Origin of the sequence: Ensifer adhaerens, from assembly GCF_002940685.1 — a bacterium.
GTDB lineage: Bacteria > Pseudomonadota > Alphaproteobacteria > Rhizobiales > Rhizobiaceae > Ensifer > Ensifer adhaerens_E.
Genome location: NZ_PNFP01000017.1, coordinates 112,255 through 164,836 on the forward strand (window position 1 = coordinate 112,255; position 52,582 = coordinate 164,836).

The 52,582-nt window shown below is 63.7% G+C and carries 49 protein-coding genes (1 of these 49 cut by a window edge); 23 read left to right on the forward strand and 26 right to left on the reverse strand.

Going from position 1 to position 52,582, the window contains the following annotated elements; genetic code table 11:
- Both C1A35_RS28425 and ade read left to right on the forward strand, forming a co-directional pair.
- Nucleotides 1-709: the 3' portion of an aspartate aminotransferase family protein gene (locus C1A35_RS28425; protein ID WP_104667584.1), read on the forward strand. Its footprint begins 617 nt before the window's first position; the window shows 709 of its 1,326 coding nt (coding positions 618-1,326); its start codon lies off the left edge, out of view; the stop codon is at nt 707-709.
- Nucleotides 710-842: 133 nt separating this feature from the next.
- Nucleotides 843-2,540 carry an adenine deaminase gene (ade, locus tag C1A35_RS28430; RefSeq protein WP_104667585.1) on the forward strand — a complete coding sequence of 566 codons (1,698 nt, stop codon included), beginning with the start codon at nt 843-845 and terminating at the stop codon, nt 2,538-2,540.
- Between the two features lie 13 nt (nt 2,541-2,553).
- On the opposite strand, the gene aac(6') is transcribed toward ade, so the two are convergent.
- Nucleotides 2,554-3,018 carry an aminoglycoside 6'-N-acetyltransferase gene (aac(6'), locus tag C1A35_RS28435; RefSeq protein WP_104667586.1) on the reverse strand — a complete coding sequence of 155 codons (465 nt, stop codon included), beginning with the start codon at nt 3,016-3,018 and terminating at the stop codon, nt 2,554-2,556.
- Nucleotides 3,018-4,655, reverse strand: coding sequence for a beta-galactosidase BglA (gene bglA / locus C1A35_RS28440; protein ID WP_104667587.1), 1,638 nt, complete (start codon nt 4,653-4,655; stop codon nt 3,018-3,020). Before bglA ends, aac(6') begins: the two co-directional genes overlap by 1 nt.
- A 177-nt stretch (nt 4,656-4,832) precedes the next feature.
- On the opposite strand from bglA, the gene C1A35_RS28445 reads away from it, so the two are divergent.
- A complete protein-coding gene (locus C1A35_RS28445) occupies nt 4,833-5,750 on the forward strand; it encodes a sugar kinase (RefSeq protein ID WP_104667588.1) in 918 nt (305 codons plus the stop codon).
- Between the two features lie 323 nt (nt 5,751-6,073).
- Here C1A35_RS28445 and der read toward each other — a convergent pair whose 3' ends face one another.
- The 3 genes from der to C1A35_RS28460 all read right to left on the reverse strand — a co-directional run bounded on the left by der (nt 6,074) and on the right by C1A35_RS28460 (nt 9,278).
- On the reverse strand, nt 6,074-7,504 hold the full coding sequence (der, locus tag C1A35_RS28450) for a ribosome biogenesis GTPase Der (RefSeq protein WP_104667589.1): 1,431 nt from the start codon (nt 7,502-7,504) through the stop codon (nt 6,074-6,076).
- Nucleotides 7,505-7,841: 337 nt separating this feature from the next.
- The gene (locus C1A35_RS28455) at nt 7,842-8,510 is read right to left on the reverse strand and encodes a tetratricopeptide repeat protein (RefSeq protein ID WP_104667590.1); all 669 of its coding nucleotides are present in this window, start codon (nt 8,508-8,510) and stop codon (nt 7,842-7,844) included.
- A gap of 180 nt (nt 8,511-8,690) precedes the next feature.
- Nucleotides 8,691-9,278: an NnrU family protein gene (locus tag C1A35_RS28460; RefSeq protein ID WP_104667591.1), complete on the reverse strand. Its 588-nt coding sequence runs from the start codon at nt 9,276-9,278 to the stop codon at nt 8,691-8,693.
- A 225-nt stretch (nt 9,279-9,503) separates the two neighbouring features.
- Between C1A35_RS28460 and C1A35_RS28465 the strand changes: the two genes are divergently transcribed.
- Nucleotides 9,504-10,511, forward strand: a complete 1,008-nt coding sequence (locus C1A35_RS28465) for a polysaccharide deacetylase family protein (protein ID WP_104667592.1) — start codon at nt 9,504-9,506, stop codon at nt 10,509-10,511.
- A gap of 21 nt (nt 10,512-10,532) precedes the next feature.
- On the opposite strand, the gene sbmA is transcribed toward C1A35_RS28465, so the two are convergent.
- The 5 genes from sbmA to C1A35_RS28490 all read right to left on the reverse strand — a co-directional run bounded on the left by sbmA (nt 10,533) and on the right by C1A35_RS28490 (nt 16,076).
- The gene (gene sbmA / locus C1A35_RS28470; protein ID WP_104667593.1) at nt 10,533-11,792 is read right to left on the reverse strand and encodes a peptide antibiotic transporter SbmA; all 1,260 of its coding nucleotides are present in this window, start codon (nt 11,790-11,792) and stop codon (nt 10,533-10,535) included.
- A 166-nt stretch (nt 11,793-11,958) separates the two neighbouring features.
- Nucleotides 11,959-13,158 carry an MFS transporter gene (locus C1A35_RS28475; protein ID WP_199773054.1) on the reverse strand — a complete coding sequence of 400 codons (1,200 nt, stop codon included), beginning with the start codon at nt 13,156-13,158 and terminating at the stop codon, nt 11,959-11,961.
- A gap of 209 nt (nt 13,159-13,367) precedes the next feature.
- Nucleotides 13,368-14,117 carry a type I methionyl aminopeptidase gene (map, locus tag C1A35_RS28480; RefSeq protein ID WP_104667594.1) on the reverse strand — a complete coding sequence of 250 codons (750 nt, stop codon included), beginning with the start codon at nt 14,115-14,117 and terminating at the stop codon, nt 13,368-13,370.
- Between the two features lie 98 nt (nt 14,118-14,215).
- Nucleotides 14,216-15,274 carry an LLM class flavin-dependent oxidoreductase gene (locus tag C1A35_RS28485; protein ID WP_104667595.1) on the reverse strand — a complete coding sequence of 353 codons (1,059 nt, stop codon included), beginning with the start codon at nt 15,272-15,274 and terminating at the stop codon, nt 14,216-14,218.
- 106 nt (nt 15,275-15,380) lie between these two features.
- A complete protein-coding gene (locus C1A35_RS28490; RefSeq protein ID WP_104667596.1) occupies nt 15,381-16,076 on the reverse strand; it encodes a TetR/AcrR family transcriptional regulator in 696 nt (231 codons plus the stop codon).
- Between the two features lie 196 nt (nt 16,077-16,272).
- Here C1A35_RS28490 and C1A35_RS28495 point away from each other — a divergent pair, with 196 nt between their 5' ends.
- On the forward strand, nt 16,273-16,752 hold the full coding sequence (locus C1A35_RS28495) for a RidA family protein (RefSeq protein WP_104667597.1): 480 nt from the start codon (nt 16,273-16,275) through the stop codon (nt 16,750-16,752).
- A gap of 202 nt (nt 16,753-16,954) precedes the next feature.
- On the opposite strand, the gene glpK is transcribed toward C1A35_RS28495, so the two are convergent.
- Nucleotides 16,955-18,442, reverse strand: coding sequence for a glycerol kinase GlpK (glpK, locus tag C1A35_RS28500; protein WP_104667598.1), 1,488 nt, complete (start codon nt 18,440-18,442; stop codon nt 16,955-16,957).
- A gap of 256 nt (nt 18,443-18,698) precedes the next feature.
- Between glpK and C1A35_RS28505 the strand changes: the two genes are divergently transcribed.
- From C1A35_RS28505 to xdhB, 3 genes are all read left to right on the forward strand, one after another.
- On the forward strand, nt 18,699-19,475 hold the full coding sequence (locus C1A35_RS28505) for a 3-hydroxybutyrate dehydrogenase (protein WP_104667599.1): 777 nt from the start codon (nt 18,699-18,701) through the stop codon (nt 19,473-19,475).
- A 148-nt stretch (nt 19,476-19,623) separates the two neighbouring features.
- Nucleotides 19,624-21,099, forward strand: a complete 1,476-nt coding sequence (xdhA, locus tag C1A35_RS28510; protein WP_104667643.1) for a xanthine dehydrogenase small subunit — start codon at nt 19,624-19,626, stop codon at nt 21,097-21,099.
- A gap of 2 nt (nt 21,100-21,101) precedes the next feature.
- Complete coding sequence (gene xdhB, locus C1A35_RS28515; protein ID WP_104667600.1) at nt 21,102-23,438, forward strand: xanthine dehydrogenase molybdopterin binding subunit; 2,337 nt, start codon at nt 21,102-21,104, stop codon at nt 23,436-23,438.
- An 18-nt stretch (nt 23,439-23,456) separates the two neighbouring features.
- Here xdhB and C1A35_RS28520 read toward each other — a convergent pair whose 3' ends face one another.
- Nucleotides 23,457-23,795 (reverse strand): hypothetical protein, encoded by a 339-nt coding sequence (locus C1A35_RS28520; RefSeq protein WP_158665189.1) that lies wholly within the window; start codon nt 23,793-23,795, stop codon nt 23,457-23,459.
- A 12-nt stretch (nt 23,796-23,807) separates the two neighbouring features.
- Between C1A35_RS28520 and C1A35_RS28525 the strand changes: the two genes are divergently transcribed.
- The 4 genes from C1A35_RS28525 (at nt 23,808) to C1A35_RS28540 (ending at nt 28,604) form a co-directional block, all read left to right on the forward strand.
- Nucleotides 23,808-24,722, forward strand: a complete 915-nt coding sequence (locus tag C1A35_RS28525) for a LysR substrate-binding domain-containing protein (RefSeq protein WP_199773055.1) — start codon at nt 23,808-23,810, stop codon at nt 24,720-24,722.
- Nucleotides 24,723-24,794: 72 nt separating this feature from the next.
- Nucleotides 24,795-26,039, forward strand: a complete 1,245-nt coding sequence (gene puuD, locus C1A35_RS28530; protein WP_104667603.1) for a urate hydroxylase PuuD — start codon at nt 24,795-24,797, stop codon at nt 26,037-26,039.
- A complete protein-coding gene (gene guaD, locus C1A35_RS28535; RefSeq protein WP_104667604.1) occupies nt 26,036-27,352 on the forward strand; it encodes a guanine deaminase in 1,317 nt (438 codons plus the stop codon). The genes puuD and guaD overlap by 4 nt, the downstream gene beginning before the upstream one ends.
- A 115-nt stretch (nt 27,353-27,467) precedes the next feature.
- Entirely contained in the window at nt 27,468-28,604 is a 1,137-nt protein-coding gene (locus C1A35_RS28540; RefSeq protein WP_104667605.1) for an alpha-hydroxy acid oxidase, read from the forward strand.
- An 18-nt stretch (nt 28,605-28,622) separates the two neighbouring features.
- On the opposite strand, the gene uraH is transcribed toward C1A35_RS28540, so the two are convergent.
- The 4 genes from uraH to puuE all read right to left on the reverse strand — a co-directional run bounded on the left by uraH (nt 28,623) and on the right by puuE (nt 31,177).
- A complete protein-coding gene (gene uraH, locus C1A35_RS28545) occupies nt 28,623-28,985 on the reverse strand; it encodes a hydroxyisourate hydrolase (protein WP_104667606.1) in 363 nt (120 codons plus the stop codon).
- A gap of 165 nt (nt 28,986-29,150) precedes the next feature.
- A complete protein-coding gene (locus C1A35_RS28550; RefSeq protein WP_104667607.1) occupies nt 29,151-29,648 on the reverse strand; it encodes an ureidoglycolate lyase in 498 nt (165 codons plus the stop codon).
- Between the two features lie 96 nt (nt 29,649-29,744).
- Nucleotides 29,745-30,248: a 2-oxo-4-hydroxy-4-carboxy-5-ureidoimidazoline decarboxylase gene (uraD, locus tag C1A35_RS28555; protein ID WP_104667608.1), complete on the reverse strand. Its 504-nt coding sequence runs from the start codon at nt 30,246-30,248 to the stop codon at nt 29,745-29,747.
- Nucleotides 30,248-31,177 (reverse strand): allantoinase PuuE, encoded by a 930-nt coding sequence (puuE, locus tag C1A35_RS28560; protein WP_104667609.1) that lies wholly within the window; start codon nt 31,175-31,177, stop codon nt 30,248-30,250. The genes uraD and puuE overlap by 1 nt, the downstream gene beginning before the upstream one ends.
- A 176-nt stretch (nt 31,178-31,353) precedes the next feature.
- Between puuE and C1A35_RS28565 the strand changes: the two genes are divergently transcribed.
- Nucleotides 31,354-31,785: an NUDIX domain-containing protein gene (locus C1A35_RS28565; RefSeq protein WP_104667610.1), complete on the forward strand. Its 432-nt coding sequence runs from the start codon at nt 31,354-31,356 to the stop codon at nt 31,783-31,785.
- Nucleotides 31,786-31,833: 48 nt separating this feature from the next.
- Here C1A35_RS28565 and C1A35_RS28570 read toward each other — a convergent pair whose 3' ends face one another.
- Entirely contained in the window at nt 31,834-32,637 is an 804-nt protein-coding gene (locus C1A35_RS28570) for a DUF1045 domain-containing protein (protein WP_104667611.1), read from the reverse strand.
- Between the two features lie 226 nt (nt 32,638-32,863).
- On the opposite strand from C1A35_RS28570, the gene C1A35_RS28575 reads away from it, so the two are divergent.
- Nucleotides 32,864-33,253, forward strand: a complete 390-nt coding sequence (locus C1A35_RS28575) for a PRC-barrel domain-containing protein (RefSeq protein ID WP_104667612.1) — start codon at nt 32,864-32,866, stop codon at nt 33,251-33,253.
- Between the two features lie 65 nt (nt 33,254-33,318).
- On the opposite strand, the gene C1A35_RS28580 is transcribed toward C1A35_RS28575, so the two are convergent.
- Nucleotides 33,319-34,449 carry an NAD(P)/FAD-dependent oxidoreductase gene (locus tag C1A35_RS28580; RefSeq protein WP_104667613.1) on the reverse strand — a complete coding sequence of 377 codons (1,131 nt, stop codon included), beginning with the start codon at nt 34,447-34,449 and terminating at the stop codon, nt 33,319-33,321.
- Nucleotides 34,450-34,488: 39 nt separating this feature from the next.
- Between C1A35_RS28580 and mnmD the strand changes: the two genes are divergently transcribed.
- Both mnmD and C1A35_RS28590 read left to right on the forward strand, forming a co-directional pair.
- Complete coding sequence (gene mnmD, locus C1A35_RS28585) at nt 34,489-35,220, forward strand: tRNA (5-methylaminomethyl-2-thiouridine)(34)-methyltransferase MnmD (RefSeq protein ID WP_104667614.1); 732 nt, start codon at nt 34,489-34,491, stop codon at nt 35,218-35,220.
- Between the two features lie 203 nt (nt 35,221-35,423).
- Complete coding sequence (locus C1A35_RS28590; protein WP_440271573.1) at nt 35,424-36,956, forward strand: trimethylamine methyltransferase family protein; 1,533 nt, start codon at nt 35,424-35,426, stop codon at nt 36,954-36,956.
- Between the two features lie 51 nt (nt 36,957-37,007).
- Here C1A35_RS28590 and C1A35_RS28595 read toward each other — a convergent pair whose 3' ends face one another.
- Complete coding sequence (locus tag C1A35_RS28595; protein ID WP_104667616.1) at nt 37,008-37,460, reverse strand: host attachment protein; 453 nt, start codon at nt 37,458-37,460, stop codon at nt 37,008-37,010.
- 128 nt (nt 37,461-37,588) lie between these two features.
- Nucleotides 37,589-38,263 (reverse strand): helix-turn-helix transcriptional regulator, encoded by a 675-nt coding sequence (locus C1A35_RS28600; protein ID WP_104667617.1) that lies wholly within the window; start codon nt 38,261-38,263, stop codon nt 37,589-37,591.
- 162 nt (nt 38,264-38,425) lie between these two features.
- Between C1A35_RS28600 and C1A35_RS28605 the strand changes: the two genes are divergently transcribed.
- The 3 genes from C1A35_RS28605 to C1A35_RS28615 all read left to right on the forward strand — a co-directional run bounded on the left by C1A35_RS28605 (nt 38,426) and on the right by C1A35_RS28615 (nt 41,708).
- Nucleotides 38,426-38,725: a hypothetical protein gene (locus C1A35_RS28605; RefSeq protein WP_104667618.1), complete on the forward strand. Its 300-nt coding sequence runs from the start codon at nt 38,426-38,428 to the stop codon at nt 38,723-38,725.
- A gap of 37 nt (nt 38,726-38,762) precedes the next feature.
- Nucleotides 38,763-39,863: a DNA alkylation repair protein gene (locus C1A35_RS28610; RefSeq protein WP_104667619.1), complete on the forward strand. Its 1,101-nt coding sequence runs from the start codon at nt 38,763-38,765 to the stop codon at nt 39,861-39,863.
- A 294-nt stretch (nt 39,864-40,157) separates the two neighbouring features.
- Complete coding sequence (locus C1A35_RS28615) at nt 40,158-41,708, forward strand: DEAD/DEAH box helicase (RefSeq protein ID WP_104667644.1); 1,551 nt, start codon at nt 40,158-40,160, stop codon at nt 41,706-41,708.
- A gap of 148 nt (nt 41,709-41,856) precedes the next feature.
- On the opposite strand, the gene C1A35_RS28620 is transcribed toward C1A35_RS28615, so the two are convergent.
- From C1A35_RS28620 to C1A35_RS28630, 3 genes are all read right to left on the reverse strand, one after another.
- Nucleotides 41,857-42,735, reverse strand: a complete 879-nt coding sequence (locus C1A35_RS28620) for a DMT family transporter (RefSeq protein ID WP_104667620.1) — start codon at nt 42,733-42,735, stop codon at nt 41,857-41,859.
- A gap of 181 nt (nt 42,736-42,916) precedes the next feature.
- Complete coding sequence (locus tag C1A35_RS28625) at nt 42,917-43,372, reverse strand: GyrI-like domain-containing protein (RefSeq protein ID WP_234823044.1); 456 nt, start codon at nt 43,370-43,372, stop codon at nt 42,917-42,919.
- A 72-nt stretch (nt 43,373-43,444) separates the two neighbouring features.
- Nucleotides 43,445-44,314, reverse strand: a complete 870-nt coding sequence (locus C1A35_RS28630; protein WP_104667622.1) for a LysR family transcriptional regulator — start codon at nt 44,312-44,314, stop codon at nt 43,445-43,447.
- Nucleotides 44,315-44,395: 81 nt separating this feature from the next.
- Between C1A35_RS28630 and C1A35_RS28635 the strand changes: the two genes are divergently transcribed.
- From C1A35_RS28635 to C1A35_RS28650, 4 genes are all read left to right on the forward strand, one after another.
- On the forward strand, nt 44,396-45,475 hold the full coding sequence (locus C1A35_RS28635) for a YeiH family protein (RefSeq protein ID WP_104667623.1): 1,080 nt from the start codon (nt 44,396-44,398) through the stop codon (nt 45,473-45,475).
- Nucleotides 45,476-45,711: 236 nt separating this feature from the next.
- Nucleotides 45,712-47,106, forward strand: a complete 1,395-nt coding sequence (locus C1A35_RS28640; protein ID WP_199773057.1) for a circularly permuted type 2 ATP-grasp protein — start codon at nt 45,712-45,714, stop codon at nt 47,104-47,106.
- A 3-nt stretch (nt 47,107-47,109) separates the two neighbouring features.
- Nucleotides 47,110-48,048 carry an alpha-E domain-containing protein gene (locus C1A35_RS28645; RefSeq protein ID WP_104667624.1) on the forward strand — a complete coding sequence of 313 codons (939 nt, stop codon included), beginning with the start codon at nt 47,110-47,112 and terminating at the stop codon, nt 48,046-48,048.
- A gap of 15 nt (nt 48,049-48,063) precedes the next feature.
- Nucleotides 48,064-48,891, forward strand: a complete 828-nt coding sequence (locus C1A35_RS28650; RefSeq protein ID WP_104667625.1) for a transglutaminase family protein — start codon at nt 48,064-48,066, stop codon at nt 48,889-48,891.
- An 85-nt stretch (nt 48,892-48,976) separates the two neighbouring features.
- Here C1A35_RS28650 and C1A35_RS28655 read toward each other — a convergent pair whose 3' ends face one another.
- The 3 genes from C1A35_RS28655 to araD form a co-directional block, all read right to left on the reverse strand.
- Nucleotides 48,977-49,630 carry a hypothetical protein gene (locus C1A35_RS28655; RefSeq protein ID WP_104667626.1) on the reverse strand — a complete coding sequence of 218 codons (654 nt, stop codon included), beginning with the start codon at nt 49,628-49,630 and terminating at the stop codon, nt 48,977-48,979.
- A gap of 218 nt (nt 49,631-49,848) precedes the next feature.
- Entirely contained in the window at nt 49,849-50,172 is a 324-nt protein-coding gene (locus C1A35_RS28660; RefSeq protein ID WP_104667627.1) for a nuclear transport factor 2 family protein, read from the reverse strand.
- Nucleotides 50,173-50,702: 530 nt separating this feature from the next.
- A complete protein-coding gene (gene araD / locus C1A35_RS28665; RefSeq protein WP_104667628.1) occupies nt 50,703-52,448 on the reverse strand; it encodes an L-arabinonate dehydratase in 1,746 nt (581 codons plus the stop codon).
- Nucleotides 52,449-52,582: the final 134 nt, after the last annotated feature.

Below are 52,582 nucleotides of genomic sequence, written 5' to 3' on the forward strand. Positions count from 1 at the left end.
CGTCACGCTGCATGACGCCTCGACCATCGCCGCCGTCATCGTCGAGCCGGTAGCCGGCTCCACCGGCGTGCTGATCCCGCCGAAGGGCTACCTGCAGAAGCTGCGCGAGATCTGCACCAAGCACGGCATCCTGTTGATCTTCGATGAAGTGATCACCGGTTTCGGCCGCCTCGGCACGCCGTTCGCCGCGCAATATTTCGACGTCAAGCCCGACATCATCACCACGGCAAAGGGCCTCACCAACGGCGTCATCCCGATGGGCGCGGTCTTCGTCACCTCCGAGATCCATGATGCCTTCATGAATGGCCCGGAGCACATGATCGAGTTCTTCCACGGCTACACCTATTCCGGCAACCCGATCGCGTCCGCCGCAGCCCTCGGCACGCTCGACACCTACAAGGAAGAAGGCCTGCTCACCCGTGCCGCCGAACTTGCACCCTATTGGGAAGACGGCCTGCATTCGCTGAAGGATTGCCCGAATGTCATCGACATTCGCAATCTCGGCCTGATCGGCGCGATCGAACTGCAGCCGATTGCCGGCGAGCCGACCAAGCGCGCCTTCTCCGCGTTCCTCAAGGCCTATGAGAGCGGCCTGTTGATCCGCACCACCGGCGACATCATCGCGCTGTCGCCACCGCTGATCATCAGCAAGGCCCAGATCGACGAGCTCTTCGGCAAGCTGCGCGCCGTTCTCAACAGCAATATCTAAGCAGGCCTCGTCGAGACCATCAGAGCCCTTTCCCCGGCGACGGGGAGAGGGTTACTCTTATCTGCAACAATGAAACCAAGCGTCGTCCCGCCGACAGAGCATCCGGGACGCGTACAAGAACTGGAGTTGCCTCATGTCCGAAGCGCTGGAACGCTATATCGATCAGGGCGTCGGACGCGAGCCGGCAGACATCGTTCTGAAGGGCGGACGCTTCTTCGACCTGGTGACCGGCGAACTTACCGCTTCGGACATTGCGATCTCGGGTGACCGCATCGTCGGCACCTTCGGCAGCTATGAGGGTCGCGAGGAGATCGACATTTCCGGCCGCATCGTCGTGCCCGGCTTCATTGACACGCACCTGCACATCGAATCCTCGCTGGTGACGCCGCACGAGTTCGACCGCTGCGTCCTGCCGCTCGGGATCACCACCGTCGTCTGCGACCCGCACGAGATCGCCAACGTGCTCGGCACCGAAGGCATCCAGTTCTTCCTCGATTCCGCGCTCGAGACGATCATGGACATCCGCGTCCAGCTCTCCTCCTGCGTGCCGGCGACACATCTGGAAACCTCTGGCGCTGACCTGCCGATCGAAAGGCTCCTGCCCTTCCGCCATCATCCGAAGGTCATCGGCCTTGCCGAGTTCATGAATTTCCCTGGCGTCGTGCGCAAGGACCCGGTCTGCCTCGCCAAGCTCGACGCCTTCCAGGGCGACCACATCGATGGCCATGCGCCGCTGCTGTCGGGCAAGGATCTGAACGGCTATCTTTCCGCCGGTATCCGCACCGATCATGAATGCACCAGCGCTGAAGAAGCCATGGAGAAGATCCGCAAGGGAATGCATATCCTCGTGCGCGAGGGCTCGGTCTCCAAGGACCTGCATGCGCTGATGCCCATCATCACCGAGCGGCTGTCGCCGCACCTGGCGCTCTGCACCGATGATCGCAATCCGCTCGACATCGCCGAACAGGGTCACCTCGACCACATGATCCGCACGGCGATCGCAGCCGGCGTCGAGCCACTGGCGATCTATCGCGCCGCCTCGATCTCGGCCGCCCGCGCTTTCGGGCTGCGCGACCGCGGCTTGGTCGCGCCCGGCTGGCGCGCCGATCTCGTCGTCATCGACAGCCTGGAAAACTGCAAGGCCGAAACGGTGTTCTCCGGTGGTCGCCGCGTCACCGACGCGCTCTTTGCCACCCGCAAGCCGGTCGCCCCCGTCGGGCTCGACAGCGTCAAGGCGGGCCAAGTCCATGCCAGCGCCTTCGGCATTCCGGTCGCCGATGGCGATACCTCGGTCATCGGCGTTCTGCCCGGCAAGATCATCACCGAGCACCGCCGCTACCGCCTGCCCGCAGTTGGCAACCAGACCGGCGTCGATCTCGGCCGCGACATCATCAAGGTCGCGGTCATCGAGCGCCACGGCCTAAACGGCAACCATGCCAACGGCTTCGTGCAGGGCTTCGGGCTGAAGACGGGCGCGATTGCTTCGACCGTCGGCCATGACAGCCACAACATCTGCGTCGTCGGCGTCAACGACGAGGACATGGCGATCGCCGCCAACCGGCTCGGTGAAATCAAGGGCGGCTTCGTCGTCGTCGAAAATGGCCAGGTGACGGGCGAGATCGCGCTGCCGGTCGCGGGCCTGATGAGCCTTGAGCCCTATGAGAGCGTGCGCGATACACTGCACCACCTGCGTCACGCCGCCTTCGCGCTTGGCGCAACGCTGGAGGAACCGTTCCTGCAGCTCGCCTTCCTGCCGCTGCCCGTCATCCCGCACCTGAAGATCTCCGACCGCGGGCTGGTCGATGTCGACAAGTTCATGCTGATCGGGTGATTGGCGGCAGCGCTCAGTTGTCCGCCACGGCGGGCGCCAGTTCCTTGCGGAAATAGACGACGCGCTCGGTCTCCTCGAAGCCGAGCGCCATGTGCAAGCTCTGGCTCCTGAGATTGTCGCTCGCCGTGTCGGAGGCAAGCTCCTGGCAGCCCTGGGCCGTCGCCCAGCGTTCCACCGCCGTGATCAGCGCGCGTGCCACGCCGCGTCGGCGATAGGCCGGCAACACGTAGATCCCCTCGAGGAAGCCGACCGGCGAGGTCTCGCAACCGTTGACGTAATCGCGGCGGATCGACGCTTCGGCAAAGCCGGCAGCGACGCCTGCTTCGTCCTCGCAAAGGAAAGAGGCATAGCGATCGCTCTCGGCAAGCGCGGATTCAACCTCGGCGCGATGATCCGCAGCCGGCGTATCCGGCCAGAGCGCCAGACGCATCTCGACCCAGCGGCCGATGGTTTCGGCATCCATCAACAAAACGCGCATCAGAACTTTCCTGAAAAGGCCGACAATCCGGCAAGCTTGATGCTAGCGGCTTCCAGCCGCGCCGGATATCCGGGCAAATCCAGGGGCTCCACCGCCGCCGGCGCCAGAAACTCCTGGGGCTCGCGGGTCAGGTTGAAGACGAAGAGCAGCCGCTCGCCGTCTTTCTCGCGAACAAAGGCCAGGAGATCGCTGTTCGTGTCGAGGAACCGCATCGTGCCGTCGCTGAGTGCCGGCTGCGACCGGCGGAAAGCAAGCGTCGCGCGATAGTGATCGAGCACCGCGTCGCCCGTTTGCTGCGTGTCGACCGACAGGCGCCGATGGTCCTCGGGCACTGGCAGCCACGGCTTTCCCCGTGAGAAGCCGGCATTCGCCGCCCCCTCTTCCCAGACCATCGGCGTGCGGCAGCCGTCACGGCCCTTGTAGGAGGGCCAGAAGCGGATGCCATAGGGATCGCGCAGGTCTTCAAACGCAAGCTCGGCCTCCGGCAGTCCCAGTTCCTCGCCCTGATAAAGGCAGATCGAGCCGCGCAGGCTGGAAAGCAGCGTGATCGCCAGCCGTGCCACCCTCTCCCGCTCCGCTTCGTTGCGGGCAAAGCGGCTGACATGGCGCGTCACGTCGTGGTTGGAGAAGGCCCAGCAGACCCAACCGTCGGTGACGGCCTTCTGAAAATTCTCGACGCAGCGGCGGATATGGGTCGCGGTGAAGTCCGGGCCCAGGAGGTCAAAGGTGTAGCACATGTTGAGCTTGTCGCCGCCGCCGGTATAGGCGGCGACCGTCTTCAGCGAGCGGGCGCCGTCGCCCACCTCGCCGACGGTCATGCGGCCTTCGTAGCGATCGAGCAGCGCCCGGAAGCGCTGGAGGAAGGCAATGTTTTCCGGCTGGCTCTTGTCGTAGAGATGATCCTGCATGCCGTAGGGGTTCACATCAGGCGCATCGTTGCTGGTGGCATCCGGATCGGGAATGAGCGGTGGGTTGTCGCGCAGGCGCTTGTCGTGGAAGTAGAAGTTCACCGTATCGAGCCGGAAGCCGTCGACGCCGCGGTCGAGCCAGAAGCGCGCGGCATCAAGCACCGCATCCTGAACTTCGGGATTGTGGAAATTCAGGTCCGGCTGCGAGCCCAGGAAGTTGTGCATGCAATACTGCTTGCGCACCCCGTCCCACTCCCAGGCAGGACCGCCGAAGATCGACAGCCAGTTGTTGGGCGCTGTGCCGTCCGGCTTCGGATCGGCCCAGACATACCAGTCCGCCTTCCCGTTCGTTCGGTTCGAGCGGCTCTCGACGAACCAGGGATGGCGATCGGCGGTGTGGGAGATCACCTGGTCGATGATCACTTTCAGGCCGAGGCGGTGCGCCTCGCCAAGCATCTCGTCGAAATCGGCGAGTGTTCCGAACATCGGATCGACGTCGCAATAGTCCGACACGTCATAGCCCATGTCGGCCTGTGGCGAGGTGAAGAACGGCGACAGCCAGATCGCGTCGACGCCGAGCGCGGCGATATGCGACAGCCTGCGGGTGACGCCCTTGAGATCGCCGATGCCGTCGTCGTCGGTATCCTGGAAGGAGCGCGGATAGACCTGATAGATCACCGCGCCGCGCCACCAGTCGTTGCTCGATACCTTGAGAGACGCCAACGCCATGAATGCCCCCTTGAAGACGATCCGTCGGACAAAGGTGTAGCGTTGCCCGGAACCTGAGTAAACGCTGTTTACCGCCTCATGCTCGGCATGTCCGAGACCGTCTGGAAACTATCTCTTGCCGAGAACGATCGAGACCCTTATCCCGTCTCAGGCGAAATCTTGTGAGGAGAAAAGTCGTTGGCCGGAAAGATGCTTGCGATCGGGGAGTGCATGGTCGAACTCATGCAGGCTGAAGGCGGGCTCTTGCGAAAAGGCTACGCCGGCGACACCTTCAACGCCGCGTACTACGCGCGGCTGTTCATGCCGGCTGGCTGGACCGTCGCCTATTGCTCCGCCGTCGGCACCGATACGGTCTCGGACGAAATGCTGGCCTTCATGGCGGAAAAGCAGATCGACACGTCTGCCGTGCGCCGCATCGAGAACCGTTCCGCCGGCCTCTACATGATCCACCTGAAGGACGGCGAGCGCAGCTTCTCCTACTGGCGCTCGCACTCGGCTGCCAAGCTGCTTGCCGATGATGCCGAGCACCTCAGACGCGCGATCGAAAGCTCCGACCTCATTCTCTTTTCCGGCATCACGCTGGCAATCCTTGCACCCGATGCCATAGAAACGCTGCTGTCGGAACTGCGCCGCGCCAAGGCTGCAGGGAAGACGGTGGTCTTCGACCCGAACATTCGCCCGCGTCTCTGGGACGATGCCGCGCGCATGCGCCGCACGCTGACCGACGGTGCCCGCGCCGCCACCCTGGTGATGCCGAGCTTCGACGACGAGATGACCCATTTCGGCGATGCTTCGATCGACGCGACGATTGCCCGTTACAAGAGCCTGGGCGCCACCAACCTCGTCGTCAAGGATGGCGAGAAGGGTGTGACGCTCGCCTTCGGCGATGCCCCAGTCGAGCATGTGCCGGCGACCCCGGTCGAGCACGTCGTCGATACGACCAGCGCCGGCGATAGCTTCAACGGTGCCTTCGTCTCCCGCCTGGTGGCAGGCGACAAGCCAGCCCAGGCCGCCGCCTTTGCGGCAAGCGTCGCTGCCGGCGTCATCGGGCACCATGGCGCACTGGTGGCGAAAGAGAAGCTGCCGGCGGCCTGAGTGGCCGTGGGAAGCGCCTAGAGATCTTTGTCACACGACTGACCAAGATGTCGCTGGTCGTTGTTTATTGGAAGGCCGTCGCGCCACCCAACATCTCCGTCATTCCTGTGCTTGTCACAGGAATCCAGTCAGCCCAAGTCCTTGGGCTGAAAGAGTCCTTTGATCCGACGGGCGTCGGATCGCTGGATCCCCGCCACAAGGGCGACGATGACGGAGAGCGGAACGAACCTCTCGCGCCAAACCATCTCAACGTTTGTCAGCGGCCTGGCGGCCTACCGCAATTCCGGACGGAAAACCGCTACGCACTTTTCCTGGAAGTTGCTTTAGCGGCGCTTCTTTGCCTTGGACTCGTACGGGTTGTCGCCCGAACGGAAGTGCATGCGGATCGGCACGCCCGGCAGGTCGAAGTCGTTGCGCAGGCCGTTGATCAGGTAGCGCACGTAGGATTCCGGCAGCGCGTCGGGGCGCGTGCAGGAGATCATGAAGCCCGGCGGGCGGGCCTTCACCTGGGTCATGTACTTCAGTTTCAGACGGCGGCCGGAAACGGCCGGTGGCGGATGCTGAATCGTCTGCGATTCCAGCCAGCGGTTGAGCCGCGCGGTCGAGATGCGGCGGTTCCAGGTCTTGTCGGTCTCGATGATCGCCTGCATCAGCCGATCGAGGCCATAGCCGGTGTGGCCGGAAATCGGCACGGCGCGGATGCCGCGGGCCTGCGGCAGCAGCCGCTCGGTCTTTTCGCGAAGATCGGCGAGCACCGCCTGCCAGTCCTCGACCAGATCCCACTTGTTGAAGGCGAGAACTGCCGCCCGGCCCTCGCGCAGGACGAGATCGACAATCTGCAGGTCCTGCTTCTCGAAGGGAATGGTCGCGTCGAAGACGATAACCACCGTTTCGGCAAAGCGGATGGCGCGCAGCGCATCGGCGACCGAGAGCTTTTCGAGCTTCTCCTGCACCTTGGCCTTGCGGCGCATGCCGGCAGTGTCGAACATCTTGATGGTGCGGCCCCGCCAGTCCCATTCGACCGAGATGGAATCGCGGGTGATGCCGGCTTCCGGGCCGGTCAACAGGCGGTCTTCGCCGAGGAAGCGGTTGATCAGCGTCGACTTGCCGGCGTTCGGCCGGCCGACGATCGCCACGCGCAGCGGCTTGGTCTCGTCATAGGCGGTCTCCACCTCTTCGTCTTCACCGTCGTCCTTGAACGTCGGACGCAGATCGATATCGGTTTCGGCCACATCGTCTTCCGGCGGGTAGGCCCGGTCTTCGCCGATCGCGGCGACGATCGCATCGCGCAGATCGAGCATGCCCTGGCCATGTTCGGCCGAGATCGGGCAAGGCTCGCCAAGGCCGAGGGTGAAGGCATCGTAGAAGCCGCCGTCGGAGCCGCGGGCCTCGGACTTGTTGGCGACCAGCACCACCGGCTTGCCGCGGCGGCGCAACATTTCGGCAAGCGTCTCGTCGGCCGGCGTCAGGCCGCCCTTGGCGTCGACCAGGAACAGCGAAAGATCGGCCTCGTCGATCGCCGCTTCCGTCTGCGCCCACATGCGCCCCTGCAGCGTGTCGGGTGCCGATTGCTCGAGACCGGCCGTGTCGATGATGCGGAAGCGCAGATCGATCAGCTTGGCATCGCCCGGCCGCCGGTCGCGGGTAACGCCCGGCGTATCGTCGACGAGCGCCAGCTTCTTGCCGACCAGACGGTTGAACAAGGTGGACTTGCCGACATTGGGACGCCCGACGATGGCGACGGTGAAGCTCATGGATCTGTTCCGTTTCCGCTTGGAGCGCGAAAGCCCACAGGTTGGGTCGCGCTCGTATTTTCGTTCTCTGCCGCACTCGGGCGACACGGGAGCGCTTCCGTTGGGGAGCCGCTCTGATTGTTTCATGCAGTTCCCAGGCGCAAACGCTTACGCACTTTTCCTGGAACGGCTTGTCTGCCTTACGCCGTTCCGGACGCAAAACCGCTCACGCACTTTTGCTGGAACTGCTTTAAATGCTTTAGCGCACAACCCCAAGATCGAGACCGATTTTGGGATCATGCGCTTACTCTTGCGGGTCTTGCACCCTGTGCCCATCCCAAGGAGGACGGGCGGAAACTCATGCCTTGCCGCTGGCGGCGATCACGTCGAGCAGCATCTGGGCGCGGCCGGTGACGTTGCGCGGGCTCTGCGCATCGTCGACGATCTGCTGGAACCAGGCCTTCGCCTTGGCGTAGTCGCCGGCCTTGTAGGCCGCAAGACCAAGGGCTTCACGGGCCGAATGGCGCATGTTGTTCTGCGGCGTCGTCAACTGTTCGACTTCGGCCGAGACCTGCTCGTAGCTGCCGGCGTCGACCAGCAGATAGGCGGCGCGCAGGCGAGCCGCGTCGCGGATCGCTTCGGGAACGCCGGCATCCTTGCCGATTTCGGAGAATGCCTTGGCGGCCGCGTCCGCCTCACCTTTCTGTGCCTGGAGCGTGGCTGCACGCAGGCGCGCAAGCACCGGATAGGCGCCGTAGCCGTCTTTCTCAAGACCGTTCAGCGCAGCCAGCGCCTCGTCCGTCTTGTTTTCCTTGGCAAGGTTGAGCGCCTGCAGGAACGCGTCGCCCGACTTCGAGGACGCGCCGTCCTGCCAATAGTCGAAGCCGACCTTGCCGATGGTGCCGAGAACGATGAGCACGGCGATCGCCACGATGACGCCGCCGAAGCGGGTCCAGATGCTCTTCATCTGGTCGGAACGCAGTTCCTCATTCACCTCGCGGATAAAGCTGTCGTCTTGGTTCGCCATCTATTGCCCCGGCCTTGCCTGCCACTGGTCCCTCTTTCCCATCATCTTTCGACGGTCAGGGAGACGTCCGATCTCAAACTCTTCGAGCGTGCATGGCGCGCCCTTGCGCACGCGCCGCACTCTCATGGATTTTGCGCCTTCTACCCGATTTTGCGGCGCTTGTAAGGGGGCGAACGTTATTTAGCCCATCACCACGGGTGCAACGCCGATCAACCATTCGTGCAGCTTCCAGACGAAGAGCCCGTAGGCGGCAAGGCCGATGACGATGGCGAGCACGTCGTTGGAGGTCGACTTGAACACCGGCAGCACGCGTTCGCCCGCCCGTTCGCGGCGTTTCAGCGAGATGCGCAGGATCACCGCCCAGGCAAGAAACGAGCCGAACAGCAGGACGGAGGAGGTCTCGCCGTTCGCCAAGAGATGCGACAGCGCCCAGATCTTGATCGACAGCACCTGCGGATGCTTGACCGCAACGGCGATGCGCCCGGCCGGGAGGAAGCCGGCAGCAAGGAAGATGAAGGCGAAAAGCATCAAGAGAAGCGCGATATGGCGCAGGAACACCGGCGGATCGTAGAGCATGCCCGTTTCATTGCGGGCCTGGCCGAAGCCATAAATGATCAGACAGAGGCCGATGAGGCTGAGGATCGCATATATCCCCATCCAGGTGCCCTTGCCGCGGCTCTCGATGATGCCGGCGCGAAAACCGGGCGCGACCACGCGGATCAGGTGCATTCCAAGAAAGATGATGATGCCGAGAACGAGTATCGCCATAGGGCCACCGCTTTGTTCGAGTATCGGGCAAGCTCAGCGCCGCGCGTCAAAGAAAGACGGAAGCAGACCGCTGATGCGCGTTGATTTTCAGTGCCATCGGTTCATGGGGCCGATTCTGCCCCGGTCGCTATGGAGTAGCCTTGATGGCGCGTTTTTTCCAGACCGATCAAAGGATTGCCGCATTTTCGAACCATTTGCGACAAAACCAAAACAGTGCAGTTGATCATGATCCGTATTCCGCTTGCCCTCTCGCTCGCCCTTCTTCCCGCTCTTGCCAGGGCCGAGCCGGCGTCGCCTGCCGCCGTTCCCGCCGGCGACAAGCAACTGGTGATCGTCTCGTTTGACGGCGCCCATGACAACGCGCTTTGGGAGAAGAGCCTGGTGATGAGCAAGCGCACGGGTGCGCATTTTACCTACTTCCTCTCCTGCACCTTCCTGATGACCAGAGCGGACGGCAAGGCGCTCTACAAGCCGCCGGGCCAGAAACCGGGCCGCTCGAATGTCGGCTTTGCGCAGAGCCGCGAAGAGATCGCAGCCCGCGCCGGCCATATCTGGCAGGCCCATCTCGACGGCCACGACATCGCTAGCCACGCCTGCGGCCACTTCGACGGCAAGGGCTGGAGCAAGGCCGACTGGCAAAACGAATTCTCGACCTTCAACACCGCGCTCAAGGACGCCTGGAAGAAGGCGGACAAGCCCGAGGCCGAGCCGGCGGGCTGGGCCGAATTCGCCGCGACCGGGATCAAGGGCTTCCGCGCCCCCTATCTGTCGCTGAGCGACGGCCTCGTGCCGGCACTGAAGGCAGACAACTTCACCTACGACGCAAGCCTGGTGACCAAGGGCCCGGGCTGGCCGACGGCAAAGGACGGGATGCCGCGCTTCGGCCTGCCGCTGATCCCCGAGGGGCCGTCGCAGCGCCCCGTCATCGGCATGGATTACAATCTCTTCGTCCGCCACTCCATGGGCGTCGAGAACAAGAAGGACAGCGCCCGCTTCGAGGAGCGCACCTACGAGGCCTACAGGAAAGCCTTCGACCGCGAATACACGGGCGACCGCATTCCCCTGCAGCTCGGCTTCCATTTCGTCGAAATGAACGGCGGCGCCTACTGGCGCGCGCTCGACCGCCTGCTGGGCGAAGTCTGCGGCAAGCCTGATGTCGCCTGCGTCAGCTACGCCCAGGCGCTGCCGCTGATCGAGCAGGCAAAAAAGAAGGCGGGTCGAACCGCCTTCTGATTGCTGATTGTTCGGACTGGCTCAGGCCAGTTCCTCTTCGCCACCAACCGCGATGTATTTCTGATCGATGTGCGGCAGCGGCTCGTCGTCGATCGCGGCTTCGAAGGCGCGAAGGCGCTTGTAGATCGACAGGAGCTCGACGATCGTCGTCCAGGAATTGACGAGATACTGGAAGGAGCTTCGCACCTGTTCGAAAACGTTCTGGATTTGCCCCATGAGCCCGAGCGTCAGCTTGCCGGCGACGATCGACGGCACGAGAACAAAGGTACCGAACAGGTTGTCCGCCTGCAGATAGAAGATCCGGGCGATGTTGAAATACATGTAGTGGAAGTACAGGCGGAAGTAGTTGCGCCTGACGTTCGCGAAGAGCTCGGCAAGCGTCAGCGGATTGGCGCGATCTTCATGGTCCTCGCCATAGACCAGTTCCTTGCGGTACGCGGCCTCGACGCGCTGATTGCGGAACTCGAGCCCGGGAAGTTTGATACCAACGAGCGCAAGGAAGGCCGTTCCGAATAGCGACCAGAAGATCGCCGCCCAGACCAGAGCATGCGCGATCTCGCCAACGAAAGGTAGCTCCGTCACCTTCTCCGAGAACTGGAACAGCACCGGAAGGAACGCAATCAGCGTCATCAAGGAACTCACCAGTCCTACGCCCAGCCGCTCGACGGTCGTCGAAAAGCGCATCGTGTCTTCCTGAACACGCTGGGAGGCGCCCTCGATATGACGCAGCTTCGGCCAATGGGAAATGTAGAATTCGTTCATCGCGGTGCGCCAGCGGAAGATGTAGTGGCTGACGAAAAACAGATTGAGCACGCCGACGGTAATCGCCACGAATGCGATGCCGGCAAAGCCGATCATGCCCATGTAGAGCTGCGACGCCGTCACCGGCGCGGTCCTGGCCAGCGCCTGCTGGATCGTGTCGTAGAACGGCCCATACCAGGCATTGATCGCAACACTGACCTGAACCGAGAAGTAGGTGTTGAAGATGATCAGCGCCGAGCCGAGAACCGACCAGTTTTGCCAACGATGGGGGCTGTAAACGAACCAGAATGCAGAGAAGATGGCGACGACGATCGCGTAGTAGATGTAGAACCACAGGAACGGCGCGGACCAGAAAACCGAGACGCCGATCACCGGACTTTCGCCCGGAGGCAACGGCGGCAGGCCGATGTATGCACCAAGAGTGCCGGCCCCACCATACCAGGCAAGAATAGCAAGAAGCGTCCAGACCGCGGCGGATATGAAGAAGAGCTTCGGTTTCGGGAAAAAGGATAAGAACAAGTGCTGCACTCTCGTTTCGGATGAGGCGAACAACTCGCCTCTCGAAGCGCCGAAACTAGGGCAAAGCGATGCTCTCAACAATCGGATAATATAAACGTTACTGTTATTTCATCCGCTCAGCCGACCATATTGCAAGGACGTTTTTCAGTTCCGCGAGGGCCGTTGACTAGCCCCTCAACGCCGCGGAGATCGGCTTCAACTCGGCGACAATTACGCCACCGCAGATGAAGAGCACCGCTGCCGCAATCAACGTCGGCGCGGCGAAGCTGCCGGTGCGCTCCGCAAGCCGGCCGGCAACGAGCGGCCCGACGATCTGGCCGATGCCGAAGGCGGCGGTCATCAGGGCCAGCGCCTTGCGCGGGCTATCGGGCGCAAGCCGCCGGCCGATCTGCAGGCCGTAGGCGGTGATCATCATGAAGGTGGCGCCGAGCATCAGGCCGCCGGCAAGCGGCGCATAGGGCAAGGGCAGGCTGACCGTCAGCACCAGGCCGACCGCCTCGACCAGAAGCCCGATCGCATAGACGCCGGCAAGGCCGAAACGCGGCACGGCAAAGCGCCAGAGATAGACGGAGAGTGCCGCGGCAAGCCCCGTCAGAAGCCAGGCGAGGAACTCGACGCTGTGTCCGCCGCTGCCGTCGCGCGCCATGGTGACGAGGAAGGTGGCGGTGATCACGTAGCCGAAGCCGAAGAGCGCGTAGGTGAACGTCACCACGGTCAGCGGCCGCGTCCAGCGCAGCGGCTTTTCGCGCACGCCGCCGCCGCCCGACGAAGGGACGCCCGGCAGAAGCGCCGCGACGACGATGGTTCCGATCAGCCCGACCAGCGCGCCGGTGAACCAGTCGCCCATGGACGTGGTCAGGCCCGCATGGCCCGCCAGCGGGTTCGCCCAGACTGAGAGCGATGAAAATGCGATGCCGAGACCGACGCCGCCGAAATGGACAGCAGGGACATGTTCCGACCGCGCAAGCAGGCCGTGGCCAAGGACGATGCCGGAGATGAAGATCATCGCAAAGGCACTGGCAAGGCCTGCGAGGAACCGGATGAGCGCCAGCACGACAACGGAGGATGACAGCCCCATCGCCGCCAGGAGCACCGTCGTGGCGGCGAGCGCCAGAAGACCGATCCGGCGCTCATGCCCATGGGCCCAGCCATAGGCGGCAAGGATGGCGCCGGCCAGATAGCCGACGAAGTTGGCCGAGGCGATGAGCCCGGCATCCCCTGGCGACAGGCCGAGATCGGCCATCATCGCCGGCAGGATCGGCGTGTAGGAAAAACGGCCGAAACCCATGGCAACGGCCATGGCAATGGCGCCGGCGGCTGCCGTGGCGGCGATGTTGGTCTGCAGCGGTCTGTCGAGCGTGGTCATATCATTTTATTGCGCCGCAACACGACGCACGACAAACGACAATAATTGAAGGATCTATTGAAGAAATCGAACGATCAACGATTTCAATGGCTTAGACCAATCGCCGGAAAGGTGGGATACGCCACATCCCGGCGGCAGATCATGCACCGCAGCGATGAAGAAAAAATCGTCTGAGGACGACGGAGGCTGCAGGCCGCCGTATCCCCGGTTCAGCCCGGCAGCGTCACCACCAGCGGTCCGCCGCGGGTGACGACGACGGTGTGCTCGTACTGCACCGTCGGCGCACGCGGATCGCTGTAGAGCGTCCAGTCGTCGTTGCCGCCCTCGGCCCATTGCGCGCCCATCGACAGGAAGGGCTCGACGGTGAAGACCATGCCGTCGGTCATGCGGCGGCGCTCGCGCGGGTCGGGCCAGGTGGCGATCTCGGTCGGCTCCTCGTGCAGCGAGCGGCCGATACCGTGGCTGGCGAGATTGGTGACGAGCGAATAGCGGTTCTTGCGCGCGAAGTCGCCGATCGCATTGCCGATGGCTGCCAGCGGCTGGTCGGGGCGCACCTGCTTGAGGCCGACCCACATCGCCCGCTTGCCATCGCGGCAGAGCCGATCGATCGCCGCCGTGACCGGTGGCACCGGGAACGAGGCGCCGGTGTCGGCGAAGATGCCGTCCTTTTCAGCCGAGACGTCGATGTTGACGAGATCGCCGGCCTTGATGACGCGGCCGCCGGGAATGCCGTGGGCGATTTCCTCGTTGACGCTGATGCAGGTGGCGCCGGGAAAGTTGTAGCAAAGCTCCGGCGCCGAGCGTGCGCCGGCCTCTTCCAGAACCTTGCGACCGATCGCATCCAGCTCCGCCGTGGTGATACCGGGCTCCAGTGCCTCGCCCATTGCCTGAAGCGCATTGGCGCAGATGCGGCCGATTTCCTTCAGCCGCAGCAGGTCTTCTTCGTTGTTGAGGGTCATCCGTGTCTCGCTTTCGCGCTCACATGTAGCGTGTCATGGAGCGTTATTCCAGCGCAGAGCGGAATGGCCGGGAGCAAACGCCCCCGGCCTTCGAACAGTCAGGCTATAGCGGGTGCCGCCGCCTTCTCTTCGGCCACCGCCTTGCGCACCAGCGGCGCCACCTTGGTGCCGTAGAGCTCGATGCCGCGCATGATCTGGTCGTGCGGCATCGGCCCGATCGCCATCTGCAGCAGGAAGCGATCGTTGCGGAACAGCTTCCAGTTCTCGACGATCTTCTCGGCCACCGTTTCGGGGTCGCCGAGGAAGAGATTGCCGGAGGGGCTGCGCGCCTGGTCGAAATGCGCCCGGCTGGTCGGTCCCCAGCCGCGCTCGCGGCCAATGCGGTTCATCACTTCGGCCTGCGGCCCGTAGAACTGGTCAGCGGCAAGTTCCGTCGTGTCGGCGATGAAGCCGTGCACGTTGATGCTGGTCTTCAGCTTGGCCGCATCTTGGCCGGCGCGGCGGGCAGCCTCGCGGTAGAGGTCGAAGAGCGGCGCGAAACGGCGGGGTTCGCCGCCGATGATCGCAAGCGCCACCGGCAGGCCGAGCGCACCGGCGCGCGCCACCGATTGTGGCGTGCCGCCGACGGCGATCCAGAGCGGCAGCACCTCTTGCAGCGGCCGCGGATAGACGCCGCGATCGTGGATCGCCGGTCGCATCTCGCCCGCCCACGAGACCTTCTCGCTCTCGCGCAGCGCCATCAGCAGATCGAGCTTCTCGGCAAAGAGCTGGTCGTAGTCGTCGAGCGACTGGCCGAACAGCGGGAAGGACTCGATGAACGACCCGCGGCCAGCCATGATCTCGGCGCGCCCGCCCGATATCAGGTCCAGCGTCGAAAACTGCTGGAAGACACGCACGGGATCGTCCGAACTCAGCACGGTGACGGCGCTCGACAGCCGGATGTTCTTCGTCCTTGCCGCTGCGGCCGCGAGGATGACGGCGGGCGCGGAGGCCGCGTAGTCAGGCCGATGGTGTTCGCCGAGCCCGAAGACGTCGAGCCCGACCTGATCGGCAAGCTCGATTTCTTCGAGCAGGTTGTTGAGGCGGCGTTGCCCCTCCCTGCCCTTGTCGTCGGCGTTCGGATCGACATCCGCAAACGTGTAAAGCCCGAGTTCCATGATGTCTGTCCTTTTTCTGTTTGCACAACAGATAGTTGGCGCACACAGGAGCAGCAAATACGCATCCGGGAAACACTGTGTTTCCCGGATGCGCACGAATGAAGCCTCACCCTCTCGGCAGACCGTCAAGCAAAACGTCGAGACCTTTTCTGAACGTGCCATCCCAATCGCTGTCCAGGAGCAGGCGCGTGCGCTCGATCGTCGGATAGCGCTCGCTGAGCGCCGAGAGGCGCTCTTGTCCGGCGGCCTGATCGGCGTCCGAAAGGGCGAAGCTCGCCCGGGTGACGGTGGCGCCGAGCACGTAGTTCCAGAGCGACCAGATCGCAACGTTCATGTCCGCGTCGGCAACGCCGGCTCTCGACAGCGCCTCGCTCATGGTTTCCAGGCGGCCGAGGATATTCGCGCCGAGCGCCCGGCGTGGCAGCAGCGACGCCGACCAGGGATGGCGCAGCATGATTGCGCGCCAGTCCTCGAGCATGCGGACCACACCCTTGCGCCAGTCTTCGACATCATCGGTCTGCGGCTGGTCGAGAAAGGCAAACACGGCATCGAGCGCCAGATCGAAGACCTCCTCCTTGTTACCGACATGCCAATAGAGGCTCATGACCCCCGCGCCGAGACGGTCGGCGAGCTGGCGCATCTTCAATCCCTCGATACCCTCGGCATCGAGCAGTTCGACCGCGGTCGCCACGATGCGCTCCAGAGACAGGGACGGCTCGCCACCCGGCTTCCGCCCGGCCTGAGCTGTCGCCTCTACCCGTGGAGGGCGCTTGCCCTGCCCGCCGTTCCGTTTGACTGCCATGCGTCTTCCCTACTGATTGGAGCATCGATTTATGCCGACACTGCGACGGATGTCGACCCTGAGTGATTGACTCGTACGGTGTACGATGTCATTCAATCGTACACCGTACGAGTCAATCATAGGAGCGACGGCGGAAAGATCAAACTGCCGACCTGCGCGCGACGGCGCACACAGGTCTCGGAGGCGAGAGAACACCATGTCAAACGCAATCAGATACCTCATGATCGGAGGACTCATCATCATGACCACAGGAATTTCCACGGCGAGCGAACAGGCGGCCAAGCTGACGATCGTCAACCCCAAGAACCTCTACGACCCGACGCCGCATGGCTACAGCACGGCGGTGGTCGTGCCTGCCCAGGCCCGTGTGGCCTATATTTCCGGACAGGGCGGCCAGGACGGCACCGGCGGCCTTTCCCCCGATTTCGCCGTTCAGGTCAGGCAGGCCTATGCCAATCTGCGCGCCGCACTCGACGGTCTCGGCGCAAGGCCGGACCAGGTCGCCAAGCTCACCATCTTCGTGGTCGACCACGACATGTCCAAGCTCGAAGTCCTGACCAAGAGCGTCAATGAGGTGTTCGGCGCGGCTCTGCCGGCGCAGACATTGGTACCCGTGCCCAAATTGGCGGTCGACGGGATGCTGTTCGAGGTGGAAGCGGTCGCGGTCATAGACTGACGGGCGAGCGGCTCGCAGGCGCAGGCCGTCGGCTCAAAAGGCAGGTTATGGTCGGGAGAACTGGACGAGGTGACGAAAACCGTGGCTCGTCCAGCTTTCTAAAGCGCGTCGCGCTCTTTCAGATTCGCTCCGTGCGCTTTAAGTTATTGATTTGGCGCATGTCGTTGTCGCAAAACCGCTGCACACTTTTGCGCGACATGCTCTAGCTCAGCGTCCTTTTGACCGCATTGCGCCAGCCCTTGAACTTTGCCTTGCGCGTCTTTTCGTCCATGGCAGGTTCGAAGCGGCGGTCGCGCGCCCAGGACTTGGCAAAGTCCTCCTGCTTCGGCCAGACGCCGGCGCGGCTGCCGGCAAGCCAGGCAACGCCGAGCGCCGTGGTCTCGAGGATCACCGGCCGGTCGACCGGCGCGTCGAGCAGGTCGGAAAGCCGCTGCATCGTCCAGTCGGAAGCAACCATGCCGCCGTCGACGCGCAGCACCGTTTCCTTGCCGTTGTTGCGCCAGTCCTTGTGCATCGCCTCAAGCAAGTCGCGCGTCTGGTAGCAGACGGCTTCGAGTGCCGCGCGGGCAAACTCGGCGGGCCCGGTGTTGCGGGTCATGCCGAAGATCGCGCCGCGCGCGTCCGGATCCCAGTGCGGCGCCCCAAGGCCGGTGAAGGCCGGCACCAGATAGACCTCCTGCGTCGGGTCGGCGCTAGCGGCAAGCGTACCCGTGTCAGGCGCCGCCTTGATCACCTTCAACCCATCGCGAAGCCACTGCACGGCGGCACCGGCAACGAAGATCGAGCCTTCGAGCGCATAGGTCGTCACGCCATCGAGCCGGTAGGCGATCGTCGTCAGCAACCGGTTCTTCGAACGCACCATGTCCTTGCCGGTGTTGAGCAGCGCGAAGCAGCCGGTGCCATAGGTGGATTTCAGCATGCCCGGCTTGAAGCAGGCCTGGCCGATGGTCGCGGCCTGCTGGTCGCCGGCAACGCCGAGGATCGGGATCGCCGCGCCGAAGATTGCCCGATCGGTGACGCCGAAATCGGCGGCGCAATCCTTGACCTCGGGCAGCATGGCGCGCGGCACTTTCAGGATCTTCAGAAGCTCGTCGTCCCAGGCATTTTCGGCAATGTTGTAGATAAGCGTGCGCGAGGCATTGGTCGCATCCGTGACGAAGGACTTGCCGCCAGTCAGCCGCCAGATGAGGAACGTGTCGATGGTGCCGAAGCAGAGTTCGCCCTTGGAAGCGCGATGCTGCGCCCGGTCGACATTGGTGAGCAGCCAGTTGAGCTTGGTGCCGGAAAAATAGGGATCGAGCAGCAGGCCGGTCTTCTTGGTGAAGGTCTTTTCCAGCCCCTGCTTCTTCAGCCGATCGCAATAGGAAGCGGTGCGGCGATCCTGCCAAACGATGGCATTGTGGATCGGATTGCCGGTCTCGCGATCCCAGACGACGACGGTTTCGCGCTGGTTGGTGATACCGATGGCCGAAAGGTCGCCGGCCTTGATGCCGGCCTTGGCGATCGCCTGCTCGACGGTCGAAAGCACAGTCTGCCAGATCTCCTCCGGGTCGTGCTCGACCCAGCCGGATTTCGGGAAATGCTGCTTGAATTCCTTCTGGCTGGCACCGGCAATCTGCTGCTGACCATCGAAGATGATGGCCCGGCTCGAGGTCGTACCCTGATCGATCGCGAGAATATATCCGCCCATATGCCCCTCCCCGGCCACACGCATGTTTGTTCACCCGGCCTTGAAGGCGGGATCTCATTTCGAAAACTTCAATACGATGGCAAAACGAATGTCAAACGAAAACAAAACGCAAGCAATCGGCTCTGTCATTCCCCTTGGCAACTGTGCGGTCGCGAACCCAAAAACACAATTGTCAGCGTCGACGTTTTCCGCGTAGGCTGGCGCTGTTGCGCCGCAACAAAAGCAGTCCGCGGCGCCGCGAAGGGAGAGAGCAGCAATGACGAAAACAGCGGTCATCACCGGTTCGACGAGCGGCATCGGGCTTGCGATCGCCAAGGCGTTCGCCAAGGGCGGCGCCAACATCGTGCTGAACGGCTTCGGCAGCCCCGACGAGATCAGACAAGCGACGGACGAGGTCAGCGCGCTGACGAGCGGAACCGTGCTTTACCATGGCGCCGACATGACGAAACCGGCAGAGATCGCCGATCTGATCGCGACCGCTGCGACGCGATTCGGCAGCGTCGATATCCTCGTCAACAATGCCGGCATTCAATATGTCGAGAAGGTCGAGGATTTCCCGATCGAGCAGTGGGACCGCATCATCGCGATCAACCTTTCCTCCTCCTTCCATACGATCCGCGCCGCCATTCCCGGCATGAAGGCGAAGGGCTGGGGCCGCATCATCAACATCGCGTCTGCCCACGGCCTCGTCGCTTCGCCCTTCAAGGCGGCCTATGTCGCCGCCAAACACGGCGTGCTCGGCCTGACAAAGACCGTGGCGCTCGAAGTCGCCGAAAGCGGCATCACCGCGAACTCGATCTGCCCGGGCTACGTGCTGACGCCGCTCGTCGAAAAGCAGATCCCCGACCAGGCGCGTACCCGCGGCATCACCGAGCAGCAGGTGATCAACGACGTGATGCTGAAGGGCCAGCCGACCAAGAAGTTCATCACCGTCGAGCAGGTCGCAGCGCTCGCCGTCTATCTCGCCGGCGACGACGCGGCGCAGATCACCGGCACCCATGTGTCGATGGACGGCGGCTGGACGGCGCAGTAGCGGCCGATATCCGTCAAGATGGCGGCAGCGCGGGGCAGTCACCCTTCGCGCTGCCCGCGTGGCGTGCAAAAGTCCGCTCAGCCCTTTGCTTTTCTGCATAACCACCTAAGATCAAAGTGATTTCAGGCAGCAGCAGGGAATGAATGGCATGCCCCAGCCGAACGGTTCAATCAGCTTCATCCTCAACGATCGCGAGGTCGCGCTTTCCGATATCGCGCCGACTGCGACCCTGCTCGACTATGTACGGCTTGAGCGCCGGCTGACAGGCACCAAGGAAGGCTGTGCCGAGGGCGACTGCGGCGCCTGCACCGTGCTCGTGGGAAGGCTTGTCGGCGACCGGCTCGTCTACGAAAGCGTCAACGCCTGCATCCGTTTCCTCGGCTCGCTCCAGGCAACCCATGTCGTCACCGTCGAACATCTCGCCGGTTCCGACGGGACGCTGCATCCGGTGCAGCAGGCAATGGTCGATTTTCACGGCTCGCAATGCGGCTTCTGCACGCCCGGCTTCGTCATGTCGCTCTACGGCCTCTGGCTCGGCAACGACGATCCCAGCCATGCCGATATCGAAAAGGCGCTGCAGGGCAATCTCTGTCGTTGCACCGGCTACGAGCCGATCGTGCGCGCCGCCGAAGCCGCAGCCAAGGCGCGGCCTTCCGAAGTCTTCGACCCGATCGTGCGGGAACGAGAAACAATCACCGCCCGGTTGAAGGCGCTGGCGCCGACGGAAACGATCACCATCCGCCGGGATGACGACTGTCTGATCGTGCCGGCCGACAGTGACGGCCTAGCGAGAGCTCTCGCCGACAACCCGGGCGCGACCGTCGTTGCCGGCTCCACCGATGTCGGCCTCTGGGTGACCAAGCAGATGCGGCCGATCAGCCCTGTCATCTTCATCAACGGCATTACCGACCTGCAACAGATCGACGTGCGCGCGGACGGCCTGACGATCGGTGCCGGCGTCAGCTACACAATGGCCCATGCCGCGCTCGCCAAGACCTTTCCTGGCTTCGGCCCGCTGATCGACCGCATCGGCGGCGAGCAGGTGCGCAACATGGGCACGATCGGCGGCAACATCGCCAACGGCTCGCCGATCGGCGACAGCCCGCCACCGCTGATCGTTCTGGGCGCCACGGTGACCCTGCGCTCGAAAGACGGGCGAAGGACGCTGCCGCTCGAAGATTTCTTCATCGCCTATGGCAAGCAGGACCGTAAGCCCGGCGAATTCGTCGAAAGCATCTTCGTGCCGAGCCTGCCGGCCGATGACCACTTTGCCGCCTACAAGATCTCCAAGCGCCGCGACGAGGACATTTCCGCGCTGCTCGGGGCCTTCCGCCTGTCGGTTGAAGACGGCGTCGTCCGCTCCGCCCGCATCGCCTTCGGCGGCATGGCAGCGACACCGAAGCGCGCGACGAATGTCGAGGCGGCGCTGATCGGCAAGCCCTGGAGCGAGGAGACGGTTCGCAACGCGCAGGCTGCCTTCGAGAGCGACTACCAGCCGCTCACCGACTGGCGGGCGACCAGCGACTACCGCATGCTGGCGGCGAAAAACCTGCTGATGCGTTTCTTCCTGGAAAGCGGCGGCGAGACGGCTCAGCTGGTTCGCTTTGCTGCGGGAGACAGATAATCATGGACAAATCCACCTTCGAGGAACGCAAGGCGATCCGCGGCGAGATGCATGCCTCCCAGCGTCACGACAGCGCCCACAAGCACGTCTCCGGCACGGCCGATTACATCGACGACATGCCGGAGCCCGCAGGCACGCTGCATGGCGCGTTTGGCATGACCGATCGGGCGCACGCGGAAATCACCGCCATGGACCTTTCGGCCGTTGCCGCCGTGCCGGGTGTTGTGCTGGTGCTAACCGCCAAGGACATGCCGCATTCCAACGACATCAGCCCCAGCCACCTGCATGACGAGCCGGTGCTCGCCGATGGCCTCGTGCAGTTCCATGGTCAGCCGGCCTTTGCCGTGATCGCCGAGACCCGCGACATCGCCCGCCGGGCAGCAAGGCTGGCGCAGATCACCTATCGCGACCTGCCGCATTTCACCGACATTCTCGATGCCGTCGCCCATGGCGGGCAGTTGGTCACGCAGCCGCTCACCCTGCAGCGCGGCGATGCCGAGGCGGAGCTGGAAAAGGCGCCACGGCGGCTCAAAGGCAGCATGCGCATCGGCGGCCAGGAGCATTTCTACCTCGAGGGCCACATTGCCCTCGCCATTCCCGGCGAGGACGACGAGGTCACCGTCTGGTCTTCGACCCAGCATCCGAGCGAGATCCAACACATGGTGTCGCATGTGCTTGGCGTGCCCTCGAATGCGGTGACGGTGAACGTGCGCCGCATGGGCGGCGGCTTCGGCGGCAAGGAAACGCAAGGAAACCAGTTCGCAGCTCTTGCAGCGGTCGCAGCCAAGAGGCTCAACCGCGCCGTGAAGTTCCGCCCTGACCGCGACGAGGATATGACCGCGACCGGCAAGCGCCACGACTTCCTCGTCGACTACGATGTCGGCTTCGACGACGACGGCCGCATCCATGCGGTCCACGCCAACTATGCCGCCCGCTGCGGCTACTCCTCGGACCTTTCGGGTCCCGTTACCGACCGCGCGCTCTTCCACGCGGACAGCTCCTATTTCTACCCGCATGTGAAGCTTACCTCGCAGCCGCTGAAGACCAACACCGTGTCGAACACCGCCTATCGCGGTTTCGGCGGACCCCAGGGGATGGTCGGCGGCGAGCGCATCATTGAGGAGATCGCCTACCAGCTCGGCAAGGATCCGCTCGAAATCCGCAAGCTGAACTTCTATGGCGAGAAGGGTTCCGGCCGGGACGTAACGCCCTACCACCAGCAGGTGGAAGACAACATCATCGCGCAGATCGTTGCCGAACTCGAAGAGAGCGCGGACTATCAGGCGCGCCGACGCGCGATCCTCGACTTCAATCGGGAAAGCCGCGTCATCCGCAAGGGCATCGCACTGACGCCGGTGAAGTTCGGCATCTCCTTCACCATGACCGCCTTCAACCAGGCAGGCGCGCTGGTGCATATCTACCAGGACGGCTCGATCCACCTGAACCACGGCGGCACCGAAATGGGCCAGGGCCTCTATATCAAGGTGGCCCAGGTGATCGCCGACAGTTTCCAGGTCGATCTCGATCGGGTCCGGATCACTGCGACGACGACCGGCAAGGTGCCGAACACGTCGGCGACCGCCGCCTCCTCGGGCTCTGACTTGAACGGCATGGCGGCCTTCGACGCAGCCCGCCAGATCAAGGACCGTCTCGTCGGTTTCGCCTGCGAGCGCTGGCAGACGACGCCCGAAAATGTCAGCTTCGTCGCCAACCACGTGAAGATCGGCGAAGAGCTCGTTCCGTTCCCCGAGTTCATCAAGCAGGCCTATATGGGCCGCATCCAGCTTTCGGCGGCCGGCTACTACAAGACGCCGAAGATCCACTGGGATCGCGCCAGCGGCCGCGGCACGCCCTTTTATTACTTCGCCTATGGCGCAGCGGTCTCGGAGGTTTCGATCGACACGCTGACCGGCGAATACATGGTCGACCGGGTCGACGTGCTGCACGATGTCGGCCGCTCTCTCAATCCGGCGATCGATCTCGGCCAGATCGAGGGCGGTTTCGTGCAAGGCATGGGTTGGCTGACGACGGAAGAACTCTGGTGGGACGACAAGGGGCGGCTTCGCACTCACGCCCCCTCGACCTACAAGATCCCGCTCGCCTCCGACCGGCCGAAGATCTTCAACGTCAAGCTTGCAGAATGGTCGGCCAATGCCGAGAAGACCATCGGCCGCTCCAAGGCGGTGGGAGAGCCGCCCTTCATGCTGCCGATTTCGGTGCTCGAAGCTTTGTCGATGGCGGTGGCAAGCATCGCCGATTACCGCGAGTGCCCGCGGCTCGATGCTCCGGCAACACCGGAGCGTGTGCTGATGGCCGTCGAGCGTCTGCGCAATCGCTGACGGCCATCATGATTGGTCTCAGATCCGCGGCAGTTCGTTGATGCTGAGCAGGCGCCGGGCACCGGCCATGGCCTCCTCGTCGTCAGCGTGGCGGCTGTGCACATCCATGAAACCCATGTCTCTCTTCATGTGATCGGAGAGTGCGTTCACGTCGAGCATCGGCTTGGGCGCAACAAGGCCGCCGAACAGAACGGCCATGAGCCTGGAGATCGGCTCAAGCGAAAGAAAGTGTTTTCTTTCAGCATGTTCGAATGTTTCGAAAGTCATTTCAGCACCTGTTTCGTCTTGGGAAGTTGACTTGAAGGATGCCGTGAAGGAGGATCGAAATCCAATCGAACATCCGTCTGCATGCATCAAGAGAACTTATCCATGAAGATGTCGAAGCAGTTTCCGCTGAATGCGCTCAGGGTCTTCGAAGCGGTCGCAAGGCTCGGCAGCTTCACCAAGGCAGGCGAAGAACTGGGCATGACCCAGACGGCCGTCAGCTACCAGATCAAGCTGATCGAGGAAAATGTCGGCGAACCGCTGTTCCTGCGCCGCCCGCGCCAGATCTCGCTGACGGACGTCGGCCAGCGCATGGCGCCGCGCGTTACAGAAGCCTTCGAGATGCTGCAGGAGGCCGTTTCCAACGCCCGCGGCGATATCGACAGCGCACTTTTGATCAGCTCGACGCCGACCTTCGCCTCGCAATGGCTCGCCCGCAACATCGGCACCTTTCAGCTCGCGCATCCGAATATCGCCGTGCGCCTGACGACGAGCGATGCACTCACCGATTTTTCCCGGGAACCCTCCGATCTCGCCATCCGCTCGGGCGGCGGCGTCTGGCCCGGCCTCGACACCCATCCGCTGATGCGCGTCGAATTCAGTCCGATGCTGAGCCCGGCGCTCGCAGAAACCATTGGCGGTGTACGCGAGCCGCGTGACCTCCTGAAGCTTCGCATCATCGACGCGGGCGACCCCTGGTGGGCGATGTGGTTCAAGGCGGCCGGCGTCAAGGATCCCGATCTCGAGGGCCGGCCGCACAGCCGGCTCGGCGCTCAGACGTTTGAGGCGCGTGCCGCAATCGCCGGCCAGGGCGTGGCGATCCTGACGCCGGAATTCTACCCCGACGATGTGGCGCTCGGCCGGCTCTACCAGCCTTTCGAGCTGCGCTGCAGCGATGGCTGCGACTACTGGCTCGCCTATCCGCACGCCCGCCGCAACACGCCGAAGATCCGGATTTTCCGCGACTGGATCCTCGGCGAACTTTGCCCGCCGAGCTTCCTGCAGGCAAATAGCGCTTGAGGAACGCCGAAGCCCCTTTTCCCCTCCGCCGTTTATGCGCAAAGTGAGGCAACGGAGACAAAGGGGTTCTGAATGTACGAGTTCGCCATCGCCTGGGAATGGCTGGCCCTAGCCGTGCGCTGGTTGCACGTGATCACCGCCATCGCCTGGATCGGCTCATCCTTCTACTTCATCGCGCTCGATCTCGGCCTGGTAAAGCGCGACCACCTGCCGGTCGGCGCCTATGGCGAGGAATGGCAGGTCCATGGCGGCGGCTTCTACCACATCCAGAAGTATCTGGTGGCGCCGGCCTCGATGCCCGAGCATCTCACCTGGTTCAAATGGGAATCCTACGTGACGTGGCTTTCGGGCTTCGCCATGCTCTGTATCGTCTATTACGGCGGTGCCGATCTGTTCCTGATCGACCGCCACGTGCTCGACATCTCCGCAACCACGGCGATCCTGATCTCGCTTGCGTCGCTCGGCATCGGCTGGCTGTTTTATGACCTCCTGTGCAAGTCACCCATCGGCAGGAACACCTGGGGGCTGATGGCGCTGCTCTATGTGGCGCTCGTCGTCATGGCCTGGGGCTATACCCAGGTCTTCACCGGCCGCGCCGCCTTCCTGCATCTCGGCGCGTTTACCGCGACGATCATGTCGGCCAACGTGTTCTTCATCATCATCCCCAACCAGAAGATCGTCGTTGCCGACCTGATCGCCGGCCGCACGCCGGATCCGAAGCTCGGTGCCCAGGCCAAGCAGCGCTCGCTGCACAACAACTACCTGACGCTTCCCGTCATCTTCTTCATGCTGTCGAACCACTATCCGCTGGCCTTTGCGACAGCCTTCAACTGGATCATTGCGGCGCTGGTCTTCCTGATGGGCGTCACCATCCGCCACTGGTTCAACACCACCCACGCCCGCAAGGGCAGGCCGACCTGGACCTGGCTCGTCACTGCCCTTCTCTTCATCCTGATCATGTGGCTGTCGACGGTGCCGAAGGTATTGACCGGAGGTGAAGACAGAAAAGCCGAGGTCGCGCCGGCCTTCACCCGCTTTGCCGCGAATGCCCACTTCCCCGCCGTCAAGGATACGGTCTCGACCCGCTGTTCCATGTGCCATGCGGCAGAACCGGTCTATGAGGGCATCACCCAGGCGCCGAAGGGCGTCGTGCTTGAAAACGACGCGGAGATTGCCGCCCATGCCCGCGAAATCTATATCCAGGCCGGGCGCAGCCATGCGATGCCGCCCGGCAACGTGACAGACATGACGACGGACGAACGCCAGCTTCTGACAGCCTGGTTCGAAAGCGCCGTCGAGGAAGGCAAGACACAATGACGACCACCCTCATCCGCGGCCGGCTCTTGAGCTTTCATCGCGCGCCAACGTCGATCGACGATAGCGCCGCCTATGGCTACGAGAGCGATGGCGCGCTTCTGGTTAAGGGTGGCCAGATCGTCGCGAGCGGCACTTACGCGGCGGTGAAGGCCAGCGCTCCCGAAGACGCGGTGGAAATCGACCACCGCCCACACCTGATCATTCCCGGCTTTATCGATACGCATCTGCATTTCCCGCAGATGCAGGTGATGGCGTCCTATGCCGCCAACTTGCTCGAATGGCTGAACACCTACACCTTCCCGGAGGAATGCCGCTTCGTCGAGAGCGCCCATGCGGAGCGCATCGCCACCCGCTTCTTCGACGAGATGGTGCGCCACGGCACGACGACGGCGACCGCCTATTGCTCGGTGCACAAGGCCTCGGCCGATGCCTTCTTCGCCGAGGCGCTGCGCCGCGACATGCGCATGATCGCCGGCAAGGTGATGATGGACCGCAACGCCCCGCAGGGGCTGCTCGACACGCCCGAGATGGGCTACGACGAGACCCGCGCAGTCGTCCGCGACTGGCACGGCAAGGGCCGCAACCACGTCGCCATCACCCCGCGCTTCGCCATCACCTCGACGCCCGAGCAGATGGAGGTCGCCAAATCGCTGGTGCGCGAATTCCCCGACCTGCACGTCCAGACCCATCTGTCGGAAAACCGCGACGAGATTGCCTTCACCTGCGAACTCTATCCAGAAGCCAAGGACTACACCGACGTCTACGCGCGCTACGGCCTGCTTGGACCGAAGAGCCTGTTCGGCCACTGTATCCATCTCTCGGAGCGCGAGGCGGATGCGATGAGCGAGACCGGCTCCGTCGCCGTCTTCTGCCCGACCTCCAATCTCTTCCTCGGTTCCGGCCTTTTCCCGCTGCGTGCGCTCAGCCGCCGCGACAAGCCGGTGCGCACCTCGGTCGCCTCCGACATCGGCGGCGGCACGAGCTACTCCATGCTGAAGACGCTCGACGAGGCCTACAAGATCCTGCAACTGCAGGGCGAGCGGCTGAACCCGTTTGACAGCTTCTTCATGATGACCCGCGGCAATGCCGAGGCGCTGTCGTTGGTCGACCGGATCGGCACGCTGGAACCCGGCACCGACGCCGATTTCATCGTGCTCGACATGGCGGCGACGCCGGCGATGGCGCTGCGGGCCGAAGTGGTCAACTCGCTCGCCGACGAACTCTTCCTGCTGCAGACCATGGGCGACGACCGCGCGATCGTCGAGACCTATGTCGCCGGCAGGCCGGCGAAATCGGCGCTCGTCGCCGCATGACCGACGCGAAGCGAAGAGGTCAAGAAAATTTACCTCTTCGCTTTCTGGCTATTAACAAGCCTCCGGCAAACATGGTAATGGCTCGTTCAATCTCCGTTGGACGAAGGCCGTTTCCATGACGCAAATCCTCGAAATCAGCGACCTCAAGGCTCTGGCCAAGCGCCGCGTGCCGAAGCTCTTCTTCGACTATGCCGACAGCGGCGCCTGGACCGAAGGCACCTATCGCGCCAACGAGGAGGATTTCGCCAAGGTGAAGCTGCGCCAGCGTGTACTGGTCGACATGACCAACCGTTCGCTGGAAACGACGATGATCGGCCAGAAGGTGTCGATGCCGGTGGCACTTGCCCCGACCGGCCTCACCGGCATGCAGCATGCCGACGGCGAGATGCTGGCGGCCCAGGCGGCCGAGGCCTTCGGCGTGCCCTTCACGCTTTCGACCATGAGCATCTGCTCGATCGAGGACGTCGCCTCGGTCACGACGAAACCCTTCTGGTTCCAGCTCTACGTGATGCGCGAGCGCGAATTCGTGCTCAACCTCATCGACCGTGCGAAGGCGGCGAAGTGCTCGGCGCTGGTGCTGACGCTCGACCTGCAGATCCTCGGTCAGCGCCACAAGGACCTGAGAAACGGCCTGTCAGCCCCGCCGAAGATGACGCCGAAGCATCTCTGGCAGATGGCGACGCGTCCCGGCTGGTGCATGAAGATGCTCGGCACCAAGCGCCGCACCTTCCGCAACATCGTCGGCCACGCAAAGAGCGTCACCGACCTCTCCTCGCTCGGCGCCTGGACGGCCGAACAGTTCGACCCGCAGCTGTCGTGGAAGGACGTCGAATGGATCAAGGAACGCTGGGGCGGTCCGCTGATCCTCAAGGGCATTCTCGACCCTGAGGACGCGAAGATGGCGGCGGCGACCGGTGCGGACGCGATCATCGTCTCCAACCATGGCGGCCGCCAGCTCGACGGCGCCCATTCCTCGATCAGCATGCTGCCGCGCATCGTCGATGCGGTCGGCCACCAGATCGAGGTGCATGTCGACGGCGGCATCCGTTCCGGCCAGGACGTGCTGAAGGCCGTCGCCATGGGCGCCAAGGGCACCTATATCGGCCGCCCCTTCCTCTACGGCCTCGGCGCCATGGGCAAGGACGGCGTCACCAAGGCGCTCGACATCATCCGCAAGGAGATGGACATCACCATGGCGCTCTGCGGCAAGCGCAACATCAACGACGTCGACCGCAGCATTCTGGCGGAGTGAGGGCGGGCAGCCCTCGCCTCAGCTCCCCCGATAGGTCGAATAGCCGTAGGGCGAAAGCAAGAGCGGCACGTGATAATGGCTCGCCGGATCGGCGATGCCGAAGCGCAACGGAATGCGGTCGAGGAAGGCCGGTTCCGGCAGCGCCACACCCGACAGGCGCAGATAGTCGCCGGCATAAAAGACCAGCTCGTAATTGCCGGCCATGAAGCCGATGCCTTCGACCATCGGCCCGTCGACGCGGCCGTCGCTGTTGGTGTGAACGGTGCGGATCAGCTGCCGCTCTTCGCCTTCGAGCCAGTAAAGGTCGATGCGCAGGCCTTCGGCCGGCTTGCCAAGCGCGGTGTCGAGAACGTGGGTGGTCAGGCGGCCGGTGCCAGTCATCGCTTGCCTCTTCTCAAGGGGTCAACGCAGGCCAGATCCCGCGCCCAAACTCTTCGTTCCGTTAGACTGTTTCATCATTTCCTCGAAACGAAGAAACAGTCTAACTCTTTGAAATAACGCAATTCCGGACGGAAAACCGTTTCACACTTTTCCTGGAATTGCTCTTTAGGTCGCGCTCTCGATGACGAAGGGTTCGTCATAGAAGAACTCTTCCAGATTGTTGCCCGGCCCTTCGCGGTCGACGATGAGGAAATCGCTGACGGCGCCGACCGACATCAGCGGGTGGTGCCAGACATTGCGGCCGTAGTTGACGCCCTGCCGGCCACCCGCCTGAAACACCCGTGGCGTGCCCGGACGACCGTCCTCGTCCTCCGCGACGACGACCAACCACGGCCGGTCGTCGAGCGGAGAAAAGCTCTGGCTGCCGAGCGGATGGCGTTCCATCATCGTGACGGCATAAGGAAAGGCGCGCGGCTGGCCGCGAAAGATGTTGATGATGACATTGGCGCCCTCGCCGACGACATCGGCGCGCGCCAGCCCGTGGAAGCGTTCGGTGTTGCCGCCGTTGATGTAGCGCATCGTCGCCGGGTCGGCTTCGATGATGGTGCCGAAAGGAGCGAAGCTCTCGCGCGTCAGCGGTTCGATCGTCAGCAGGCGCGACATTATGCGGACACCTCGCAAGAAGACGCAGCCCTTGCGGATATCCGATCCAGTTCGAGGGCCCTCCTCATCAGCGGGGACAGGCATCGAACGGTATTGTCAGGCATTTTCGTCTCCAGGAAGCATCGACTGCAGGCGCAGGCGGGCAATTTTCTCCACCTGTGCGCAAGCGGTTTCAAATTCCTCTTCGGGCGAATTGTCAATGCGGCTTTGGAAGGCGGCAAGAATTTGCCCCTTGGTCAGCCCCTTCACCGCGATGATGAAGGGAAAGCCGAACTTCTTCGTATAGGCATCGTTGAGCGCGGTGAAGCGCTGGTGCTCCTCCGGTGTCAGCCGGTCGAGGCCAGCGGACGCCTGCTCGGCGGTGGAATCCGCGGTGAGCTTGCCGGCAATCGCCAGCTTGCCGGCAAGATCCGGATGCGCCCGCAGCACCGCGAGCTTCTCGCGCGGCAGCGCCGTGCGAAAAGCCTGGCAGAGTGCGGAATGCACCGTTCCCGCCGTCAGCCCCGTCGCCGCGGCGCGATCGTAGGCTCGTTCGGCAACCCATGGCGAGTGCTCGAACACGCCGCCGAAACGGGCAACGAAGGCATCGCGGTCGGACATCAGAGCGCCCCTTCCGGCTTGTGGTGCTGGTACCAGTGGTTGGCGATGTCGATGCGCCGGGGCACCCAGACCTTGTCGTGCGACATGACGTAATCGATGAAGCGAGCGAGCGCTGCGGCGCGGCCCGGTCGGCCGACGAGCCGGCAGTGAAGGCCGATGTTCATCATCTTGGCGTCGCCCTGGCGGCCCTCCTCGTAGAGCACGTCGAAGGTGTCCTTGAGATAGGTGAAGAACTGGTCGCCGGAATTGAAGCCCTGGTTGGTGGCAAAGCGCATGTCGTTGGCATCGAGCGTATAGGGGATGATCAGATGCGGCTTGTCGGCCGCAGGACCCGGGACCCAGTAGGGCAGCTCGTCCGCATAGCTGTCGCAGGAATAGAGGAAGCCGCCCTCTTCCAGCACCAGCTTCAGCGTGTTGGCCGAAGGCTTGCCCTGGTAGATGCCGAGCGGCCGCTCGCCGGTGAGTTCGGTGTGCAGCCGCACGACCTCGCGAATATGCGCGCGCTCGACTTCCTCGGGAACATCCTTGTATTCGAGCCAACGCAGGCCGTGGCTGGCGATCTCCCAGCCGGCTTCCTTCATGGCGGCAACGGCTTCCGGGTTGCGCGCCATGGCAAGCGTCACGCCATAGACGGTCAGCGGCACGTTGCGGCTGGTGAACATGCGCCAGAGCCGCCAGAAGCCGGAACGGGCGCCGTATTCGTAGATCGATTCCATGTTGAGATTGCGCTGACCAACCCAGGGCTGCGCGCCGACGATCTCCGACAGCAGGCATTCGGACGCCGGGTCGCCATCGAGAATGCAGCTTTCGCCACCCTCTTCGTAATTGAGCACGAATTGCACCGCGATGCGCGCATCCCCCGGCCAGTTCGCCTTTGGCGGATTGCGGCCATAACCTACGAGGTCGCGCGGATAGCTAGTCTCAGACATCAAATCACCCTTCGATTTTTCCTGAACGGTATCACCGCCGACCGGATTGTCGATACCGAAATCTACCCGCGCGGATGCACTCTGCTGCCCTGCCGTCGCCTTGGCAAAGATCGCAATTGAGATCCTTCGCGAAAACGTCTTAGGTGCGGGTGGCTTCAACCAGACGGCGCAGCGCGATGAAAACCTACATCCAGAATCTTCGCGAAAAGATCGGCACAGACCTCCTGCTCTGCCCAGCGGTCGCTGCCGTCATACACAACGCCGAGGGGCAGATATTGTTGCAGGAGAAGGCGAGCGGCGAAGGCTGGAGCTTGCCGGCCGGCACCATCGAGCTGGGCGAGGCGCCCGAGGAGGCGGTCATGCGCGAAGTCATGGAGGAAACGGGCTTCCCGGTCCTGATCGACAGGATCCTTGGCGGCAAGGACTTTCGCTACACCTATCCAAACGGCGACCAGGTCGAATACGTCGTCACCCTGTTCCGATGCCGCATCGTCGGCGCTCAGCAGCCGATCCTGGACGACGAGACGAAATCGCTTCGGTATTTTTCCGCCGCCGACATGCCGCCGCTGGCGCTGCCCTACCCACCGTCGCTGTTGTTTGGCAGATAGCGCTGCGGCTACAGCGCCGGGCGTTCATGCGAACGCACAAGGGATGCTCTAGCGATGCGCCATCAGCGCCGCGACGATCAGCGGCAGCGGCCGGGCCGCACCCTGCGGTGCCAGCGACGGATCGGCGGCGGCGCGCTTTGCCCGCTCGGCGCGCGTATTCGTCGAGATCTTGCCGAGCGGATGCTGCGAATGCACCCGCATGGGCGCACCCGTCTCCTGCTCGACGAAGAGAGCAACGCTGCCGATCGAAAGCGGCTTCGTCAGGCAGGGCTCGAACAGGGCGCGAAGCGGCGTCTCGACCTGGCGCATCGCGTCGGGCGCAAGCGGACCGGTGAGCATCATGTGGAACCGGTATTCATCCATCACGTGAGGATCGCCCCAGCGGTGCAGATTGGAAAACTGCGGCGCGGTCAGCCGGTCCGGATCGGACCGCTCGATGTCGTCCTCGCTGAGCGGCGCGCGGAAGGTGTCAAACTCCTGGACGACATTGGCAGCGAGAAGATGCATGGCCGTGCTCGGCACCTGCGGCATCAGCCCGAAGCATCGGCCGATGCGGGCGACCTCCAGGCGGTCGATTTCGAACGGCGTCTGGGCGCCGGCAAAATGCATCAGCGCCTTCAGAAGCTTCGATTCCGTCATGTCCGGGTGCAGCCGGAACGGCGACATCATCACCGCATGGAAACCGAAGCGGCGGGGAACCGCCGTATGATAGGCGACGTCTGCGGCGCTGAGGCCGGCAACGGACGGCAGTTCGGCAGGCTCGCCGGAATAGACATTGCGCCCGAGCCAGCTTGCAGCAATCGCAGAAAGCGGGTCGGCCATCGGCGGCGTGAAACAAATGGCATAGCGCATCGGCTGGCTCCGGGTATCCGTCAGCGCGGGATGATAAGAAGCACGCGGTTTTCCGCCCTCACCCCGACCTGTCTCCTGGCCGCGTCTTAGGTGATTTGCGTGACAGATTGACGAAGTCGGCCGGGGATGAGCGCCACCGCCGCTCCGAGCCCTCCCTTGCGTTTTTCGGAACCATCCGGGCCACCACCCGTTCCCCAATGGTAGCAAACAAGGATGGAGAAGAAGCGTGAGCTATCACAATGCAAACCTTCAGGACGCCCGGATCAAGGAAACCCATGACCTGATCGCGAGCGACAAGGTTGAAGGTACGAAGGTCTACGGCCCGGATGACAGGCACATCGGCGCGATCGAGCGCGTGATCATCGAGAAGCGCAGCGGGCGCGTCGCCTATGCGGTGCTGGGCTTCGGCGGTTTTCTCGGCATCGGCGAAGACCACTATCCGCTGCCCTGGGCCAAGCTCACCTACGACGAGAGGCTTGGCGGCTATCGCACTGATGTGACTCGCGATCAGGTGGAAAACGCACCGAAGTATCACGGCACCGAAGAATATGACTGGAACGCCGAAAACGGCCGCCGCGTCTATGACTATTACGGCGTGCCGCCCTACTGGATGTAATACTTGAGTTTCGATCTTTCAGGCCCCGCCGCCGGCGGGGCCTTTCGCATGTCCGGCGCTAAAGGCTAGCGAAGTGCCGCCATGTGATTCCGGCAGAAGAAAGAATCGGGAATATCGATGCTTGGCAGGCCGGCGATCTCGTCGACGACGAAACGCGCCAGCCGGTGGGCGATACCGAAGCTCACCTTGAAGCCGCCGGTCAGCACCGATACGTTTTGGTGGTCCGGATGCCGGCCGGCCATCGGCTCGCGTCCCGTCGCTTTCGGCCGCAAGCCCGCCCATCGCTCCACCACCTCGGCACCCGCCAGGCGCGGCGCGAGCATCCTGGCGCGTCGAAGCAGGTCGTCGAGCTGCTCGTCCGTGGACAAGGGATCGGCAAAGCTGTTCTCGCTGGTGCTACCGACCGCCACGTGGCCGTCGTCATGCGCGGTGATGTAGACGCCATCGGCGAAGATCACCGGAAGCGCCGGATCGATCTCGGCCCGCAGCAGCGCCGCCTGGCCCTTGACCGCCGTGCCGCTCGTTCCCGCCAGCGGCATCGACACAGCGTCGATCAGTTGAAAACTGCCGACACCGGCGGCGATGATGCAATGTTTAAAATCGATCCGGGTGCCATCATCGAGTTCGGCCCGGCCATGTTCCGGCTCGATCCTGCGCACGCCCCTGCCCTCGTCCACACGAACGTTCGGTGCGTGCAGGAGCGCAGCGTGTAGCGCTGCGATCATGCGCCGCGGCGAAACCCTTGCGGCGAGCGTGTCGAAGACCATGCCGTGCGCTGCTGCCTCGGCGCCTGGCCAGCCCTCTGGGCCCTGGTCCTTTACGTGCCAGTGGAACTGCCTGTCGGCTGCGCGCCAATGGCCGCGTGCGTCCTCTTCATGCCGGAGCGCGATGTCGCGCAGATGGGGCTTGGGAAGCGGGATCAAGCGTCCGGTTCGGCGGTAGCCGGTCGACAGGCCCGTCTGCGCCTCGAGTGCCGCGATCTCTTCCTCGATCGTCACCAGGGCGTCGAACTGGAACTGTTTCTTGGCGTTCCAGCGGTCAGGCATGTGCGGCATGAGCGCCCCGAGCAAGCCGCCGCTTGCACCCGAACCAATGCCTTTGCCGTCCACGAGCCGCACCGTCATGCCGCGCTGTGCGGCGGCGCGCGCGGCCCACAGCCCCATGATGCCGCCGCCGACGACCAAAAGCTCGCTCATCGATTGACCTTCTCCGGCCGGCGGATTATCGCCTTGGCCATGACAGGATCCGCAGACCCGATCGAGCCCCCGGCGCACCAGAACCTTGATTGGCACGAGGGCGATATGCCCTATTCCCGGGAGTTTGGCGATCACTTTTATTGCCGCACCGACGGGCGGCTGGAGTGCGGTCACGTCTTCCTGTCCGGCAACGGCCTGCCCGACCGCTGGGTCGGCTCAGGCGCCTTCCGCATCGGCGAACTCGGCTTCGGCACCGGTCTCAATTTCTGCGAGACGTGGCGCCAGTGGAAGATGACCGCGGCCACCGGAGACCGGCTGCGTTTCACGTCCTTCGAACGCTTCCCGATGGCGGCCGACGAGATTTCGCGCGCGCTCAGCCACTGGCCGGAGATCGACGCAGAGCGGCAGGCGCTGGTCGCGCGCTGGCCGGCCGAGCCCGACGGCAACGTCGAGATCGACTTCGGCGATGGTGTCAGCCTCACCGTCGTCTGCGGCCCGGCACTCGAAGGCGTTGCCCGCGCTGAAGATCCGTTCGACGCCTGGTATCTCGACGGCTTCGCGCCATCACGCAATCCCGACATGTGGTCGGAAGAACTGATGCGGCTCGTCTTCGAAAAGACAGCACCCGGCGGCAGCTTTGCGACCTATGCGGCCGCCGGCTTCGTTCGCCGCAACCTCCAGGCTGCCGGTTTCGCCGTCGAGAAACGCAAGGGCTTTGCCGGCAAGCGCGAGATGCTGCGCGGCGACCGCGCCGAGACCCGCGCGATTTAGATCTGTCTTGAACGGTTGCGCCATCGGCCAGCGAAGATGCGTCAGCGGAAAGATTTTGCTCCACAAGAGAACTGAACTGTCGCAAATGGCGGGCCATCATCGCGTCGAATCTGCGACACACTCCCCATCGGCAACACGGTGGGTCTTTCATGAACGACGATCAGTTTCCCGATGCAGCAACCGGCGATGCAGCCTCGACGCCAATGGAGCGGCGGCGCCGGCCGGGCGGACGCGGCGCCGAACGTATCCGCAAGCCCTCCGGCGGGAAATATCTCAATCTTGTCAATACGCTGGCCAAGTCCACGGTCCTTTCGGACGATGCCCTTGAAGCGGTGCATGAGGCATCGCTGACGATCCTCGAAGAGATCGGCATGGACATCATCCTGCCGGAGGCGCGCGACCGGATGAAGGCGGCCGGAGCCGACGTCACGCCGGGCACGGACCGGGTGCGCTTCGACCGCGGGCTGATCATGGACATGATTGCGTCTGTACCCCCCGCCTTCACCATGCATGCCCGCAACCCGGCACGCAATGTTCAGATCGGCGGCAACAATCTCGTCTTCGCGCAGATCGCCAGCGCGCCCTTCGTCGCCGATCGCGACGGCGGCCGCCGCACCGGCAACCAGGAAGATTTCCGCAAGCTGGTCAAGCTCGCCCAATCCTACGACATCGTGCACACGACCGGCGGCTATCCGGTCGAGCCGGTCGACATTCATGCTTCGGTGCGTCACCTCGACTGTCTGTCGGACATGGTCAAGTTCACCGACAAGGTCTTCCACGTCTATTCGCTCGGCAAGCAGCGCAACACCGACGGGATCGAGATCGCACGCATCGGCCGTGGCATCTCGATGGAGCAGATGGAGCGCGAGCCTTCGCTCTTCACCATCATCAACACGTCCTCGCCGTTGCGGCTCGACGGGCCGATGCTGCAGGGCATCATCGAGATGTCCTCGCGCAACCAGGTGGTCGTGGTGACCCCCTTTACCCTGGCCGGCGCCATGGCGCCGGTGACGATTGCCGGTGCGCTGGTCCAGCAGAATGCCGAAGCGCTCTGCGGCATCGCATTTACCCAGATGGTCAGGCGCGGCGCGCCCGTCATGTATGGCGGCTTCACGTCCAACGTCGACATGAAGACCGGCGCGCCGGCCTTCGGCACGCCCGAATACATGAAGGCGGTGATCGCCGGCGGGCAGCTCGCCCGCCGCTACAACATCCCCTACCGCACCTCAAACACCAATGCCGCCAACACGCTCGATGCGCAGGCCGCCTATGAGTCCGCCATGTCGCTCTGGGCGCTGACGCAGGGCGGTGGCAACTTCATCATGCACGCCGCCGGCTGGACCGAGGGAGGGCTCACCGCCTCCTTCGAGAAATTCATCCTCGACGTCGACATGCTGCAGATGGTGGCGGAGTATCTGACGCCGCTTGATGTCAGCGAAGATGCGCTCGGGCTCGATGCCGTGCGCGACGTCGGCCCCGGCGGACATTACTTCGGCACGCTGCACACGCTGCAGCGCTACGAGACCGCCTTCTATTCGCCGATCCTCTCCGACTGGCGCAACTTCGAAACCTGGACGGAAGCCGGGCGGCCGACGACCTACGACCATGCCAATCGGATCTTCAGGCAGAAGCTCAACGAATACGAACGCCCGCCCCTCGATCCCGCGATCGAAGAGGAACTCGACGCTTTCGTTGCCAAGCGCAAGGCAGAAGGCGGTGTCCCGACGGACTTCTGACGGGACCCCGGACGCTCTCGTAGTGCCTTCACCGTATTGCGCGTTCGCGCATCAGGCGGGAAAGACGGCAGCCCGCGCGGTTGCGATCAGTTGCTCCGTCGTCGCTGCGACGCAGTTGCGGTCGATCTCGGCGACCGTCCGCTCCCTGACATGCGCGGAAAGCTGCTTCCTGAAATCACCAAGGGTGCGCGGTGCAGCGCAAATCACCAAGCTGTCGAAGGCGTGGTCTGCCGCATAACTTTCCAACCTCTCGGCCACATCGGCAACGAAGCGCTGCTGCTCCTCGCGCACGGGGTCGCTCTTGTATTCCATGGCGGAGCGGCCGTGGCCAACCGACGAATGCGACCTGCCCGGCTTGTCGGCCATGATGTCCTGAACGCGCTTCGGTTCGGTGTGAAAGGTTTCCTCGTCTGGCCGCTGGCGATCCTCCTTCAGAAGGTTGACGCCCTTGACGATGCGCGCGGTGTTGCCATCCGCGACCAGTATCCATGTCCGGTTCTGCACGATTGTCTCCCCATGATAGGTGTGGATCGTGGCGGGCCGAAGAGGCCCTGTAAAAGAAACGCATGAAGCCCGGTTCGGTTCCGAAGCCGGTACCTTCCGACACGATTTATTTGCACCTGAAACGACGGTCACATCCGCGCGAGATAGGCCTCGAAGCTGCGGTCCGGTGTCGCCTCGTAGCGCTCGCGCTCGACATGGAGCGCGGCAATGCGGTCGACCCGGAAATCGCGAAAATCCGACCTCAGTTCGCACCAGCCCGTCAGCAGCCAGAAATGGCCGAAGACGCTCAGGCCCAGCGGCCAGATCGTCCGTTCCGAGTGCTCGTCCTTGAGGCTGTCATATTCCAGGCGAAGCTTGCGCCGCTCGGCAATCGCTTGGCGGATCTCGCCGAGCAGCACCGGCGGCTCCGGTTGCAGCGAAGAGCGGAAGGCGCGAAGCGGTGCGGCCGTCAGCCGCTGGCGATGCTCGGGCGGCAGGCCGTGGGCGATCTTCTCCATCGCCTCGCGCGCCGCCTGGGCAAGCCGGCCGTCGCCCAGCATCTGCACGGCACGGGCGCCAAAGGCCAGCGCTTCGAGCTGCTCGAAGGTGAAGGCGAGCGGCGGCGCATCGAAGGCGCCGCGCAGGAGATAGCCGACGCCACGCTCGCCGTCGATCGGGGCACCCGAGGCGATCAGGTGCTCCATGTCCCGATAGATGGTGCGCTGGGCGACCTCCATCTTCTCGGCAATCTCGCGCGCCGTCATCACCCGGCCGCTCGCGCGCAGGAGCTGGATGATGCGAAACAGCCGGTCGGCGGGTCTCATGTCTGGCCTCCTTGCGGCAAGCCGTCTTTCAAGTGTCAAGGGCACGTATCAAAGGGCTACCGCGCGCCTCGTGGGTTCACAAGAAGCGCGCTGTCGATAATGGCCATAAGGCTGTCAGTTGCCCTGTGTTAAATCAAGCGGCAACTCAGATGGAGCATCAACATGACCAGCGATCACATCCTTGAACTTGCCGTCTGCATCGTCACCGACAGGCCGGCGGCGACGGCCACGCGTCAGCGGGCGATGCGGGCCGTTTCGCGCTACCCCGGCTTCGTCTCCTGGCGCGCGGTCGATTCCTGCGAAACCTCGGGCATGTTTGCCGACCTCGTCGAGTGGGAGACGCTGGAGGCTGCCCGGTCGGCAGGCGAGCGCGTCCGGATCGATCCGGAGTTCGCACCTTACGCAGCGACGATCAGCGCGGTAATGCTGGTGCAGCATTTCAGCGGCGGCCAGAAGATCTGAACGGCCCGAACGAGACGAGCAAAGGACTGCATGCGCGATGGCCGAGCCACTGAAGAACCTGCTGCACCCCGGCGTCGTTACCGCCATCGCCGATGCGCTCGGCCGCAACGCAGACGGCTTCGATCGCAGGACGTTTGTCGCGCTTGCCGGCGACGGCCTGGAGGCGCTGGAACTGATGCAGCGCGCGCTGCAGATCCGCGACGCGCTGGTCGAAACCCTGCCGCAGTCTTTTCCCGACGCGGCAGCCGCTCTTGCAGCCAGCCTCCCTCGCGGTGATGCGCCTGGTCTCACCGGCTGGTCATTGCTGCCGCTCAGCCAGTACATCGCCCTACGCGGCCTGGATCACTTCGATCTGTCGCTGTCGCTGCTGCGCGCGCTGACACCCCATTTCACCGCCGAGTTCGGCATTCGCGTCTTCATCGACCGCGACCAGGAACGCGCGCTGGCCACGATACGCACCTGGACCGGAGATCCCGACCACCATGTCCGGCGGCTGGCGAGCGAAGGCACCCGCCCGCGCCTGCCCTGGGCAATGCGGCTGCCGAAGCTCATCCGCGACCCGCAGCCGATCCTGCCGATCCTGACCGCGCTTCTCGACGATCCCGAGGACTATGTGCGCCGCTCGGTCGCCAACAGCCTCAACGACATCGCCAAGGATCACCCGGACATGGTGGCCGCTTTCGTCGCCGAGCATATCGGCGGCGCCTCGGCAGAACGTCGCCAGTTGCTGCGCCATGCGTCGCGCACGCTCCTGAAGCAGGGCCACCCGGCAGCACTTTCGAACTTCGGCTTTGTCGCTCCAGCCGGCATCGCTGCCAAGTTCTTCCTCGATCGCTCCGAGATCGTGCTTGGCGAGAGCCTGAACCTGCGCCTTGCCGTCAGCCACGACGCCAAGACCAGCCAGAAGGTGATGATCGACTACGCCGTGCATCACCGTAAGGCGAACGGCACGACCTCGCCGAAAGTGTTCAAATGGACATCGGCGACGCTTGCCCCGGGCGCGTCGATCGAGATCGAGAAACGCCATGCGATCCGGCCGATCACCACCCGCCGCTACTACCCGGGCGCCCATCGCATCGTCATCCTGGTCAACGGCCAGGAAGCGGCCGAAGCCGCCTTCGATCTCGCGCTTGAGTAGATCTCATTTCGCACCTGCGAAAAGATGCACCTTGACTTTTTCGCCCAAAACGACGACATGGTGCCCAGCGTCACCTTCAGGCCGCCGCGTGAGCGCGCCCTCGGCAACACAGAAAGCCGTGAAGAAGGAAAAGCGCACACATCGCCGCAATGGGCGGCACAGCACAGGCGCTTGACGACTTTTTCTTAACCCACAAGTTCCCAATTCACGCGGGGTTCTTGACGCCGAACGACACCGGAACAGCAAGGATGCGGTTCCGGCGAATGCGTTTGGCGCCCCCAAAAGGATATGCATTTGTCCACCTTTAAAGATCTCGGCCTCTCCCAGCACATTCTGGAGACCCTGTCGGCCAACGGCTTCGAAAAGCCGACGCCGATCCAGGCACAGGCCATTCCGCTGGTGCTGAAGGGCAATGATCTCATTGGCCTGGCGCAGACCGGCACCGGCAAGACGGCCGCCTTCGGCCTGCCGATGATCGAAAAGCTCGTTGCCGAAAGCAAGCGTCCCGATCCGCGCAACATCCGCGCGCTGGTGCTTGCGCCGACCCGCGAACTGGTCAACCAGATCGCCGCCAACCTCAAGCTGTTCGTCAAGAAGTCGCCGATCAAGGTCGGCGTCGTCGTCGGTGGCGTCTCGATCAACAAGCAGACCGAGCAGCTCGCCCGCGGCGTCGACATCCTGGTCGCCACCCCCGGCCGCCTGCTCGACCTCATCGCCCGCAAGGCCGTGACGCTGACGCAGGGCCGCTATCTCGTTCTCGACGAAGCCGACCAGATGCTCGACCTCGGCTTCATTCATGACCTGCGCAAGATCTCCAAGCTCGTGCCGAAGAACCGCCAGACGCTGCTCTTCTCGGCCACCATGCCGAAGCAGATCGCCGAGCTTGCCGGCGAGTACCTGACCAACCCGGTGAAGGTCGAAGTCACCCCTCCGGGCAAGGCCGCCGACAAGGTCGAACAGTACGTGCACTTCGTGCCCGGCAAGGACCTGAAGACGCAGATCCTCAAGCAGTCGCTGACCGACAATCCGGACGGCCTGTCGCTGATCTTCAGCCGCACCAAGCATGGCGCCGAGAAGCTGATGAAGCATCTCGACCACGTCGGCTTCAAGGCCGCCTCGATCCACGGCAACAAGAGCCAGGGCCAGCGCGAACGCGCGCTGAAGGCCTTCCGTGACGGCGAGATCCGCGTGCTGGTCGCGACCGACGTTGCCGCCCGCGGCATCGACATCCCCGGCGTCACCCACGTCTACAACTACGACCTGCCGGAAGTGCCGGATGCCTATGTGCACCGTATCGGCCGCACCGCGCGCGCCGGCCGCGACGGCATCGCGATCGCCTTCTGCGCGCCCGACGAAATCCGCCTGCTGCGCGACATCGAGAAGCTGATGGGCATCTCGATCGCCGTTGCCAGCGGCGAGGCACCCGCCGACCAGGCGCGTCAGGCCAAGGGCCGCGGCGGCCGCGGCAATGGTGGCGTCGGCCACCGCAAGGGCAATGGCGGCGGTCACCACCAGAACGGCGGCCGTCCGCCGCGCCGCGAGCGCCCGGCCGGCGAGCCGGTTGCGGCCACCAGCGGCTTTACCGGCGACGACCTCTTGCGCGACGAGCGCCGCCCGCAGCGACAGGAGCGCCGCGATCACGGCCATCCGCAGACCGACGGCCGTGGCGAAGGCAACCGCAACCACGAAGGCAAGAAGCACCACGGACGTCCCGGCCAGAAGCAGGGCGACCGTCGTGACCGCAACCATGGCGGCCGCAACGAAAACCGTGGCGGTGGCGAGCGCCGCGAGGGCGGCCAGGGCCAACGCCGCGGCAACGGCGGCAATCGCGGCCATCAGGGCTGATTGACCTGCAGCGCCGCTCCTACCTGAAGGATAGGGTCGTCGTAGCACTCTGAATCTTCAACGGCGGGTCGTTTCGGCCCGCCGTTTCAGTTTTTGCTATTCGCCTGCCGTTATCGCAAGACCGCCGCCCACGTTTGCGCGACTTGCCTTATGCCTGCGGCTTGCGGTTGGTGAGATAGACGCCGGCAACGGCAATCACCGTACCGATGATCATCGGCAAGGTCAGCGCCTCGCCGAACAAGATCCACGCCTGCACGGCGGCCAGCGGCGGCACGAGATAGATCAGCGAGGCCGCGCGCGAGACCTGCCCGCGGCGGATCAGATAGAGCAGCAGCGCGATCGCGCCCATCGAGAGCCCCAGGACCGACCAGGCGAGCGACAGCACGATCTGCAGGTTCCAGGTGACGTGCAGGTCTTCCAGCATCAGCGCCAGCGGGATCGTGACGATCAATGCACCGAGATATTGAAGCGCCGCAGTGCTGCGGATATCGCCGCTCTGCAGGTGGCGCTTCTGATAGAGCGTGCCATAGGTCACCGCCGCCATGCCGAGCACGTTGACGATGACGGGCAGAAGATGGATCGGCGTCGCACCCGTGTCGATCGCCAGCACCTTCGGCAGCACCGCAAGTGCGATCCCGAAGAAACCGAGCACCAGCCCGAGCTTTTGCTGCATGCTCAGGCGCTCGTCGATGACGAAGGCGGCGGCGACCGCCGTCATCAGCGGCTGAAGACCGGCTATGATGCCGGAAATGCCGGCAGGCACGCCCTCGCCGATCGCCCACCAGACGGAGGCGAGATAAAGCCCGTGCAGGAACATGCCCGAGACCACGGCGTGGCCCGCCATTGTCCAGGACTTTGGCCACTTGGCACCGGTCGCGACACAGAAGAGGATGAAGAGCACGATCGCCAGCGTGTAGCGCAACACCAGGAAGGTCAGCGGGTCGGCATAGACGGCGGCGTATTTCGCCACGACCCAGCCGGTCGACCAGAGCAGAACGAAGATGGCGGGAGCCAGGCGGGCGAGCATGATGGGCCTATCGGGATGGCGCGGCAGCCGGGAAGCAAAGACCACCCTCGCCGATATGCGCCGGGCCGCTGCAACGCCTTGATCTGCCGCTGATTTCGCGCTCAAATCCCTGCGATTTAAGCAGTCCTGCAAGTATCCGCGGTGGTAGTGATGGTCAAAGCAATTTTTCTGATGGCAATCATCAGCCGATCGGAACCATCAGCCTGAGCGAGGAAAGCGACAGCGACACGAAGCCGGGTTCATACTCCTCGCGGTAGTGCAACTGAGCGGTATCGACCGCATGGCCTTCGGCCGCGATCCAGTCGAACATTTTCTGGTAATGGGCAAAGACGTCGCCGCTATCAGGATGATGCAGGGCCGTGGCGAAGCGCATCGCCGGCAGGTCGACATATCCAGGGTGCACGGTCGCCTCGACCCTGTCAGAGACATAACCGACCAGATAGCGGAAGCCGTCCGGGCGGTCGTTCCAGGAAATGCCGACGAGGGTCGCATGGTCGCCTCGATGACGGTGCTGGTGATGCGCCTGCATATCGGCAATCAGCCGACGCACGGCGCCATCCGCCGCCTCGACGAACGTTCCCTCCCAGAAGGCGCCGGCGATGCGCTCCGCCGGCCTTTCGACGATTTCGAACGCCATGTTCACCTCTTTAGACCCATGATCCCGCTCCGTACTTCCGCGTGCAATCTGAGGAGCACAACGGAATTTACCTCAAAGCAGTTCCACGAAGGCGCGCGCGGCGCGGCTGAACTGCCGTTCCCGATGCGTGAGCAGTTCGAAGCTGCGCTCCGCCAGTTCGAACGGCAGTTCGACCAGCCGGCCGCTGTCGACGAAAGGCTGGGCGGCAAGCCGGGAAACGGCCGTGACGAAGGGGCCGCTTTCGACCGCCGTCAGCACCGCTTCGTTCGAGGGCAGTTCGAGCTCGATCCTGAGCCGATCGACGCCTGCTCCATGATCATCCATCGATTGCAGGAACATTGCCCGCGTACCGGACCCCTCCTCGCGCAGCACCCAGCGCGCAGAAAGCAGCATTTCCAGATTGACCGAAGCGCCGACGAGCGCGTGGCTGGGTGCGGCATAAACCGCGATGCGATCGACCGCCACACGACGATGGTCGAGCTTAGCGCCATCGACGCGTCCCTCGACGAAGCCGAGCTGCGCCGTGCCCTCCTCCACCGCCTCTGCGACGACCGCGGTGTTGCGCACCGTCAACTTCACGTCGACCTGGGGGTAGTCATGGGTGAAACGGGCAAGCCGCGCCGGCAGCCAGTAGCTCGCGACCGTCTGGCTGGCGGCAATCGAGAGCTCGCCGCGGCGAAGCTCCGTGAGATCGCGCAGGCAGGCGGTGGCGGCGGCCGCCCGGGCGAGCACCGCCTTTGCCTCCGGCAGGAAGACCTTGCCGGCATCGGCCAGCGTCAGGCCGCGGCCGACGCGATCGAACAACCTGACGTCGTGCTGGGTTTCGAGCGCTGCGATCGCAGCGCTTGCCGCCGACTGCGTGACGTTCATCGCCTCGGCGGCCCTGGTCATGTGCAGCCGCTCGGCGACCGCGACAAAGATTCTAAGCTGATCGAGTGTCATGGCAGATCAATCTCAAAAATCGATCAGAATGACAAGAATAATCCGTTAGACTGATTCATGGATCGGCGTAGGTTGCAGCCCATGTCCAGATTGCATCCCACATTCCGCTCCGCATTTTCCTCCGCCGCCTCCCGCCTGACGTGCATTCTCCCGGGCCTCATCCTCTGCCTTTTCGTCGCGCTTGCCGCCCTCGGCCTTGAATGGATCGAGTGGCGCTGGACCGGAAGGGCCTGGCTGGAGGCCCTCGTCCTTGCCATCCTGCTCGGCGCCATCGTCCGCACACTCTGGACGCCCGGCGACCGTTTCCTCTCCGGCATTCATTTCTCTGCAAAGTACCTGCTCGAAGCCGCCATCGTCCTGATCGGGGCGATGCTGAGTTTCGATGCGATCGCCGCGAGCGGGCCGACCCTGCTCGTCACCATCGTCGCCATGGTGCTGCTGTCGATTGCCACCGGCTACGTGATCGCGCGGATACTCGGCCTGCCGAAGCGCCTGGCGACGCTGATCGCCTGCGGCAATGCCATCTGCGGCAACTCGGCGATTGCCGCCGTCGCGCCGGCGATTGGCGCCCGCGGCGAAGAGGTGGCGGCCGCCATCTCCTTTACCGCCATTCTCGGCATCGCCGTCGTGCTCACGCTGCCCTTCGTCGGCGGCTGGCTCGGCATGACGGCGCAAGGCTATGGCGTCTTTGCCGGCCTGACCGTCTATGCCGTGCCGCAGGTGCTGGCCGCCGCCAGCCCCTTCAGTCCGCTCTCGGTCCAGGTCGGCACGCTCGTCAAGCTCGTGCGCGTGCTGATGCTCGGCCCCGTCGTCTTCTGTTTCTCGCTGATCGCCGGCCGCAACACCGAACCGGAATGCTTAGCGGGCAAACATCGCAGATCGCATCTCGCCACGATCCTCCATTTCGTTCCCTGGTTCATTCTCGGCTTTCTCGCCGTCGCCATCGCCCGCAACAGCGGCGTGATCCCGGACGCGGTCGCGACCGGCGCGGTGAAGGTCTCCACCTGGCTGACGGTCGTTGCCATGGCTGCCCTCGGCCTTGAGGTCGACATCCGCGCCCTTGCCAATTCCGGGCCGCGCGCGAGTGCTGCCGCCATGCTCTCGCTGCTGGTGCTGTGCATCCTGTCGGCGCTCGCGATCGCCTGCTTCGGCCTTGGCTAGGATCAGGCCGCCGCGCCCAATTTTAGCGCATGTGCATATTTTGTAGCCGCGCCAGGAACCACGCCTTTCGGCGGTCAGGCTCCATTGCCCTGTCGTTGGGCAGATTTCCCCGCAAAAGAGCGCCTGAGCCGGCGCCAACTTTCTTTTCCGGCGACTGAGCACGCTTCTTGCATTGCAACCAACGTTGTACTCAAATGGTCAAAAATAAGGGGACCACGCCTTTGGCATTTGACGAAATGATGAATGCGGACAGCAGTCCGCGCCAGCCATATTCGACCTATCATGATTGGTATGCCAGCCAGGACAGAAATCGGCTCATAGCGAAATCCAAGGAAGCCGAGAACATATTCCGGAAAACCGGCATCACCTTCGCGGTCTACGGACACGCAGACTCATCCGAAAAGCTCATCCCCTTCGACCTCATCCCCCGCATCATCTCCGGCCGCGAATGGCGCAAGCTCGCGCAAGGTATCGAACAGCGGGTCATCGCCCTCAACGCCTTTCTCGACGACATCTACCACAAGCAGGAAATCATCCGCGCCGGCCGCATCCCGCGCGAGCTGATCGAGAAGAACGAAGCCTTCCTGCCGCAGATGATCGGCTTTCGCCCGCCGGGCGGCGTCTACACCCACATCGTCGGCACCGATATCGTCAGGACCGGCGAAGACCAGTTCTATGTGCTGGAAGACAATGCCCGCACGCCGTCCGGTGTCAGCTACATGCTGGAAAACCGCGAAACCATGATGCAGATGTTCCCGGAACTCTTCCATCAGAACCGCGTGCGCCCGGTCGAGAACTACCCCTACCTCCTGCGCCAGAGCCTCTCGTCGCTGGCACCTCCCGGCTGCAGCGGCAAGCCGCGCGTGGCGGTGCTGACGCCCGGGATCTACAACTCCGCCTATTACGAGCACGCCTTTTTGGCCGACCAGATGGGCGTCGAGCTCGTCGAGGGCTCCGACCTGCGCGTCATCGACGGCAAGGTGAAGATGCGCACCACCCGCGGTTACGAGGCGATCGACGTGCTCTATCGTCGCGTCGACGACGACTTCCTCGATCCGCTCACCTTCCGCCCGGATTCCGCTCTTGGCATTCCCGGCATCATGGACGTCTACCGTGCCGGCAACATCACCATTGCCAACGCGCCGGGCACCGGCATTTCCGATGACAAGGCGATCTATTCCTACATGCCCGAGATCGTCGAATTCTATACGGGCCGCAAGCCGCTGCTCGAAAACGTGCCCACTTGGCGCTGTTCGGAGCCTCAGAGCCTCAAATACGTGCTCGAACACCTGGAAGAACTGGTGGTCAAGGAAGTCCACGGCTCCGGCGGCTACGGCATGCTGGTCGGGCCGACGGCGACTCGCAAGGAACGTGCCGTCTTTGCCGAAAAGCTGAAGAGCCGCCCCACCAACTACATCGCCCAGCCGACGTTGTCGCTTTCCACCGTGCCGATCCTCGTCAACAAGGGCATCGCGCCCCGGCACGTCGACCTTCGCCCCTACGTCCTTGTCTCCGACAAGGTCCAGATCATCCCCGGCGGCCTGACGCGCGTGGCGCTCAAGGCCGGTTCGCTCGTTGTGAATTCCAGCCAGGGTGGCGGGACCAAGGACACCTGGGTGCTGGAGGACTGAGAGATGCTGGGAAGAACTGCAAACGGCCTCTACTGGATGTTCCGCTACATCGAGCGCGCGGAAAACGGCGCCCGGCTGATCGATGCCGGCCTGCGCATGTCGCTGACGAGAAGCGAGGCGAGCGAAGACGATTGGGACGGCGTGCTGCAAAGTGCGGGCGTGCGTGAAATCTACGACGAGGTGCACGAGAAGCTGACGAGCATCGACGCGATCGACTTCCTGCTGCGCGACCGGGCCAATCCCTCAAGCGTGATGTCCTGCATCGAGGCGGGCCGCCACAACGCCCGCATGGTGCGAACGGCGCTCACCCGCGAGACCTGGGAAGCGACCAACGAGTGCTATCTCGAGATGAAGGCGATGCTTTCCAAGAAGGCGCGCCCCGCCGACATGCCGGAGATCATCGACACGATCAAGCGCCGCGCCGGCCTGATCCGCGGCGCGTTTCACGGCACGATGCTCAGAAACGAGATCTTCAACTTCTCGCGCATCGGCACCTTCATCGAGCGCGCCGACAACACCGCCCGCATCCTCGACGTGAAGTATTACGTGCTGCTGCCGGCGGTCGCCGCCGTCGGCTCGTCGATGGACAACGTGCAGTGGGAATCGATCCTGCGCTCGGTCTCGGCACACCGCGCCTATGGCTGGGTCTATGACGTCGAGCTTCGCCCCGCCAACATCGCCGACTTCCTGATTTCCAACGGCCGCATGCCGCGCTCGCTCGCCTACTGCTACGAGAAGATCGCCAGCAACCTCGGCTATCTCGAGCGGGAATATGGCGAACGACATGCTGCCCACGAAACGGCAGACCGCACGCTCGCGTCGCTTCGCAGCCAGTCGATCAAGGAGATCATGGACCAGGGGCTGCACGAATATCTCGAAGAGTTCATCAGCCACAACAACCGTCTGGGACAGGAAATCTCCGACGGTTACCGGTTCAACTGAGGTCGGGAGGATGGCATGCACCTGAAGATCAGCCACACGACCGAATATCGCTACGACGAACCCGTGCAATACGCGCTGCAGCGCCTGCGGCTGACGCCTCTGACCCAGGCCGGCCAGACGGTGCTCGGCTGGCAGACGCTCGTCGACGGCGCTGCGATCGAGGCGAGCTACGACGACCATTTCGGCAACCGGGTCCACCTCGTCAGTGTCGACGGCGAACGTGAGGCAATCCACATTACGGCGTCCGGAGAGGTGCATACCGAGGATCGTGCCGGCGTCTTCGGGCCGCACCAGTCCTATGTGCCGCTCTGGCTCTATGCCCGCGAAACGCCGCTCACCAAGGCCGGAAAGCTCATCCGCGACCTCTCGAAATCCGCCGAGGGCGACACCGACCTTGCCCGCATGCACGCGCTGATGGCCGCCATCCACGAGGCCGTGGAATACAAGCCCGGCGAGACCCACGCGGAGACGACGGCCGAGGATGCGCTCGAAAGCGGTCGCGGCGTCTGCCAGGACCATGCCCATATCCTGATCGCGGCCGCTCGCTCGCTCGACCTGCCGGCGCGCTACATCTCGGGTTATCTGATGATGGAAGGCCATCCCGAACAGACCGCCAGCCACGCCTGGGCCGAGGTACACCTCAACGGGCTCGGCTGGGTCGGCTTCGACGCCGCCAACAAGATCTGCCCGGATGATCGCTACGTCCGGATCGCCTCCGGCCTTTGCTACCGCGACGCCGCGCCCATCTCCGGACTGATCCACGGCGAGGCGAAGGAGACGCTGAAGGTATCGGTCACCGTCGAACAGCAGCAGCAAAGCCAGAGCCAGTCGCAAAGCCAATAAATAGCCTGCGTGATGGGGCGTCATCGACGCCCCTTCCACCTATACACTCCGCGTCCACCATGTCGGCGACAGCTGGACTTGCCGATTAACGCGAGGCATTCGCCTGCAGGATACGGCAGAGCGAAACCAGGTCGCTGTCATAGCCGCCGCTGACGACGTCGCGGCAACGCTTGATCAGCTTGAGCCGTTCGGCAGCGGGCAGCGCATTGAAGGCCGTCAGCGAAGCACCCCGAGAAACCCCGCCGACGGCGCCAGTGTTGCCGCCGCCTGGGGTGTTGCCGTTGCCCGCCGAGCCCGCTCCGAGACCCAGGCCGACCCCGAGCCCGACGCCATTGCCGCCGCCTGCATTGGTCGTGAGACCCGCAGTGAGGCCGTTCCGTCCACCGACCGTGGCATTGACCGAAGTGTTGAGCCCCTTGCCGCCGCCAAGGCCGACATCGGCGTCCGCGTTGATGCCATTGGCGCCGCCGGCGCTCGCCTGCACGTCGGCGTTGACGCCTTGGGAGCCACCGACCGAGGCGTTGGCGTTGGCATTGACGCCGTTTGCACCGCCGAGCGATGCATCGACATCGGCCTTAAGGCCGTTCGAGCCTCCGAGGCCCACATTGGCGTTCAGTCCATTCGCGCCACCGACGGACACGCCGACGCCAAGACCGTTCGCACTCTGTGAAAATGCCGGCTGAGACAGCGCCACCGTCGCAAGAAGACCGAGCGACAACGCAAGTACATTCCTCAGCATGATCGTCCTCCTTTTCAGGCTCGGGACCGTATTGGCCCCGGCAAAGGGGATACGTTCAAGAATTGCCGCCGGTTGCAGCGGATCAGCCGAAAAGGGAGGGTTTTGCCCGGTGTGGATAACACAGGGCGAAGATACGGCCGGATGCGTGTCGTTTCGAAACGATGACCTTGTCTTTGGCTCCGCTGACTTACCGTCATGTTTCCTTTGATTGCAACCGATCAAAGGACGTCTGGCGAGACGCGCGACGCCGTAAGGCGGACCAATGGCCCGAAAAAGCCGATGATGCGCGTTATGCGCGTCTGGCCGGGATCGAGGAATGCGATGTCCAGACCTTCGGGGAAGGATGACCCGTCGGGCATCACAAATCGCCAGGCGAAGCGTGCGATCCCATGATGAACATCCACGTCGCTTGTCCGTGTAATGCGCGCACCCGGATGCCTGGCCTGAATGCCTGCGATGTGCGCGAGCAGTTCTTCTGCACCGGCGGCATGAACCGTTGGATCCGAATACGTTGCGCCATCGGCCCAGATCGGCACCAGCAACGCCCGCCTCTGCTCGGCGTCCTCCGACGACCAGGCAGCGCAATAGGTATCGATGAGATCTGTTAACGGCACGCTTCGTCACTCCCTTAGATCGTAGGTTCCGACACGGCGCGTGCTCAGACGATCAAGCCGCGGCGCATGCTCCTTCTTGCCGCAGCGGCGGCTGCAAATTTGCGTCGATCGTCGCCGACGTCGCGGGGACAAACTATGACGTCGACGCTGCGACGCCAATACGCACCGAGCGGTAAGTGCTTACCCAAGGGTAAGGGAAGATGGAGAGGCCTGCGGACAAAGGCTGATTGCAGCCGTGAAGACGGTCGCCGGTCAGTGGCAGCGTGAAGGTTGCAGGCCCGTCCCGCGACGATGCTTACGCGCGCCAGGACTGTTCAGCGCGCCGTGGCCCCCCCGACGACATCTAGGACTATCGCACCGCAAGGCGGTGCGATAGCAAGCTTTGCGCGTCTGATAGGACGCAAGCTGTGGCGAGCGCCGAAGGCACGAGCGGACTGTCCGCTCGTGCGCCGACAGTGTCAGTGGCTATCGCGGTTCATCGGAATTTCCGCGCCGCGCGGACCGACGAGAAAGTCGAGGTCTGCGCCCGTATCGGCCTGCATCACGCTCTTGACGTAAAGGCCGGCATAACCGCCCGTCAGCGGCTTTACCGGCGACACCCAGGCCGCACGGCGGCGGGCGAGTTCCTCGTCCGAGACATCGAGATGGATGGTGCGAGCCAGCACGTCGACGGCGATCATGTCACCATTCTGCACGAGCGCCAGCGGACCGCCATCGGCGGCCTCCGGTGCCGTGTGCAGGATCACGGTGCCATAGGCGGTGCCCGACATGCGCGCATCGGAGATGCGGATCATATCGGTAATGCCCTTCTTCAGGACCTTCGGCGGCAGGCCCATGTTGCCGACCTCGGCCATGCCTGGGTACCCCTTCGGCCCGCAGTATTTCAGCACCATCACACAGGTCTCGTCGATATCGAGATCCTCGCGGTTGATGCGGGCGTGGTAGTCCTCGATGCTCTCGAACACGACGGCGCGGCCCTTGTGCTGCATCAGGTGCGGCGAGGCGGCGGACGGCTTCAGAACGCAACCCTTCGGCGCGAGGTTGCCGCGCAGCACCGCGATGCCGCCGGACTTGGTCAGCGCCTTGTCGCGCGGCACGATCACGTCGTCATTGTAATTGACCACATCCTTGACGTCGTTCCAGATCGTGTCGCCGGTGACGGTCAGCGCTTCCTTGTGCAGCAGCCCCATCTCGCCCACGGCCTTGATGACGACCGGCAAACCGCCGGCGTAGTAGAACTCCTCCATCAGGTACTTGCCCGACGGCTGCAGGTTGACGATCGTCGGCACGTCACGGCCGAGACGATCCCAATCGTCGAGGTTCAAGTCGACGCCGACGCGGCCGGCAAGCGCCAACAGGTGCAGCACGGCATTCGTCGAGCCGCCGACGGCGCCGTTGACGCGGATGGCGTTCTCGAAAGCCTCTTTCGTCAGAATGTCCGAGGGCTTCAGGTCCTCCTTGACCATATCGACGATGCGGCGACCGGAGAGCTGGGAGATCACCCGGCGTCGCGCATCGACCGCGGGGATCGCCGCGTTGCCGGGCAACGTCATGCCGAGCGCTTCGGCCATCGAGGCCATGGTGGAAGCCGTACCCATGGTCATGCAGCTGCCGGCCGAACGCGCCATGCCCTGCTCCGCATCCATGAATTCGGCGAGCGACATTTCGCCGGACTTGACCATTTCCGAGAATTGCCAGATTGCCGTGCCCGAGCCGACATCCTTGCCGCGCCACTTGCCGTTCAGCATCGGGCCACCGGAGACGAGAATGACCGGAATGTCGACGCTGGCAGCGCCCATCAGCAGGCTCGGCGTGGTCTTGTCGCAGCCGCCGAGCAGCACGACGCCATCGACCGGATTGCCGCGGATCGCCTCTTCGACGTCCATGGCCGCAAGATTGCGGAACATCATTGCCGTCGGGCGCAGCGTGCTTTCACCAACGGAGAAAACCGGAAACTCGACCGGGAAACCGCCGGCCTCGTAGACCCCGCGCTTCACCCGCTCGGCGAGATCGCGCAGGTGCGCGTTGCACGGCGTCAGTTCCGACCAGGTGTTGCAGATGCCGATGATCGGCCGGCCGTCAAAGGTGTCGGCGGGCAGGCCCTGGTTCTTCATCCAGGAGCGGTGCATGATGGCATTCTTGCCGGTGCCGCCGAACCAATCCTGCGAGCGCAGCTTGCGCGGCCATTCAGCTTTCTTCTTCATCTTTTTCTTCCTTATGCGGCCCGCGCACTTACGCGGGCCAGTAACGGCGCGCTTCAGGCGAGCGTGTAGGCCGTCTTGACGGTTGTGTAGAATTCGGCGGCGTAGCGTCCCTGCTCGCGTGAGCCGTGGGACGA

Bases quoted from the DNA above. Each gene is read 5' to 3' on its own strand.
- ade (WP_104667585.1), top strand. From the start codon at position 843: ATGTCCGAAGCGCTGGAACGCTATATCGATCAGGGCGTCGGACGCGAG.
- bglA (WP_104667587.1), bottom strand. From the start codon at position 4,655: ATGGCGTTGGCGTCTCTCAAGGTATCGAGCAACGACTGGTGGCGCGGC.
- der (WP_104667589.1), bottom strand. From the start codon at position 7,504: ATGAGCTTCACCGTCGCCATCGTCGGGCGTCCCAATGTCGGCAAGTCC.
- C1A35_RS28455 (WP_104667590.1), bottom strand. From the start codon at position 8,510: ATGGCGAACCAAGACGACAGCTTTATCCGCGAGGTGAATGAGGAACTG.
- C1A35_RS28460 (WP_104667591.1), bottom strand. From the start codon at position 9,278: ATGGCGATACTCGTTCTCGGCATCATCATCTTTCTTGGAATGCACCTG.
- C1A35_RS28465 (WP_104667592.1), top strand. From the start codon at position 9,504: ATGATCCGTATTCCGCTTGCCCTCTCGCTCGCCCTTCTTCCCGCTCTT.
- C1A35_RS28475 (WP_199773054.1), bottom strand. From the start codon at position 13,158: ATGACCACGCTCGACAGACCGCTGCAGACCAACATCGCCGCCACGGCA.
- map (WP_104667594.1), bottom strand. From the start codon at position 14,117: ATGACCCTCAACAACGAAGAAGACCTGCTGCGGCTGAAGGAAATCGGC.
- C1A35_RS28485 (WP_104667595.1), bottom strand. From the start codon at position 15,274: ATGGAACTCGGGCTTTACACGTTTGCGGATGTCGATCCGAACGCCGAC.
- C1A35_RS28490 (WP_104667596.1), bottom strand. From the start codon at position 16,076: ATGGCAGTCAAACGGAACGGCGGGCAGGGCAAGCGCCCTCCACGGGTA.
- C1A35_RS28495 (WP_104667597.1), top strand. From the start codon at position 16,273: ATGTCAAACGCAATCAGATACCTCATGATCGGAGGACTCATCATCATG.
- glpK (WP_104667598.1), bottom strand. From the start codon at position 18,442: ATGGGCGGATATATTCTCGCGATCGATCAGGGTACGACCTCGAGCCGG.
- C1A35_RS28505 (WP_104667599.1), top strand. From the start codon at position 18,699: ATGACGAAAACAGCGGTCATCACCGGTTCGACGAGCGGCATCGGGCTT.
- xdhA (WP_104667643.1), top strand. From the start codon at position 19,624: ATGCCCCAGCCGAACGGTTCAATCAGCTTCATCCTCAACGATCGCGAG.
- xdhB (WP_104667600.1), top strand. From the start codon at position 21,102: ATGGACAAATCCACCTTCGAGGAACGCAAGGCGATCCGCGGCGAGATG.
- C1A35_RS28525 (WP_199773055.1), top strand. From the start codon at position 23,808: ATGAAGATGTCGAAGCAGTTTCCGCTGAATGCGCTCAGGGTCTTCGAA.
- puuD (WP_104667603.1), top strand. From the start codon at position 24,795: ATGTACGAGTTCGCCATCGCCTGGGAATGGCTGGCCCTAGCCGTGCGC.
- guaD (WP_104667604.1), top strand. From the start codon at position 26,036: ATGACGACCACCCTCATCCGCGGCCGGCTCTTGAGCTTTCATCGCGCG.
- C1A35_RS28540 (WP_104667605.1), top strand. From the start codon at position 27,468: ATGACGCAAATCCTCGAAATCAGCGACCTCAAGGCTCTGGCCAAGCGC.
- uraH (WP_104667606.1), bottom strand. From the start codon at position 28,985: ATGACTGGCACCGGCCGCCTGACCACCCACGTTCTCGACACCGCGCTT.
- C1A35_RS28550 (WP_104667607.1), bottom strand. From the start codon at position 29,648: ATGTCGCGCCTGCTGACGATCGAACCGCTGACGCGCGAGAGCTTCGCT.
- uraD (WP_104667608.1), bottom strand. From the start codon at position 30,248: ATGTCCGACCGCGATGCCTTCGTTGCCCGTTTCGGCGGCGTGTTCGAG.
- puuE (WP_104667609.1), bottom strand. From the start codon at position 31,177: ATGTCTGAGACTAGCTATCCGCGCGACCTCGTAGGTTATGGCCGCAAT.
- C1A35_RS28565 (WP_104667610.1), top strand. From the start codon at position 31,354: ATGAAAACCTACATCCAGAATCTTCGCGAAAAGATCGGCACAGACCTC.
- C1A35_RS28570 (WP_104667611.1), bottom strand. From the start codon at position 32,637: ATGCGCTATGCCATTTGTTTCACGCCGCCGATGGCCGACCCGCTTTCT.
- C1A35_RS28580 (WP_104667613.1), bottom strand. From the start codon at position 34,449: ATGAGCGAGCTTTTGGTCGTCGGCGGCGGCATCATGGGGCTGTGGGCC.
- mnmD (WP_104667614.1), top strand. From the start codon at position 34,489: ATGACAGGATCCGCAGACCCGATCGAGCCCCCGGCGCACCAGAACCTT.
- C1A35_RS28590 (WP_440271573.1), top strand. From the start codon at position 35,424: ATGGAGCGGCGGCGCCGGCCGGGCGGACGCGGCGCCGAACGTATCCGC.
- C1A35_RS28600 (WP_104667617.1), bottom strand. From the start codon at position 38,263: ATGAGACCCGCCGACCGGCTGTTTCGCATCATCCAGCTCCTGCGCGCG.
- C1A35_RS28605 (WP_104667618.1), top strand. From the start codon at position 38,426: ATGACCAGCGATCACATCCTTGAACTTGCCGTCTGCATCGTCACCGAC.
- C1A35_RS28610 (WP_104667619.1), top strand. From the start codon at position 38,763: ATGGCCGAGCCACTGAAGAACCTGCTGCACCCCGGCGTCGTTACCGCC.
- C1A35_RS28620 (WP_104667620.1), bottom strand. From the start codon at position 42,735: ATGCTCGCCCGCCTGGCTCCCGCCATCTTCGTTCTGCTCTGGTCGACC.
- C1A35_RS28625 (WP_234823044.1), bottom strand. From the start codon at position 43,372: ATGGCGTTCGAAATCGTCGAAAGGCCGGCGGAGCGCATCGCCGGCGCC.
- C1A35_RS28630 (WP_104667622.1), bottom strand. From the start codon at position 44,314: ATGACACTCGATCAGCTTAGAATCTTTGTCGCGGTCGCCGAGCGGCTG.
- C1A35_RS28635 (WP_104667623.1), top strand. From the start codon at position 44,396: ATGTCCAGATTGCATCCCACATTCCGCTCCGCATTTTCCTCCGCCGCC.
- C1A35_RS28640 (WP_199773057.1), top strand. From the start codon at position 45,712: ATGATGAATGCGGACAGCAGTCCGCGCCAGCCATATTCGACCTATCAT.
- C1A35_RS28645 (WP_104667624.1), top strand. From the start codon at position 47,110: ATGCTGGGAAGAACTGCAAACGGCCTCTACTGGATGTTCCGCTACATC.
- C1A35_RS28650 (WP_104667625.1), top strand. From the start codon at position 48,064: ATGCACCTGAAGATCAGCCACACGACCGAATATCGCTACGACGAACCC.
- C1A35_RS28655 (WP_104667626.1), bottom strand. From the start codon at position 49,630: ATGCTGAGGAATGTACTTGCGTTGTCGCTCGGTCTTCTTGCGACGGTG.
- araD (WP_104667628.1), bottom strand. From the start codon at position 52,448: ATGAAGAAGAAAGCTGAATGGCCGCGCAAGCTGCGCTCGCAGGATTGG.